Here is a 56,684-nt window from a genome sequence, read left to right on the forward strand (position 1 = left end):
CACGGTGTGGTGTATACCGAAGCCTTCGGGCCGGCCGCCTTCATCGGCCGCTGCCGCGTGGTGCCGCTGCGCAATACCGGCGCCGCGCTGTCGCCGTTCAATGCGTTTCTTATCTTGCAGGGCATCGAGACGCTGGCCCTGCGCATGGAACGCCATACGCAGAATGCGCAGGCGGTGGCCGAGTTCCTCGCCGGCCACGAGCAGGTTTCATGGGTAAGCTACGCCGGCCTGGCCGACCATCCCGAACACGCGCTGGCGCAGCGCTACATGGGCGGCAAGCCGGCCAGCATCCTGTCCTTCGGCATCAAGGGCGGAGCCGAGGCCGGCGCACGCTTCATCGACGCCTTGCAACTGATCCTGCGCCTGGTCAATATCGGCGACGCGAAGTCGCTTGCCTGCCATCCGGCCTCGACCACGCACCGCCAGCTGAACCCTGAAGAATTGAAGCGCGCCGGGGTCAGCACGGACATGATCCGTCTGTCCATCGGGATCGAGCATATCGACGATCTGCTTGCCGATCTCAGACAGGCGCTGGATGCCGCCCGCGGCTAGGCGGCGTGCGGCCCAAGGGCTGCGATGCCGTGCCGCTGCGGCACGGCCCGCGGGTTTGCCCCAGCGGTTACCGCCTAGGCTCGAGGCGAGCCCGCGGCGCGGTTCAAGGCTGGTGCTACAGGCGGCCGAGCAGGCCCGAAAGCGAACCCAGCAGCGCCGAAGCGTCCAGGCCGCCGGAATTCACATTGCCGTCGGGCGTGGCGTGATCCACCACATGGGGCAGCAACTGGCCGAGCCCGGCCAGCACCGTGCTGCGGTCCTGGCCGGCGCTTTGGGCGATGTTGTCAATGGTGTCGTCGCCCAGCGCGGACTGCAATTGCTCGCCCGAAACCGGCTGGTTGCTGCCGGTGCCGACCCACGATTCGACGACTTCGGCCAAGCCGCCCTGGCGCAATTTCTCGACCAAGGCGGGCAGGCCGCCGGGATAGTTATTGACTTGCGCAACCACGGCCTGCAGCAAGGCTGCCTGGCCGCCCTGCCCACCCTGGCCATTGCCGCCTTCTACGGCAGAAAGTACCGAATCCAGAAGTCCCATGTCCATCTCCCTTGCGTAAAGAGCTTAGAAAGAGCTCAGTTTATGGCCGGCGCGCGCCGCACGCAGCAGCATTTTTGCAAATAATGGTTAATCAGTTCATGTATAGTAAGCCCGATAAAAAAGCCCTCCAGGGACAAGGAGAGTCTCGATGCAGATAGGAATTCCGCGCGAAACCCTGCAGGGGGAGACGCGGGTGGCGGCCACGCCCGAAACGGTCAAGAAATACGTCGCGGCCAAGCACACGGTCATCGTCGAAAGTGGGGCCGGCGCGGCCTCCCACTATGACGACGACGCCTACGCCCAGGCGGGGGCCACCCTGGGTGACGCCGGCCAGGCGCTGGGTGCCGAACTCGTGCTCAAGGTGCGCGCGCCCGATGCAGCCGAACGCGGCCGCATGAAACGCGGCGCGGCGCTGGCGGGCATGCTCGATCCCTACGACCAGGCAGGCCTGGCGGCAATGGCCGAAACTGGCCTGACGGCCTTCGCGCTCGAGGCGGCGCCGCGCATCACGCGCGCGCAAAGCCTGGACGTACTGTCCTCGCAGGCGAACCTGGCCGGCTACAAGGCGGTGCTGCTGGCCGCCAACCAATACGGGCGGCTGTTTCCCATGATGATGACCGCGGCCGGCACGCTCAAGGCAGCGCGCGTCGTGGTGCTGGGCGCCGGCGTGGCCGGCCTGCAGGCCATCGCCACCGCCAAGCGCCTGGGCGCCATCGTCGAGGCCTCGGATGTGCGCCCGGCCGCCAAGGAACAGATCGAATCGCTGGGTGCCAAGTTCATCGACGTGCCCTTCGAAACCGACGAAGAACGCGAGATCGCCCAGGGCACCGGCGGCTACGCGCGGCCCATGCCGGCAGCCTGGATGGCGCGCCAGGCGGCGCTGGTCTCGCAACGCTGCGCGCAGGCCGACATCGTCATCAGCACCGCGCTGATCCCGGGACGCCCGGCTCCGGTGCTGATTTCCGAAGACACCGTGCGCGCCATGAAGCCCGGCTCGGTCATTGTCGACCTCGCGGTCGAGCGCGGCGGCAACTGCCCGCTCTCCGAAAAAGACAAGGTAGTCGAAAAGCACGGCGTCAGCCTGATCGGCTACGGCAACCTGCCGGCGCTGGTTCCCACCGACGCCTCGGCGCTGTACGCCCGCAACCTGCTCGATTTCCTCAAACTCATCACCAACGCCGAAGGGGCGCTGGCCATCCAGCAGGACGACGAGATCGTCAAAGCCTGCATGGTCTGCGCGGACGGCAAGGTACTCCGGAGCGCATGATGGAAGCGGTCAATCCCACCCTGATCAACATCATCATCTTCGTGCTGGCCGTCTATGTCGGCTACCACGTGGTGTGGAACGTCACCCCTGCCCTGCATACGCCGCTCATGGCCGTCACCAACGCCATCTCCGCCATCATCATCGTCGGGGCGATGCTGGCCGCGGCGCTTACCGACGGCGGCCTGGCGCGCTTCATGGGCGTATTCGCGGTGGCGCTGGCGGCGGTGAACGTCTTCGGCGGCTTCCTGGTCACGCGGCGCATGCTGGAAATGTTCAAGAAGAAAGACAAGAAGCCCGCGGGAGGCAAGCCATGATTTCCGCCAATCTGGTCACGCTGCTTTACCTGGTGGCCTCGATCTGCTTCATCCAGGCGCTCAAGGGCCTGTCGCATCCCACCACCTCGCGGCGCGGCAATGCCTTCGGCATGGCGGGCATGGCCATTGCGGTGCTCACCACCGCCGCGCTGATCATCGGCCTGTCGACCAATTCCGGCATCGGGCTGGGCTGGGTGCTGCTGGGCCTGCTCATCGGCGGCAGCGTCGGCACGGTGATGGCGCGCCGCGTCGAAATGACCAAGATGCCCGAACTGGTGGCCTTCATGCACAGCATGATCGGCCTTGCCGCCGTGGCGATCGCCGTGGCGGTGGTGGCCGAGCCGCATGCCTTCAACATCGCCGCGCCCGGCCAGCCGATTCCCACCGGCAACCGGCTGGAACTGTTCATCGGCACCTTCGTGGGCGCCATCACGTTCTCGGGTTCGGTCATCGCCTTCGGCAAGCTGGCCGGCAAGTACAAGTTCCGCCTGTTCCAGGGCGCGCCCGTGGTGTTCCCGGGCCAGCACATGCTTAACCTGGTGCTGGCGGTGCTGATGGTCGCCTGCGGCCTGTGGTTCATGGGCACGCAGCTGTGGCTGCCCTATATCATCATGGTGCTGATCGCCTTCGTGCTGGGGGTGCTGATCATCATCCCGATCGGCGGGGCGGACATGCCGGTGGTGGTGTCCATGCTCAACAGCTATTCGGGCTGGGCGGCGGCGGGCATCGGCTTCTCGCTGGACAACCCGATGCTGATCATCGCCGGCTCGCTGGTGGGCTCCTCGGGCGCGATCCTGTCCTACATCATGTGCAAGGCCATGAACCGGTCCTTCTTCAACGTGATACTGGGCGGCTTCGGCGCCGAGCCGGGCGCGGCCGCCCAGGGCGGCGCCCAGGCGCAGCGCAGCGTCAAGTCCGGCAGCCCGGACGACGCGGCGTTCCTCATGAGCAATGCCGAAACCGTCACCATCGTGCCGGGCTACGGGCTGGCCGTGGCGCGCGCCCAGCACGCGCTTAAAGAACTCGCCGAAAAGCTCGGCGAACAGGGCGTCACGGTGAAATACGCCATCCATCCGGTGGCCGGACGCATGCCGGGTCACATGAACGTGCTGCTGGCCGAGGCGGAAGTGCCCTACGACCAGGTGTTCGAGATGGACGACATCAATAGCGAATTCGGCCAGACCGACGTGGTGCTGGTGCTGGGCGCCAACGACGTGGTCAACCCGGCCGCCAAGAACGACCCCAAGTCGCCGATCGCGGGCATGCCCATCCTCGAGGCCTACAAGGCGCGCACGGTCATCGTCAACAAGCGCTCCATGGCAGCCGGCTATGCGGGCCTGGACAACGAACTGTTCTACATGGACAAGACCATGATGGTCTTCGGCGACGCCAAGAAAGTGCTGGAAGACATGGTCAAGGCGATTGAATAGTTCGGGACGCCTAGTCGCGGACGCGGGCCACGCTACGCCGGCAATACCGGCGCTTGGCGCATGATGGTAGCGTGCCAAGGGATCGAGAATATTCCGGGTAGCACATCCGGACTGTGTGCCCCAAGCTACATACGACAGGCAGGGGTGGGCATGAGAGCCCACCCCTTTTCCTTTCGTTTTGCGGATTCGCCTTGCCGTGTCTTGATATTCCTGGAAAGAATACCTGAAATACCTAATTTCACTATTTTTTATAGACGAATCTGCATACACTGGCCATAACATTCCATAGTCCAAGCCGGAGTCCGCCATGGCCGCCACCTCTCCTTCCGCCACCCGTGCCGCCTCCGCAGCCGCAGGGCAAAGCGTGCCGCTGCTGCGCTGTTTCGTGGACGGCGCCTGGGTCGAAACAGGGCGCCGCTTCGACAATGTCAATCCAGTCGACGGCCGCGTGGTCAGCCGCGTCTGCGAAGCCGACCGGCAGACAGTGGACGCGGCCATCCAGGCGGCGCGCCGCGCCAGCCGCGGCATATGGGCGCGCCAGGGCGCCGTCGAACGCGCCGCGGCCTTGCGCCGGATCGCCGACGGCATCGAAGGCCGATTCGACGACTTCGTCGCCGCCGAAGTGGGCGATACCGGCCGTCCGGTGCACCAGGCCCGCAGCCTGGACGTGGCCCGCGGCATCGCCAATTTCCGCAGCTTCGCCGACCTGATCGCCACCGCCGGCAGCGAGATGTTCGAGGGCACGGCGGCCGACGGCGCCAAGGTGCTGAATTACGTCACCCGCAAGCCGCTGGGCGTGGTGGGCGTGATCTCGCCCTGGAATCTGCCGCTGCTGCTGCTGACCTGGAAGGTCGCACCGGCGCTGGCCATGGGCAATTGCGTAGTCGCGAAGCCATCGGAAGAGACGCCCTCCTCGGCCACGCTGCTGGCCGAGGTCATCGAGGCCGCGGGCCTGCCGCCCGGGGTCTTCAACCTGGTGCACGGCTTCGGCCCCGATTCCGCCGGCCAGTTTCTGTCCACCAGCCCGCATATCGACGCCATCACCTTCACCGGCGAATCACGCACCGGCAGCACCATCATGAAGGCCGCGGCCGAGGGCGTGAAAGAAGTGTCTTTCGAGCTGGGCGGCAAGAACGCCGCCGTGGTCTTCGCCGATGCCGATTTCGATGCCGCCGTGGCCGGGGTGCTGCGCTCCAGCTTCACCAACTCGGGACAGGTGTGCCTGTGTTCGGAACGCGTCTATGTAGAACGGCCCATCTTCGAGCGCTTCGTGGCGGCCTTGGCGGCCGGCTGCGAGAAGCTGCGCCTCGACTACCCGGACGCGCCGGGCGTGGACATGGGCCCTCTGGTGTCGCACACCCATCGCGACAAGGTCCTGTCCTACTACGCGCTGGCGCGCGAAGAAGGCGCCACCGTGGTCTGCGGAGGCGGCGTGCCCAGCTTCGGCGACGAGCGCGACCAGGGCGCCTATGTGCAACCCACCATCTTCACGGGCCTGCCCGACAGCGCGCGCTGCATGCGCGAAGAGATCTTCGGGCCGGTGTGCCACGTGTCGCCCTTCGATTCCGAAGAAGAAGCGGTGGCGCGCGTCAACGACAGCGCCTACGGGCTGGCCGGCTGCGTGTGGACCACCAATCTGTCGCGCGCGCACCGCGTGGCCGCGCAATTCGAGACCGGCATCGTCTGGGTCAACACCTGGTTCACGCGCGACCTGCGCACCCCGTTCGGCGGCGCCAAGCTTTCGGGCCTGGGCCGCGAGGGCGGGCGCTATTCGCTGGACTTCTATTCCGAAATCAGCAATATCTGCATCAAGATCTGAGGCGCGCCCGAGCGCCGCACTGGTGTCATACTTCTTTCTGCGTAAACAGGCCCCGGCATCATGAATCGCCGCCCCGCAATATTCAGGACATACCTATGAGCAACTCGACCCAGGCCCGCGTAGTTCCAGGCAAAGCCACCCCTCGCGGCAAGTTCCCCCACATCAAGCGTGCCGGCGACTTCCTGTACGTATCGGGCACCAGCGCGCGCAGGCCCGACAATTCCATAGCCGGCGCCGAGGTCGACGCCATGGGCACGACCAAGCTGGACATCCGCGCCCAGACCCGCGCGGTAATCGAGAACATACGCGACATCCTCGCCAGCGAAGGCGCCGGGCTCGAGCACCTGGTGGAAGTCTCGGCCTTTCTCGTGAGCATGAACGATTTCGGCGGCTACAACGAGGTCTACGGCGAGTTCTTTTCCGCCGAAGGCCCCACCCGCACCACGGTGGCCGTGCACCAGTTGCCGCATCCGCAACTGCTGATCGAGATCAAGGCAGTGGCCTACCTGCCGCGCTGAAGCCCCCCGCGCGGCCGGCAGGCAAGCAGGCCACGCCCGGCCCGGCAGCGGCAGGCCCGAGCCGCCGCGGCCTTGTAGATTGCGGCAGAGCCACGAGGCAGCGGCAGGATGCGGCTGCAGACACAGGACACAAGCGCAACGCAAAGCATTCGAACCAGGACATTGAAACCAGGACATCACGGAGGACGACCATGCTGGCTTACGGAAAACCGTTCAACTTCCCGCGCTGGATCGACGAACATGCGCACCTGCTCAAGCCGCCGGTCGGCAACCAGCAGGTCTGGAAGGACAGCGACTTCATCGTCACCGTCGTCGGCGGCCCCAACCACCGCACCGACTATCACGACGACCCCTACGAGGAATTCTTCTACCAGATGCGCGGCAACGCCTTCCTGTACCTGTGGCTGGACGGCAAGCGCGAACGCGTCGAGCTGCGTGAAGGCGACATCTTCCTGCTGCCGCCGCACGTGCGCCATTCGCCGCAGCGGCCCGAGGCCGACAGCGCCTGTCTGGTGATCGAGCGCCAGCGGCCAGAGGGCGACATCGACGGCTTCGAATGGTATTGCGAGGGCGAGGATGGTTGCGGCCACCTGGTGCATCGCGTCGAAACCCAGTTGCAGAGCATCGTGACCGACCTGCCGCCGCTGTTCAACGCCTTCTACTCGTCCGAAGAAAAACGCCGCTGCCCGAACTGCGGCAGGCTGCATCCGGGCAAGGCCGCCTGAGCTTTCTTGCGCCGGCATGCGCGGGCGGCCGAGCCGCCCGAATTGCCCGACGCCCGGCCTGCCGCCGCAGGCGACATCCACACCACACGACTTTCGCACCCCATGAAAAAAATCGATATACACGCACATTTCTTTCCCCGCGTCACCCAGGCCGAGGCAGCCGCGCTGGACCCGGCGCAGGCGCCCTGGCTGGTGGTCGACGGCGACGGCGAAACCGGGCAGATCATGAAGGGCGACAAGCCATTTCGGCCTGTGTACCGGGCCTTGTGGGATCCCGCGCTGCGCCTGGAAGAAATGGACCGGCATGGCCTGGACGTGCAAATCGTCTGCGCCACGCCCATCATGTTCGGCTACGCCTGCCCGGCCGAACGCGCAGCACCCTGGGCCGAGCGCATGAACGACCTGGCGCTCGAACACTGCGCGGCCAACCCCAGGCGGCTCAAGCCCCTGGCCCAGGTGCCGCTGCAAGACCTGGACCTGGCCTGCCGCGAAGCCTCGCGGGCCCGCGCCTGCGGCCACGTCGGGGTGCAGATCGGCAATCACCTGGGCCCGCGCGACATGGACGACGAGCACATGGTGCAGTTCCTGACGCATTGCGCCAATCATGACATTCCAGTGCTGGCGCACCCCTGGGACATGATGACCGACGGCCGCATGAAGAAATGGATGCTGCCCTGGCTCGTTTCCATGCCGGCCGAAACGCAACTGGGCATTCTGTCGCTGATCCTGTCGGGCGCGTTCGAGCGCATACCCCGCTCGCTCAAGCTGTGCTTCGCCCACGGCGGCGGCAGCTTCGCCTTCCTGCTGGGCCGCGTGGACAACGCCTGGCAGTGCCGCGACATCGTGCGTCAGGACTGCCCCCAGCCGCCCTCGTCCTATGTAGACCGCTTCTATGTCGACAGCGCAGTGTTCGATCCCAAGGCGCTGCGGCTATTGGTAGAGGTCATGGGTGCGGACCATGTCATGCTCGGCTCGGACTACCCTTTCCCCCTGGGCGAGCAGCAGATCGGGCGCCTCGTGGCTGAGAACCCCTGGCTGGACGATGCCGATCGCGCGCGCATCAATGCCGCAAACGCGCAAGCCTTCTTCGGCCTGTCCGACATATAGCCGCTACATATCCCGGCGCCCGACATGGACCCCTTGCTGCTGAACCGCACCGCCCTGGCCCGCAAGCTGCGCTTCTCGCAGCTGCTGGTCCTGGAACAGGTCATGCAGAGCCGCTCCATCCTGCACGCGGCACAGACCTTGAGCCTGACCCAGCCCGCGGTCAGCAAGGTCATACTCGAGCTCGAGGCCTGGTTCGGAGAACCGCTGCTGGTGCGCAGCAACCGCGGCGTGGCGCCCACGGAATTCGGCGAACTCATAGGCCGCCGCGCCAAGACGCTGCTGGCCGAGCTGCGCACCATGACCGAAGAGCTCAATGCCTACAAGGCCGGCATACTGGGCCATGTGCTGGTCGGCACACTGATCGCGGCTTCGTCCTCGCTGCTGCCGCACGCCATCGCGCTGCTCAAGGCCCGCGCCCCGCGCGTGATCGTCACCCTGCGCGTCGGGCAGATGGACCAGTTGCTGCCCATACTGGCCACCGGAGACCTGGACCTGGTGGTGGGCCGCATCCCCGACGATCCGGCCTGGCGCTCCACGGCTCAGATGGTGGCCCCCGAAGTCCTGTATCGCGACGAGCTGTGCGTGGTGGCCGGCCGCAAGCACCCCATGGCGCGGCGCCGCAGCCTGCGCCTGCCCGACCTGGCGGCATGTCCATGGATACTGCCCACCACCGATTCTTCGCTGCGCAGGACGGCGGACCGCCTGTTCGAAAACGCCGGGCTGTCCACGCCCGAGAACCTGATCGAATCCATGTCGGTGCTGACCAACCTGGCGCTCTTGGCCGATTCCGAGACCTGCGCCTTCATGCCGCGCACCATCGCCGTGCCCTTTGTCGAATCCGGCATGCTGTGCGTGCTGCCGGTCGCCGGGCTGGACGTGTTCGGCGACATCGGCTTCTTCCATCGCCCCGGACACGCCCAGGGCCCCGCCGTCGAGTTGTTCAAGGCCTGCCTGCGCGAGGCAGTAGGCGCGGCCCAGTTGCCGCCCGCCAGCGAGGCGGCGCAGCAGCCCTGATACACGCGCGCAGCTCCGGGCCCCGCCGCTTCAACGCAGATTGCTGCCCGCCGAACGCTCCAGGCCCGCCGCATCGAACAAGGCCGCGAGCGCAACCAGCGACACCAGCACAAAGGCCAGCTTGAAATCCACGGCTGGAACGGCTTGCCAGCCGGCCGCATCGGCCCACAACCGGCCCAGGCGGATCGCAATCGCGCCCAGCGCAATGCCCACGCCCATGGTCAGTTGCGTGATCGTGCTGAACAAGGTGTTGGCAGCGCTCATCGAGGGCTGCTGGATGTCGGCAAAGGCCAGCGTGCTCAAGGTCGTGAACTGCATGGACCGCGTGAGCCCGCCGAAGAACAGCACCGCGACCGTCACCGCCACCGGCGTACCGGCGGACAACAGGGCGCAAGCCAGCAGCGACACCACGATCAACACGCCATTGCACAACAGCGTCGGCCTGAAGCCGAAACGCCGCAGTATCGGCGTGGTCACGGTCTTCATCAGCAAATTGCCGGCGAACACCGCCAGCACCAGCAGCCCCGAGCGGAACGCATCCATGCCGAAGCCCACCTGGAACATCAGCGGCAACAGGAACGGCACCGCGCTGATCGCCGCGCGAAACAGCGATCCGCCGCGTACCGCTACCGCGAAGGTCGGCACCCGCAGCACGGCCAGATCCAGCATGGGCGCCGCGGCACGGCGCAGATGCCGCAGCGCCAGCAGCAAAAGCACGGCGCCTGACGCCAGCAGCACCGCCACCGCCTGCCATCCCGAATCCGCGCGCGAGACCAGCTCTACGCCGTACATGAGCGCCAGCACCGCCAGCCCGGTCAGCAGGAAGCCGCGGCCGTCGAAGGGGCGCGCCCCGCCGCTGCGCGTATCGGGCACGATGCTCAGCGCCACCGCCAGCGCCAGCAGGCCCAGGGGCAGGTTCATGTAGAAGATCCAGCGCCAGGACGCGTAGGTCGTGATGAAGCCGCCCACGGGCGGCCCGAGCACGGGCGCGATCAGGCCAGGCCAGGTGAGCGTGGTCAGGATGCTGATGAGCCTGTCCTTGGGCGTGGCGCGCAGCACCACCAAGCGGCCCACAGGCACCATCATGGCGCCGCCCATGCCCTGTAGCACCCGTGTCACCACGAACACTCCCAGGCCCTGCGACAAACCGCAAAGCACCGAAGCCAAGGTGAACACCCCGATCGCCGACGCCAGCACCGTGCGCGCGCCGAGGCGGTCGGCCACCCAGCCGCTGATGGGAATGAACACTCCCAGCGCCAGCAGATACGCGCTGATGCCGATATTGAGATCCACCGGCGCCACGCCGAAAGACGCCGCCATGGACGGCAGCGCCGTGGCTATCACCGTCCCGTCCAGGTTTTCCATGAAGAAAATCCCCGAGACCAGGAACATGAGCGCGCGCATCGGCGCTTGCGCAGAGGATTGCGTCGGCGAGTTCAGGGCGGCACCCCGGGATCATTGAAGGGGACGAATATAACAAACCCGCCGCCCGCCCGCGCGGGCCGCCGCGGCATGGATAGCTGCCGCCCCGCATGCCGGGCGATGCCCGTTGCCCGTTGGCGTTGCCCGTGGCCCGGAAGCAAAAGAAGATAGGAACGGGAGCCGGGTATCAGTTAAGATTGCGGCAATTGTCACCCCTAGGTGGAGCGCCGCGTGCAGATCGACTTTCTGGGCATGCAGGCCTTCCTGGCCATCGCCGAACAGGGCGGCTTCCAGCAGGCGGCCGCCTACCTGAATCTGTCACAGACCGCCGTCAGCCACCGCATCCGCAAGCTGGAGGACAGCCTGGGCGTCACGCTGCTGGCGCGCACCACCCGGGATGTGACGCTGACCGACGCCGGCCGCGCCCTACTGCCGCGCGTACGCGCGGCCATGCGCGAATTCGAGCTGTCCTACGATACGCTGCGGCAGCACAGCCGCAACGCGCCGCGTTGGCTGGCCTTCGCCTGCCTGCCGACGCTGGCCTCGCATCGCATTGCGCCGGCGCTGCGGCGCTTCGGCCGCATCTATCCCGAAATCGCACTGAGGGTATTCGACAACTCCATCCAGGAAATCGCCGAGCTGGTGCAGGCCGGCACCACGGATTTCGGCATTTCCGTGGCGGCCTCGAATCGCCAGGGCCTGGCCGTCGAACAATTCGCACAAGAGCCCTTCGTACTGGTGTGCCCCGCCGTCCACCGCCTGGCGCGGCTGCGCAGCGTAAGCTGGGACCAGTTGAGCGACGAGGCGCTGGTGCGCATCAGCCTGCCCGCGGGCAACAGTTCCACCATAGATGACGCGCTGGGCGAGCGCCGCCTGCGCCTGCGCTGGGCCTATGAAGCCCAGCACACGGCGCTGGCGCTGAATTTCGTGCGCGAAGGCCTGGGGCTGACGGTGGTGCCCTGCCTTTCCGTCGCCGCGACCGAAGGCCTGGCGATCAGGCCCCTGATGCAACCGGCGGTCGCGCGCAAGCTGGCGGTAGTCACACGCCGCGGCGCGGCGCTTTCGGAGCCGGCGCAAATCCTGCGCGAGCTGGTGGTCGAGGAATTGTGCACGGGGCTGCCCGGCGACGCGCCAGCGTCGCCACGCAAGCAGTAAACAAGCCGTCGACCCCCGTACACCGCTCGCCGGGCAGGCCGCGAAGGCGAAGGCCAGGCTGCAAATACGCCCGCAAGCCATCTAGGCGACATCCAGGCGAACCGGCCGCGCTTGGGCGTGCCCCTGGGACGCCGGAATCAGGCGCCCGATGCTTCGGCCGCCCAGACAGACGCGGGGACACGCACGCTGCCATCCATGATCAGCCTCGCGGTGCGCAGCAGCGCGGCCCGGGCGTCCTGCGCCAGCGTATCGGCGCTGTCCCGGGTCAATTCCACGCTGAACTCGCCGGTGGGATGCTCGATGGCGAGGCGCTGCTTCAGGCCGGAAGGCACGACGGCAATGCCCTGCGCCACCGAGCCCGGCAATACCAGCGCGCTGGCCACGCTGACGGCGCCCAGCACCCCGATCGAGGCGTGCACACGATGCGGAATCCAGCTACGCGTACATACTGCCCCGCTATTGCCGGGCGGCGCGATCAGGCACATCTTGGGCACCGTGCGCCGGCTGACATCGCCCAGGTTCATGAGCGGGCCGACTTTCAGGCGTATGGCCTCGATGCGCGCCGCCAGGGCATGATCCGCCTCGAGCTGCTCGCGGCTTTCATATCCCGAGATGCCGAAGTCCGCCGCCCGCATCAGGACCAGCGGCATGCCATTGTCGATACATGTAAGTTCCACGCCATCGATTTCGTTCAGCACCTTTCCGGTGGGCAGCAGCGCGCCACAGGTGGACCCCGCAGTATCGCGGAACTCGATCGGCACCGCCGCAGCAGTGCCGGGCACGCCATCGATGCGCGCATCGCCGTCGTAGCAAACCTCGCCTCCCGGCGTGTTGACCTCGGCGATGGCGATCTGCCCGGTATTCACCATGTGGATGGCCACGCGGGTACGTTCGCCGCCCGCGGGCACCAGCCCGCGTTCGATGGCGAACGGGCCCACCCCGGCGAGGATGTTGCCGCAATTTTGCCCGTAGTCGACCCGGGCCTCGTCCACCACGACCTGGGCGAACAAGTAATCGACATCGGCGTCGGCGCGCTCGGACGGGCCGACGATGGCCACCTTGCTGGTGAGCGGGTCGGCGCCCCCCAGGCCGTCGATCTGGCGGGGATCGGGCGAGCCCATCACGCGCAGCAGGATCCGGTCGCGCAAGGCGGGATCGTTTGGCAAATCGTCGCGCAGGAAATAGGCCCCCTTGGAGGTGCCTCCGCGCATCAAGACGCAAGGTATGTTCGCCATGCTGGTGACTCCGAGGCTATGTTGCACGCATCATAGCGCGCGGCGCGGCGATGCATGGCGCGAATAAATCACGCCAAACAATTCATTTGTCTCCGGGCCCGGCCCTACCTAGACTGTGGCGTATACGCAATCACCCAGCGCCGCGCCTTTTTGCCTGCAGGCAGCCAGCCGCCGTGCCATGTACAACCAGGAGACCGATATGATCACAACCCTGTTGCGGGCGCTGCCGCCGGCGGGCCGGGGCAAAGCCCATGGCCGGCTTGCGGCCGCCGTGCTTGCGCTTGCACTTGCCCAGGCCGCGGTGCTTGCCACGGCGCCCGCGCACGCCGCCGGCTACCCCGACCAGCCCATACATTTCATCGTCCCCTTCGGCCCCGGCGGCCTGGCGGACATTTCCACACGCCTGGTGGCGCAGAAGCTGGGCGAACGATTCGGCGACAGGACCGTCGTCGAGAACCGCCCCGGCGCGGGCGGGGTGCTGGCCGCGACGGCCGCGCTCCATGCCGCCCACGACGGCTATACCGTGATCGTGTTTTCGAACGGCACGGCGATCAGCACTTCGCTGTTCAAGCTGCCCTACGATCCGGCCAAGGACTTCGCGCCCGTTTCCACCATGGCCTATTTCGACCTGATCCTGCTGACCAAGGCCCAGGGCCCCCTGCACTCGCTGGCCGATGTGCTGGCGCAATCCAAGAAGCGCCAACTGGTGCTGGGCACCATCAACCCCGGCAGCACGCAGAACCTGTCGGCGCAATTGTTCAAGTCGACCACCAAGCTCAACGCCACCATCGTGCCTTTCAAGACCACGACAGATGTCGTATCGGCCCTGATCCGGGGCGACGTCGACGTGGCCTTCGAGTCCTACGCGGCGGTCAAGGGCTTCATCGACGCGGGCAAGATCATGCCCATCGCCGCCACCGGCACGAAGCGTTCGCCGTGGCTGCCCAAGGTGCCCACGGTGCACGAAAGCGGCATTCCCTACGAGGTCACGGGATGGAACGCGATATTCGCCCCGGCCGGCACGCCGCCCGAAGCCATCAGGGTCCTGAACCACCAATTGAACGAAGTGCTGCGCATGCCCGAAGTCCAGCAGCGCTTCCGCAACCTGGGCACCGAAGCCGCCGGCAGCACGCCGGCGCAGATTGGTGCCAGGCTGCACAGCGACACCGAGAAATGGGCCCGCGTCATCAAGCAGGCCGGAATCCAGCGGCAGTAGGGCTGTCGGCACGGCCCCCGGGGTTCGGGCGGATGCCCGGCCCGCCCCCAAAGCCCGCCGGCGCCGCGCAGACGCCAGGCAACGCCCCAAGCCGAGCCGCTCGGGCACGGAATCGAAAACCACAATTTTGAACCAGAGGTTTGCATGACCACGACCACCAACCCACAGCCCGGACTGCTCGTGGACGCCCATGTGCATGTCTTCAAACAGGACATGCCGCTGATACCCAACCCGCGCCACAGCCCGGCCTACAGCTTCACCGTGGAGCAACTGATCGAAGTCATGGACCGGCACGGCGTACTGTACGCAGTCATCGCCGCAGCCAGTCCCTGGGGCGACTACAACGACTACGTCATCGACTCGGTACGCACCAACCCTCGACTACGCGGCACCATCATCGCCGAGCCCTCCATCGAGCGCGTGGTGCTCGACCAGATGGATCGCGACGGCATCATCGGCGTACGCCTGCCCTTCATCAGCATGCCGCAGCTACCCGACCTGGACAGCTGGGACTACCGCAAATTCCTGCGCCGCCTGGCGGACCTGGACTGGCACGTGCACGTGCATATAGACGGTCCGCGCCTGCCGCTGGTCCTGCCCTACCTCGAGCGCTCCGGCGTCAAGATCGTCATCGACCACATCGGCAGGCCCGACCCCGTGGAAGGCGTGGACGGCGAAGGCTTCAAGGCCATGGTGCGCTCGGTGGAAAAGGGCCGCACCTGGGTCAAACTTTCGGGCGCCTACCGCCTGGGCGCCAACGCCACGGAATGCGCCCGCGAGCTCTGCCGCCAGGTAGGCTACGACAAGATGGTTTGGGCCAGCGACTGCCCCTTCGTGGGAGGCGAGAAAGACACCGACTACCGCCGCGCCATCGATTGGCTCGAGCAAGTGATTCCCGACGAAGGCAGGCGCCGCCAAGTATACGGGGCGAACGCGCTGGAGCTGTATTTCTCGCAGTGAGCTCCCCCCAGGTGCCCGCCGCCGGCCTTGCGATACACTCTAAGGCCATGACAATGCGACGGGATTCCTGTGGACCCGCTGATCTACGCCGCGGCGCGGGCACTGGCCGCGGGTGACATTCTCGGCGCGCTCAAGCGCGTCGCACTGCGCGACGACCCGCCGGCGCTGGCGCTGCGCGGCATTGCCATGGCGCAGCTCGGCGAATTCGACCGGGCAAAGGCGCTGCTCAAGAGCGCCATGCGCGGCTTCGGCCCCAAGCAAGCGGTGGCTCGGGCGCGCTGCGCCGTCGCGGTCGCAGAGATCGCGCTCGTCTCGCGCGATCTGGGATGGCCGGAAGCAACACTGCATGCGGCATGGTCGACGCTCGCGGCGCATGGCGATGCGGCGAATGCCGCCCATGCACGCAATCTCGCCGCCCGCCGCCTGCTTTTGCTGGGCAGGCTGGACGAAGCCGAGCGCCTGCTGCATGGATTCGACCCCTCGCCGCTACCGCATGCCTCGCGGGCAGCCTATGATTTGACGCTAGGCGGGATCGCCATACGCCGCATCAAGACGGGCGAAGCGCGCGCGGCCTTCGTCCGTGCCGCCGAGTCCGCGCGGCAGGCGAATATTCCCGTGCTGCTTGCCGAAGTCGAGAACGCGGCCCGCGTCCTGGACTCACCCGCGGCACGCGTCATCGCGCGCGGCAAGGAAAGCCCTGTCCTGCTCGAAGAAGTCGAAACCCTGCTGGATACGGACGCGCTGGTCATCGACGCATGCCGCAACGCCGTGCGCGATCGCCACGCCATCATCCCGCTCGCCACCCGCCCCGTCCTGTTTACCCTGGCCCGCATCCTCGCCGAGGCCTGGCCCGGCGAAGCGCCGCGGGACGAGATCCTCATGCGCGCCTTTCGCGCGAAACATCCCGACGAATCGCACCGCGCCCGGCTGCGCGTCGAGATCAGCCGCCTGCGCGCGGCACTCCATGACCTCGCGGGAGTAAACGCCACCAGGCACGGCTTTGTATTGGCGCCGCAGCAGGCGGCGGAAGTCGTCGTACTCGCGCCCGTCGTCGACGTGCGCAACGCCGCCGTGCTGGCCCTGCTTGCCGACGGCGAAGCCTGGTCCAGTTCGGCCCTCGCCATCGCGCTGGGCGCGAGCCCCCGCACCGTACAGCGAGCGCTCGAGCAACTGGCTGAAGCCGGCAAGGCACAATCCTTCGGCCGCGGCCGGGCGCAGCGCTGGACGGTCCCGTCGGTGCCTGGATTCCCGACAGTCTTGTTACTCCCCAATGTCGCATCAGATGGCTAGACTGTGTTCATCGAGCGCCGAAACCGAAGCCGTTCTGGAACCGGCGCATGAAACACCTACGAAACTAGCCATCCAGGAGCCCAGCCATGAAACAATCCCAAGCCGAAATCATCCGCGAATACGGTCCTTTTCCCGGAGGCGGACCCGTCCACGGCGTCACCTATGACGGCCGGCAAGTATGGTTCGCCTCGGAAGGCAAGATCAATGCCCTCGATCCCGAAACGGGCGAACTCATGCACGCGATCGACGTGGCCGGCAGCGCAGGCACCGCCTTCGACGGCAGGCATCTGTTCCAGATCGCGGGCGACCGCATCCACAAGATCGACCCGCAAACCGGCCGTGTGCTCGCCTCCATCCCGACGCCGGGCCAGGGCGGCAATTCCGGCCTGGCCTGGGCCGAAGGCACGCTGTGGGTCGGCCAGCATAGCGGCCGCAAGATCCACCAGATCGATCCCGAGACGGGCGCAATCCTGCGCACCATCGAATCGCAGCGCATGGTCACCGGCGTCACCTGGGTCGACGGCGAACTCTGGCACGGTACGTGGGAAGACAATGCAAGCGATCTGAGGCGCATCGATCCGGCAACGGGCGACGTCCTGCAAACTATCGGAATGCCGGCGGGCATAGGGGTGTCCGGCCTGGAAGCCGGCGGCGCCGACCGCTACTTCTGCGGCGGTGGGGCCAGCGGCAAAGTGCGCGCCGTCCGCAGGGCGAAATGAACCGCGGGGCTGACACGTAGCGCGGATCGGGGACGAGGCTTAAGACTGCCCTGGGCGCTTGCCGCCCATCTTGTGCGCAAACTCGCGGGCCACGGCCGCGCACCCGGCTATTGTGGTTTAAAGACCGGAGGAATCCACGAGATTTTCTCCGCTCGCATGGTCTTGCCGGCATAAGGGCGGTCGAGTTCCAAGGTCATCTTGTCCTCGTCGACCGCCGCCACGACATGGCGCTGCGAGTCTCCCACTGTAATGACCTGTCCCGCTCTCAGGGCAGCGCCAGGATCTCTGACATTGGCCACGAGCTTGCTCGACGCAGACACGTCTCCCGTCACATCTCCCAGAGAGCCGAAGGTGCCCGGCTGGCTGCAAACATACCAGCGATGGTCGCGCTGAACTTGTACCCGGGCTCCGGCATACCAAGTTCCGCTCGTAGGCAGCGCCAAGGCCAGACCGCTTTCGAGAGCGCTCTTCGAACCTCCGGGCTGAAAACGTATGGAGGAGGGAAAACTGTTGTTGCTCAAGCGGCAGGCACTATTGATCAGCGAATTCGTGCCGCCCGAATTTATATCGTCGGCTATCCTGAACAGGAAAGGCGTAACCGCCCTCCCCATCTTATTTCCGCTGGATATCGAATTTCCGCTGATTGAGATATCGCTCAGATACCGCCCGCTCCCGCTCGACTTGTCGGGCGGAAAATTAAAAATAACCCCGGCGATATCCGACAATTTATTGCCGCGAATCTCCAGCCCGCGCGCACCGAAGATGTCGAAAAGCCCGCCGGACGGCGTCATCGAGGCAAAGGTGCAATTCACTATGTGCCAATTTATCGCATTGATGCAGTTTTTCCCCGCGCGCCCGATCACGATGCCGCCTTTCGCCGACTTGTTCCCGGGAGTCGATTCGAACGAACAGCCTTCGATCTTCACGCCGGACATCCCGCCGAGCGAAATATCCGACACCAGGGAGTTCGAAAAATGGCAATTCGACACGCTTACATCATCGGCCGGGCTGGACGGCCGCTTCCGCTTCGACGAGGCATTTATGCCTCTATAGCAATTTTCAAAAGTGCAATCCTCGACACTCAATTTCTTGATGTTGTCACCCGATTGCATGCCGTTGAAGAAAGTAATTGCGGCCGTATTTTTGGTATCTATATTGGAAAACTTGCAGTTCCGTATGAGGACGTTCCTGTATATGTTTGCTTTGCTATTGGGCTCGAAATCGATAGCACCCACCGATGCGGACAGCGCCGGGTTTCCGATGTTCCGGAAGACTGAATTTTCCACAAGCAGCGTGTCGCAGTCCATGCAGGACAAGCCATTTCTGTTGCGCTTGGCTATGCCATCGAAAACACAGTCCCGGATAGTCACGCGCAGATTGTGGCGCTCCTGCTTGGCCCGGACCCCCGAGCCGAGATATATCCCGTCGCCACGGAACCCGATGAATGCAACTCGCTCTATGAGAGCATCCGAAACCCCGTGCAGCGACAGCAAATGCGTGAACGGCTGGTAACCCAGCTCTTCGACGTGACCATCGATCGTAAGGTCTGAAATCTTGATGTTCTTGAGATTCCGCGCGACATCTCCGTTGCCGGAGTCGGCGCCGAGAATGCCAAAGGCGCCGAAAGTCCCTTTGCTTTGTATGATCGTCCGGCCCTGGCCCGCCCCAACGATTTGAACCCCGTCGCGCAGCACGAGCGTACGCGTGTCGATCGCGAAGCGCCCCTCCGGCAGCACAATCCGGCTGTAATTATTTATGGCTTGTTGCATCATCTCCGTCGCGTCTTGTTCACCCTTCAAGAGAGACGATAGATGTGCCGCAGGCACGCCCGAGACAGGGTTATGCCCCTCCCCGGCATCCGCCGCCTCGGCTGCGGAATGCATGCCTCCCAGCCACACTCCACCCAGCGCGGCCACAGCATTAGTAATGAAAGATCTTCGTTTCATATATGCCCGTAGACGCCGTTGATAAGGTGTATGAATGGCACAAGTGCGACCGTGCCGATTTTAGGAAGCCGTGAGGTTTCAGTCCTTTTGGGGGTGTATCTGCGCATTACAAGCCGCGCAGCGGCGATCGACGGGAATTGCTGTTTTCAAGGGCTGCCGACGCGCTCGCCAAAGGCGGCCAACGATCTCCGTGACAGCTGTGCCTGGGCCCAGCAATGGCATGGCTGCTAGCGAGCCTTGCCGCCCTCGCAAGCGGCAAACGTCTGCTTCGGTTCAGGCGTGCCCAAACGCGGAGCGATAAGCGCTGGGAGAGGTGCGATACGCCCGGCTGAAATGCTCGCGCAAGGACACCGCACTGCCGAAGCCCGCCATTTGCGCGATGACATCCACCGGCTGCTGCGTCGTCTCCAGCAGGCGTTGCGCATAGGCCAGGCGCTAACCGAGCAGCCATCGCCCGACAGAGGTGCCGGTCAAATCCCGAAAGCGCCGCGTAAATCGTCAGACGTTGATCACACGTTGAACAAGAAGAACTGACTACGAACCGCATAAATGCTTGTTATGCATCCTGGCTTGGTCATTTCGCACCCACTTTCATACCCTCTTTGAAAATCCACCCACCCGGTCAGGCAATGGCCTGGATGCCGTTCTTTTCCACCACGGTCAGCAAGCGCAGGGCCGGCCCGCCGGGCTTCTTCACCCCGCGCTCCCAGTCGGAGACAAGATTCTTGCTCACGTTCAGGTAGAGGGCAAAGATGGGCTGCGACAGGTGCTCGCGCTCGCGCAGCGCGCGGATGCGCTCGGGCGGCATGGGTTGTGCCGGCGTCAAGCAGCTTTCGTCGAACTCGCGCATGGTCTGCTTGTCGATGGCGCCAACTTCATGCAGGGCCTCCATCGTCTCGTGGATGGCCGCGTAGGCTTCACTCCGGTATTTCTTCGCCATGATCGTGTACCTCCGTAAATTGCCCCTTGCCGATCAACTCGGCCAGGTGCTCTTCCGACAGCCCCAGCACATGCCCCGCCGCCTTCTTGAACTCAGCTTCTTCGTCATCGTCGATGTTGTCTCGGTCGCTCTTGGCGAACCCGTACACGAAGAAAGCCCGCTCCGCCGTGCGGTACAGGATGATGGTGCGGAAACCGCCTGACTTGCCCTGCCCAGGCCGCGCCACGCGTTGCTTGATGACGCCACCGCCCAGGTCAGCATCAACCAGCCCCCGCTCGGCGCGCTCGATGGCTTCCAGAAGCGCCTTGTCTGCGATGCCCTGCTTGCGGGCAAACCGCTCGAACCAAGCGTTCTTGAAAACCCTCACGTACTGGCCTCGACAAATTTACTATCACACATAGTATTACATATTGCGGCGCCGATGGCAAGGGTGATCCTGCTTCACTCGCCGTAGATTTCTTCCGCCGTGGGCGTCTTCGCATAAATTGCGGCCAGGCTATGGCACTCGCCCAAGGCCACGCGCATCAAGTCCACGGCCTCACCCAGTTGGCCGCCAAGTTCCAAGGTGCGCTGGTTGCTCACCTGATACCCCGCGCCGGCCTCACCCTCGCGCGCGGCCTCCATTGCGACAACGCGCTGCACTTCCTCAACCAGAGCCATGCCCCTGGCAAGACGATGGGCCGCCCGACCATCCACGGGAATCAGGTGTGCCAGCATGTCCAGAGAAATGTTGGTCGTGGCTTCAGCCAGTTCCCGCCTGAAGCGGATGAAGTTGGGGGTGTGATTCACCTCGTCGTCGAAAAAGGCTCCAGTGCTGGCCGTCTGCAACGCATCCACGTATCGCTCTAGCTTTGCCGCGATGTACGCGGCATACAGCCCGGCCCGGTCTTTCGCCTGTACCTCTTGCACATGCCGGCTCCATAGCGCAGCCCAGAGGGCGACGATAACGGCGCCGACGGTGCCCCCAGCGGTGAGTACGTCGAGCCATTGCGTGGGTGCTTGCGTCAGCAGTGCTCCAATAACAGCCCCAATGAGTAGGGCGCACCCCTCTCTCGCAGGGACATTGAGGAAACGGGATTTCATTTTTTAAAGCTGAATTGGCAGAGCTAATTCAGCAGCCTCCCCAACAAGTCACCATATCCTCCAATCAATGTTCCGGCAATCGCCATAAAGGCGCCGACATAACCAGCCGCTCTATCCAAATCGGCTTCGCGAAAACGGCGCTCTGTTTCTTCGTCATAAGCAACCGTGACACGGTTACCGTCATCACTGGTTGAGACGACCTTGCCTATCGCAAAAGATACTTCCTGATGCGGGACTCTTTCGTGCGGTAGGAACTGAGCGCAAAGACTGGCTTGATCTCGGCCAGGTACGCCTTCGCCACCTTGGCGAACGAGCTTTCACGAGCGCGCTTACGCTCCTCCAACGCATCTAGGTTGCGCCGCTTGATCTGCTGCCGCTCATGAGCAGGATGGATACCCTGCTTGACCAAAGCGCGCGCCTTCTCGCGGGCCGCACGCGCCTCTGCAAGACTCACCTGGGGAAAACCGCCAATAGCAAAGAGGTTTTCCTTGTCTTGCAGACGGTACTTCCACCGCCAGAGTTTGCCGCCGGTAGGTTTGACCAGCAGGAACAGACCGCCGCCGTCTGAAAGTTTCCAATCTCGATCAGTCGATTTGGCCGACCTGACCTTGGCATCGGTGAGTAGATTCTCGGGCATCGTTGGACTCCACTGCGGGGAGATGTACCCCCACGGTTGAACACGAGTACCCCCAACGCTACCCCCGAATTTTCTGGACCTTGATGAACAATAGGAACGCTCAGTAGACCGTATTGTTTATACAACCCATTGATTTGAAACGGGTCAACCTATCCACCAAGCGCTACTGAGCACCACCGAGATCCAGAAAAAATCGTCAGACGTTGATCACACGTTGAACAAAAAGTTCATCACGTCCCCGTCCTTGACCACGTACTCCTTGCCTTCGGCGCGCATCTTGCCGGCTTCCTTGGCGCCCTGCTCGCCTTTGCAGGCGATGTAGTCTTCGTAGGCGATGGTCTGGGCGCGGATGAAGCCGCGCTCGAAGTCGGTGTGGATGACGCCGGCGGCCTTGGGCGCCGTGTCGCCGACGTGTATGGTCCAGGCGCGCACTTCCTTGACGCCGGCGGTGAAGTAGGTCTGCAGGCCCAGCAGGCGGAAGCCGGCCCGGATGACGCGGTTCAGGCCGGGCTCTTCCATGCCCATGTCGGCCAGGAAGATCTGCTTGTCCTCGTCGTCGAGATCGGCGATCTCGGCTTCGACGGCGGCGCAGATGGCCACGACCGGGGCGTTCTCGGCCTCGGCGTATTTCTGCACGGCCTGGAGATGCGGATTGTCGGTAAAGCCGTGCTCGGCGACATTGGCCACGTACATGGCAGGCTTGGCGGTGATGAAGCACAGGGGCTTGAGCAACTCCATCGAGTCTTCGTCCAGGTCCAGAGAACGGATCGGACGCGCCTCGTTGAGCACCGGGATGACGCGTTCGAGCACGGCGACCATCTTGATGGCTTCCTTGTCGCCGGCGCGCGCGGTCTTCTGGTGGCGGTTCAGGGCCTTCTCGGCCGAAGCCAGGTCGGCCAGGGCCAGTTCGGTGTTGATGACCTCGATGTCGGAGATCGGGTCGATGCGCCCCGCCACGTGCACGACGTTCTCGTCCTCGAAGCAGCGCACCACGTGCACGATGGCATCGGTCTCGCGGATGTTGGCCAGGAACTGGTTGCCCAGGCCCTCGCCCTTGGAGGCCCCGGCCACCAGGCCGGCGATGTCGACGAACTCGACCACGGCGGGCATGATGCGCTCGGGCTTGACGATTTCGGCCAGGGCAGTCAGGCGCGCATCGGGCACTTCCACCACGCCCACATTGGGCTCGATGGTGCAGAAGGGATAGTTTTCGGCGGCGATGCCGGCTTTGGTGAGAGCGTTGAAGAGGGTCGATTTGCCGACGTTCGGCAGGCCGACGATGCCGCATTGCAGAGCCATTTAGAATCCTATGTTTATCAAGGCACTAGCGAACCCGATGTGAGTGAGTTCGAAGTGCCCGACCACCGCCTGAGGGAAATTGGGCGAAGGTCGTGTGTGCTGGCGCGGATGGGGCAAAACCGGGCTGGATAGCAGGATTTTGTCCGCGATTTGTCCACGAAAGCAGGGATTTTAACCGGGATGGAGAGAGGAACGAAAAGTGCCGTTCCGGTCGGAACAACCCGCTTCCCAACCGATAGGCCATGACCCGACAATAGGTGCCACCAACGATCACGGATACGACCGGATGAGCATGAACACCCCAGAATCTCCTACACCATCTCAACGGCCCAAGATTATTATTACGAACAAGAACATTAAGCTCTGGGCATATCTCGACATCACAAATCCACTTGTAGCGTGGGAAGTAGCGATAGGCCGAATATGCTCTGCCGATGATCCATCGAGAAAGATATACGCAGCATCTCTTTGGTTCTACTCGCTGATGCGCCGCTTGTCCAAAGACGGTCTGGATAGGCGTTTCTTGAATGAATTGCTTCTTGAACAAGCACGCTTGCAGACTCATCCTGATGCCGTTTCCCGGCTCAGAGGCGTTTATTTTTTCGAATCAGAAGAGATAGCGAATGCAGCTGTCGCTCGCTGGGGAATACCGCAGAACCGACGATTTATTTCTTCTGTCAATTTTTCAGCAAACGCCCTTACACAGGTTGATTCAGAATGGATAACGTGGAAGCTGAAATCTGAAGACCGAGACTGGATGCCGAGATACTGGGCTGGAGAGACTTACGGCGAGAGGCCATTAACTGAAGTGCTAGCCAGCGGCATCGGCCTAATTGAAAACATGGAATTGCGAAACGAAGCAGTTCGGTGGATTTATCAAAACTGGCCTACATCCACTCCTTTGCTTAGCATGGCTGCTTGTGCCATCAGGGAGTCTGTCACCCTGGGTATCGCTGAATTCGAGACCGTTGGCCTAATCAGTCCTGTCCTCACCGTAGGCAATGGCATCATCCAGGGAAAACACGTAATTAACACCCGCGCCTTGGCCACCAACCAAGCAGAGATCATAAAGGCGCTGGAAGCCTGCCGAGCACGTGGCGAATATCTACCTTGGATCGTAGACCCTGACAATGATGTGTTATTCCGAGTGCCCGACTTATCCTCTTTTAACTTTGAAATACGCGACACAAAGGCCGCAGAAACATTAATTACGGTTCACGATGCCAGCATATCGTCCAAATCGTAGCTCTCCAGACTCAGTATCAATAGCGCAACTCATCCCACCGCTCCGCCACGACCACGCCCCAATTGCCGCTGGCGTTCGGTCTAGTCCAATAGGCTACTTTCATCTTCCGCAAGTAGGTCAGCGCCTCGTCAAAGTCGGCAAATGTCTTGACCGCCCCCTTCGCGCCGACGTAGTAGCGCCCCGTCCGTGGCTTGGTCAAGCCGGGATGGAAGCATGACCCGTCCGCCGCGTAGGACTCCTCCACCTTGGGCGCGGCCTTGACCTCAACCCGCTTCCGCGCCCCCGTGGCGGTCTTGCCCTTGGCCGGCTTGGCCTGAACCGTCTTACCAGACCCCGGCTTGTCCGTGGTGAACAGCTCGTAGGTCTCGACCTTCAGCGCCACAGCCAGCGTCTCAATGGCGTCCAGCGACGACCGGCTCGGGCGCGACGCCATCGACGTGCTACAGACCGTGAAGAACCTGGCCAGCCATGGCGTGAAGGTCATCGTCTTGCAGCTTGGCACGACCGACCTGACCGGGCCCGCTGGCAAGCTGCTGCTGTCGATGCTGGCCGCAGTTGCTGAAATGGAGCGCGACCTTCTTATAGAGCGCACGCAAGCCGGACTGGCGCGGGCGAAGGCCGAGGGCAAGAAGCTCGGCAGGCCCGCAAGGACGACGCCTAAGCAGCGGGCTGAGATTCTGCGACGGCTGGGCGCGGGTGAATCAGTCAGCGAGCTCGCGCGGGTCTACTCAATCTCGCGAGCGAGCATCAACAGCATGAGAAACCAACACTCAGCGTAGCGGGATGCCTGAAGAATAAACCTTCTGATGTGCGTCTTGAACCCCGATCAGGTTCAGCTCTCGAACAAGCGCCTCCCAGATGGAAGCAGGGTAGCTTGTAGGACCGATGATGATTCGATCCAGCAACTCGGGAATAGTCAGATTGGTGATCCCTATTTCTGGGTTGTTCTTCAGCGGCAGCTTCCAGACAATCTGAGGAATGCCCGACACAACCTCAGTTTCAGAGAATAGGTGCGGGGACTGGTCCAAATTCGGAAGATGAATAACTCGCCACTCCTGCTCTTCCTTGAATGCTTGATGCTTCATGGAAACTACTGCCATCAGCAGCATTCGGTGGGCATACCCGACGATGATTGGTTTCTCAAATCGTCGCAAAAAATCAAGGTTAGCCTCGATTTGCGCAATGACCGCTTCCACCTGCCCCTTCAAGTCTTGCTGATTGAAATACCCAACAGGACTTAAGATTGCGCGAGCCGGAGCGGCTGCATTAGGAGGGGGTGGCCGCAACACAAACGCCACACCCGCAGTGTCTTGACTGAATGCTCGCCACATGGAAAGCCGACCATACTGGTCTTCTGCATCATCATGCCGCGAAAAACACGCAATGTATGTAGCGAACTGGGTCTCTTTCCACCAATGGTCAAACACTCTTATAGTTTCCTGACCCGCACCCGCAGCACACCCATCTAGCGCTGCGCACAACCGCTTAAATAGCAGACTGTCATCCGCCCCCAGACAGGATTTCAACTCCGTGAACCCATGCTGCACTTCACTAAAGTCATGCATGGCCCGTGCGTTTCTCAGCCAGATGGTCTGCGACCTGATGATCTTGATAGCCACATCGGCCGTCGTATAGTGAACGAGCTTCCCGCCGCATTGCAGCTCATCTGTTTTCTGCATCGCATACGGCATAAAGATTTTGGCCAACTGCACGGCGGTATCTGGGTCAATAGCCATTCGACAGACTCCGATGTAGAGGGACTTGATCTTTGTCCAGGCAGTGTCCTCGCTCTTCTTCTGCCGCCCGGATGTCGTTGATTCGTCAGGCGCTTTTACTTCGACTGGCTTAAGGGATAATTTTCGGCGGCGATGCCGGCTTTGGTGAGAGCGTTGAAGAGGGTCGATTTGCCGACGTTCGGCAGGCCGACGATGCCGCATTGCAGAGCCATGAGAATCCTGATTGTGACGTACAGCGAATGAAAACGGCATTTTACCGTGCCGGGGTAGGCGGCGCGCCGGGCCGCCACGTGCCACAGCCCGTGGTCCGGGAAAGCTTCAGGTGACGAGCTGTCCGAAGGGCGAGTGCAAGATGATCCACACCACCAGCAGGGGGCCGGCGTTGAACAGGCCGTGCAGCAGCATGGACGCGCCTATGCCGCGACGCGTGCGGATCCAGCCCAGCGCCAGGCCGGTCATCCATTGCGGCAGCACCAGCAGCGGCATAAGCCAATAAGGGGTGTGCGGCATGGAAAAGTTGTGCAGGTGCACGGCCGCGAAGGCCAGCATGGCCAGATGGAAGACCCAGGGGAAGCTGCGCCGGTAGCGCCGCCTGTTGCGCCAGGACATGGGGCTGCGGGCGCGACGCAGCAGCCGTGCCAGCGGGCCGGCCGCGAAGGAGGATGGAGCGGATAGGCCGTCCGTCCCATCTGCGGCCATCCCTCGCCGCGCGGGGCCGCGCAGGTATGGCAGCCAGCAAAGCAGCAATATGGCGGCGACCAGCCAGATGGTCCAGGGCCTGGGCCCGTACAGCATGGCGACGACGGCCGCCGGCACCTGCCAGCGCGCCTGCGCGGGGTGGCGCAGGCCATAACGGAAGACCAGTTCCTCGACCAGCGGCGCCCAGATCAGGGCCTGCAGCCAGGGAATGTTGGCGATGTTCAGCCTATGGTCCGCGCCGCCGAGCCCGGCGGCGGCCACGGCGATCGGGCCGAGGAAGAACAGGTTGACGCACCACAGGAAGCAGGCCCATTGCAGCAAGCGTGGCCACGGCAGCGTGGGGAACCAGTCTGCCCACCATCCGTCTGCGGGCCGCCTGCCCGGCAGGCGCGGGCCGAAGGCCGGGCGCCGGATGAATCCGATGAAATCGTGAAGTTCGTCGCGCCAGCGCCGGCCGCGCTGCGCGCCGACTGCAGGCGCCGGATTCATGCGCGCTCGCGGCGAATACGTCCGCAGCCGTGGCTCGGAAATGCGGCGCACGAGGCGGCCGGCATGCGGCACGGCATCGCCGACCCGGTGTCGCGCCTGCAGGTGCAGACCCTGCAGGACAACACCGCGGGCCATGGCATGGCCTTTCTCAGCATGGACCGAAGAAAGGAGTGCGAATGCGCGGCGTATGCGCAAGCTGCAGCGGAATTACAGTGCCTGCGGCTGCGAGACGGGCCTGCATGATGCGCACCGGCGTACGGCACGGCGCAAGCCGCTATCCGCCTCATGTCAGGCACGGTTGGCCTCGTGCAATTGATTGATGGCACGAGGGAATTCGCCGCGCAGCAGGTCCGGCACGATGGCGCGGCAGCGGTCGATGACTTCTTCGATTTCCTTGAGCTCTTCGCGGCGCGGGGCATTCAGCACGAAGGCCGCCACTTGCTGGGCCAGGCCCAGGCTGCGCGGGTGGCCTATGCCTATGCGCAAGCGCCAGAAATCGGGGCTGCCGAACGCGGCCTGGATGTCGCGCAGGCCGTTGTGGCCGGCGTGGCCGCCACCCTTCTTGAGCTTGACCTGCCCCGGCAGCAGGTCGAGCTCGTCGTGCAGCACCAGCACCTGCTCGGGCGCCAGCTTATAGAAGCGCAGCAGCGCCCCCGCGGCCTGGCCGGAACGGTTCATGAAGGTGGTGGGCTTGGCCAGCACCACGGCCTCGCCGTCGACACGGGCCTTGGCCACTTGCGCAAAAAAGGCTTTCTCGGCCGAGAACGAAACCTTGAGGTCGTCGGCAAGGTGGTCGGCGAGCCAGAAGCCGGCATTGTGGCGCGTGACTTCGTATTCGGGGCCGGGATTGCCCAGGCCGACTATCAATCGTATGGGGAGAGCAGACATGGACGCGATTGTAATGCCTGGTCATCGCGGCGAAGCCACGATGCCTTGCGGAGATAAAGCGAAACCCCCGACGGCAAAGCCGTACGGGGGCTGGGACTTGCAAAGGCTGCGCCTGCAGACCGGGCTGTTCGGCTCGGCCATGCAGGCCGGGCCTGTGCGGCCTGGATCTGCGCAGCTCGTATCTACGCGACCCGCCTTATTCCGCAGGCTTGTCTGCGGCGGGGGCGGCAGCGGGAGCGGCTTCGTCGGCCGCATCACTGCCGGCCTTGACGTATGCCGAGGCCAGCGCCGGGTTGGCGTCGCCGCCGTGCGACACGTAGGTCACGCCCACGGGCAAGGTGATGTCGGACAGGTGCAGGATCGAGCCGGCCAGCATATTGCCGAGGTTCACCTCGATGTACTGCGGCAGGTTGGCCGGCAGGCAGGCGATTTCCAGTTCGGTCAGCACGTGCGTGACGATCGCGCCGCTGAGCTTGACGGCGGGTGATTGGTCGGCGTTGATGAAGTGCAGGGGCACCTTGGTGTGCAGCGCCTGGCTGGCGTCGACGCGCTGGAAGTCCACGTGCAGCACTTGCTGCTTGTAGGGGTGCCATTGCACCGAGCGCAGCAGCACTTGCTCGGTCTTGCCGCCCAGGTCCATGGTCAGGATCGACGCATGGAAGGATTCCTTGCGCAGGGCATGGTAGATCTCGTTGTGATCGAGCTCGACGCTAAGGGGCTGGGCGGTGCCGCCGTATACGATGGCGGGAACACGGCCGGCGCGGCGCAGGCGGCGGCTCGCACTCGTACCCTGTACGCTACGCTCTGTGGCGTTGAATTTCATGGAAGACTCCGAAAAAACAATGGGCTTGTCGGCCCAGTTATAAAAAACGCAGCGCGAAATGCGCGGCGCACAATGGCATGGCCTGCCGCGACCAGCGGGCCATGCACGAAACTTAATCTACGAACAGGGAACTGACAGATTCGGCGTTCGAGATGCGCAATATGGTTTCGCCCAGCAGCGATGCGCACGAAAGCTGGCGGATTTTGCCACAGTCGCGCGCGGCGTCGGACAAGGGGATGGTGTCGGTCACCACCAGTTCGTCCAGGCCCGATTCGACGATGCGCTGCACCGCCCCGCCCGACAGCACCGGATGCGTACAGTATGCGTAGACCGAAATCGCGCCGCGGTCTTTCAGGGCCTGCGCGGCCTTGCACAGCGTGCCGGCGGTGTCGACCATGTCGTCCATGATGATGCAGGTACGGCCGTCGACCTCGCCAATGATGTTCATGACTTCGGAGACATTGGCGCGCGGGCGGCGCTTGTCGATGATGGCCAGATCGGCCTCGAGCTGCTTGGCCAGCGCGCGCGCGCGCACCACGCCGCCGATGTCGGGCGAGACCACCACCAGGTCTTTGTAGCTGCGGCGCCAGATATCGCCCAGCAGGATGGGGCCCGCGTAGATATTGTCGACGGGTATGTCGAAGAAACCCTGGATCTGGTCGGCGTGCAGGTCCATGGTCATGACGCGATCCACGCCCACCACCTGCAGCATATTGGCCACCACCTTGGCCGAAATCGCCACGCGGGCCGAACGCGGCCGGCGGTCCTGGCGCGCATAGCCGAAGTACGGCATGGCGGCGGTGATGCGTCCGGCCGAGGCGCGGCGCAGCGCATCGACCATGACCATGATTTCCATGAGATTGTCGTTGGTGGGCGCGCACGTAGGCTGCAGCACGAAGACGTCCTTGCCGCGGACGTTCTCGTTGATTTCCACCATGACTTCGCCGTCGGAGAAGCGGCCGACGGCCATCTTGCCCAGAGACATGTCGAGATGATTGACAACGTCAACCGCCAGCCGAGGATTGGCTGTGCCCGTGAAAATCATGAATCTGTCGTTTGCCATGATCGATGGTAGAGATTGCGTGGCCTTAAACAACAAAGCCGTTGACCAGCACCCCCGATCGGGCCGACTCAACAGCTTTTTGCTAGCCCTTCAAGGCCGTTGGGCCAGGAAAAGTGGCTGGGGAAGAAGGATTCGAACCTTCGCATGCTGGAATCAAAATCCAGTGCCTTAACCAGCTTGGCGATTCCCCAATTAACCGTGTATCCAATGTCGCAGCGGATGATCATGCAAACCCGGGCATGCCCAGGCAGTTTCAACCAATAATGGCTTGCCGGCGCCCGCACGAGTAATTTTACCGGCTATTTCCGCTTGGCAAAGCCGCGCCTGATCCATCGTTACAAACTCTACGAAGAAGCAGGAACCCGACCCGGTCATCCTGGCATTCCACCCTTCTTGCCGCAGCCATGAAGCAAGTTCTTGGATGCGAGGGTATCTGCCGCAGACTACCGGCTCCAGATCGTTGCGGCCAAAAAGCACGTTGCCCCGGACCAGGCTTGCCGCGTTATGGCGGCCTGCCCGTAAAGAGCCCCGGAAGCCTTCTGATGAACCATTTTCACGGTTCTTTTGAAGGCCATTCTGCGGTTCAAACAATCCCGCATCCAGGCTTTCGCGCAATTTTCCGGCACCAGTCTGTTGCCATTCGGAAAAGACCGCCATTTTGACAGAGGGTGTATTTCTTGTCAATTCGGGGGCGGCAAACACCCCGGCAGTGGGCACCGCCTCGCAGGGCTGCATGACGACATAGGCGCGCTCGGGCAGATCGACGGGCTCGAGCTCCTCGCCCACCCCTTGCGCGAAGGCGCTGCGGCCGTTCACGAATACCGGCACGTCCGCCCCCAGGGGCAAGGCCAGCGCCATGAGCGCCTGGCGGTCCAGCCCGGTTTCCCACAGGCGATTCAGCGCGATGAGCGTCGTGGCGGCGTCGCTGGAGCCGCCGCCCAGGCCGCCGCCGGCGGGAATCTGCTTGCGGCAGCGGATCTGCGCGCCATAGGACGTGCCGGTGGCGCGTTGCAGGGCGCGGGCGGCGCGCACCACCAGATCGTCTTCGTGGGCCAGCCCGGCCAGGCCGCTCTCGCATTCGATGCGGCCATCGCCGCGACGCTCGAAGTCGAGCGTGTCGTACAGGCCGATATAGCGGAACACGGTCTGCAGCAAGTGATAGCCGTCGGCGCGCCGGCCGACCACATGCAGGAACAGGTTCAGCTTGGCCGGAGCCGGAACGTCGTAAAGCCTCATGTCATCCTGGGTTTCATTGCGTGGCCATGGCTTGCGCCGCTGCGCAAAAGCCGACGCGCGAATGCGGATATGCGCCCCGGGCCTGTGTGGGTCTGTACGGGCCTGCTTATCGCCAGGCCGCTTACTTCAATTCAATCGACGTGCCACAGCCTGCCGGTCACGGGCAGGCCTAGCCCTTATCCACCACCAGGCGCACGCTGATGTGCCGGCCCGCCACGTCCCGCGTCAGGCGCAGCAGCCTGGGGCCCTGCGGGTCGTAATTCGACAGATCGACATGCCAGCCATTTTGCACGAAAGCGGCGATATGGCCAGCCTCGTCCTTGTGCAGGTCTTGCACCGGCTGGCTGCCGGTGCGGCCGCGCAGCCAGTCGCGCAGGCCCGCCACCGGGATGGCGCTGCCCAGCACCTGCTCAACCAGGCCGTCGGGATCGTCCGCGCGCTCCTGGGTGCCGTCCGCGCGCGTCAGGAGCGACTCGCCGGGCCGCACCTGGACACGCGCCAGGATGCTGCCCAGCGGGTTGGACAGATCCAGCCGCAGCGTGCGGCCGTCGTCGTTCCAGGCGAAGCCGCCCTGCACCGCCTGCTGCGGGCCACCGTAGCCGGTGGCGCTGAGCGCAAAGCGCCCCACCCGCTCGAAGGCCTGGGTCGTGCCGCCCGCGATGCGCTGCGGCGTGGCGCAGGCCGCCAGCAGGCACAAGAGCCCGCAGGCCAGCCAGGCGCGATAGCGTAACAAAGATGAAATACCCGTCATGACATTCCTCGATTGCCGGCTACAGCTTCACATTGAAGCGCTTGAGAGTCTTGAGCAAGGTATCGTTCTGGGGGTCCTTCTTGAAGCCGGCGCGCCATACCTTGCGCGCCTCGTCGTAGTGCTTGAGCTTCCAGAGCACTTCGCCCAGGTGGGCGGCGACGTCGGCCGCAGGCAGCAGCGCGTACGACTGGCGCAGATAGTCCAGCGCGGCCTTGTTGTCGCCGGTGCGATACAGATACCAGCCCACGCTGTCCAGGATGAAGGGGTTCTCGGGCTCGAGCTGCAAGGCGCGCTCGAGCAGGTCCTGGGCCTCGTCCAGATGCGTGTTCTGGTCGGCATAGGTGTAGCCCAGCGAGTTGTAGGCGTTGGCGTTGTCCGGATCGAGCTCGATCACGCGCCGCATGAGCTTCTCGAACTGATCGAACTTGCCCTGGCGCTCGTACAGCATGCCCAGGTCGTACAAGATCTCGGAGGTATCCGGCATGGCCTTGTCGGCCCGCACCAGCACATCCGTGGCCAGGTCGGTGCGCCCCGCGTTGCGGTAGATGGAGGACAGCGTCAGCGCGAGCACGGTGCGCTCGTGGTTGTCCTGCGGATGAATCCCGCCGATGGTCTTGCGGGCCGCCGCCAGGTCGCCCATGCGGGCCTGCAGCACCGCCATGTGGATGCGCGCCTGGAACTTCAGGGTCGGATCCTCGATCTGCCCGAGCTGCTCGACCGCGTCTTTCAGGCGCCCGCGCTTCTCGGCGATCTGCACCAGCAGCAGGCGCGCGTCGGATGCGTCCGAGGCGGCGTTGGTGGCGTCGTCGTTGATGGACTGGCGGCGCTGGGTCTGGACGCTGATGTATTCATTGAGCAGGGCCTGCGCGCGATCGTAATGCCCGGCGCGAAAATCCACCTCGGCCTCGGTGTATTGCAGGTCGAAGTCCTCGGGCGCGCGGGCGCGCATCTGGCGGATCAGGCTCAGGGCCGAATCGAAATCCTTGCGATCGGTCAGCCGCGACACCAGCAACAATTGCAGCTTGCGCGCGTCGGGATGCTTGGCGGCAAAGAGCTGCGCCGTATTGATGGCCGCGCCGGGGTCGACCTTCAGTCCGTATTCCAGCACGCGCTGCGCCGCCTGTTCGGAATCGGGGTCGAGTTCCTGCGCCTGTTGCGCTTCGTCCAGGGCATGGTCGGCGTCGCCGGCCGCCCAGGCCGCATCGGCCAGCGCCAGATGGGCTATAGGCAGCGAACGCACGGGCTCGTGCAGGGCCTGGTCCAGAACTTCGAACGCCACCTTCTTGTCGTTCATCTTGCCGACGATCGCCGCGGCCTGGGCGATGGCGCGGTCCTTGTCGGTAGCCTTGTCGATGCGATCCCACAACGCCGTGGCCAGGCCGGCGGTCTGGCCGTTGGAGGCCGCCAGGGCCAGCGAAGACGCCACGGCCTCGGGGTCGTTCGGCGCCAGGAGAGCCCACTGCCGGGCGGCGACCAGGGCGCGCTGCAAGTCGTGGCCGGCCATGGACAACTGGAAGGCACGCTTGGCCAGGCGCGGATCCAGCGTATCCCTGGAAAGATCGAGCAGCGTGTGGCTGGCCATGTCGTACTGGCCGCGCTGGGCTGCGATCTCGGCGCTGAGAATGCGATACAGGATGTCGGCCGTCAAGGTGACATCGGGCAGGCTGCCCTCGCGCAGATGGATCTGCTCGGTCTGCGACGGCACCGCTTGGGGCTGGCGAGCATGACTCGGAACAGAAAACAACAGGCATAGCAAGGCCGCGGCGGACCAGGACAAGGAAGTCGATCGTTTCATTAACTAGATATCAGCAGGGCCATTGCCTTTCCCGCCCGCAACCATAGCGCAAAATGGCAAAATCACTAGAATTGACAGATCTTAGCACCCCCTCATGCCCGAACTGCCAGAAGTCGAAACCACCCGTCGCGGAATTGCGACGGTCATGCCGGGCCGGATACTGACCCGTTTCATCGTGCACGAGCCGCGCATGCGCTGGCCGGTTCCGGCTGCGCTGCCGGGGCTGATCGGCGGCAAAGTCGTGCTGGAATGCGGCCGCCGCGGGAAATATCTGCTGATACGTTTCGAGCACGGCACGCAGATCGTGCACCTGGGCATGTCCGGATCCTTGCGGCGCGTGGCGCCCGACGAGCCGCGCCGCAAGCACGATCACGCCGAATGGTTGTTCGACAATGGCGCGCGCTTCTTGTTGCACGACCCGCGCCGCTTCGGCGCCGTGCTCTGGCACGCGGCCGCCGACGGCCCGATCGAAGCGCACCCGCTGCTTGCCCGGCTGGGCATGGAGCCCTTCGACCCCGGCTTTACCGCACAGAAGCTGCGTGCCGGCCTGCACGGCAAGACGCTGTCGATCAAGCAGGCCTTGCTGGCCGGCCAGGCGGTCGTGGGGGTGGGCAACATCTATGCCTCGGAAACCCTGTTTCGCGCGCGCATCAATCCGCGCGCCAGCGCCGGGCGGCTTTCTCCGGCGCGCTGCGCCCGGCTGTTCGACGCGATCCGCCAGACCCTGGGCGACGCGCTGGAATCGGGCGGCAGCACGCTGCGCGACTATGTCGACGCCAGCGGCGAACCCGGCGCCTATTTCACGCTGCACGCCGCGGTGTACGAACGCGACGGCCAGCCGTGCCGCGTGTGCGGCACGGCGATCCGCCGCATCGTCCAGGGCCAGAGGGCCACTTATTACTGCCCGTCCTGCCAGCGCAATTGAGGGCGCACTAAGAGCGCAGCCGCTGCGCATAAACGGCGCAAGAGCGGATCACGAACAGGCCGGGCTGAAATTTCGTTCGTCTATAACAAATGCATTGCATAAAAACGAACATCAACTTATACTTCACCCGTCAACCGGAGACTGCCCCATGAGCAAACAATTCGCTTCCCACGCCGACCTCGAAGACAAGGTCGTGTCGTTCGACAAACTGTCCGACAACGCCTATGCCTACACCGCCGAAGGCGACCCCAACACCGGCGTGATCATCGGCGACGACGCCGTCATGGTGATAGACACCCAGGCCACGCCGGTCATGGCGCAAGGCGTGATCGACCGCATCCGCGAAGTCACAGACAAGCCCATCAAATACATACTGCTGTCGCACTACCACGCCGTGCGCGTGTTCGGCGCGGCGGCCTACAAGGCACAAGAAATCATTGCCAGCCGCGACACCTACGACCTCATCGTCGAACGCGGCGAACAAGACAAGGCCAGCGAAATCGGCCGCTTCCCGCGCCTGTTCCGCAACGTCGAATCGATCCCCCCCGGCCTGACCTGGCCCTCCATCACCTTCGAAGGCGAGATGACCGTCAATCTCGGCAACCTCGAAGTGCAGATCCTGCAGGTCGGCCGCGGCCACACCAAGGGCGACACCATCGCCTGGCTGCCCGAACAGAAGATCCTGTTCGCCGGCGACCTGGTCGAATACCAGTCCACGCCCTATGCCGGCGACTGCTACTTCCGCGAATGGCCGCACACGCTGGACACGCTGGCCGAATTCAATGCCGAGAAAATGGTGCCCGGCCGCGGCCCGTCCCTGCAATCGGCCGAAGAAGTGCGCAAGGGCCTGGCGGGCACCCGCGCCTTCGTGACCGACCTGTACACCAGCGTCAACAATGGCGTAGCCGCAGGCAAGGACCTGAAGACCATCTACCGCGAAACCTACGACTTCATGAAGCCGCGCTACGCGCAATGGGTCATCTTCGACCACTGCATGCCTTTCGATGTGTCGCGCGCCTATGACGAGGCCACGGGCTACGACGATCCGCGCATCTGGACCGCGGAACGCGACCTGGAAATGTGGAAGCAACTCGAAGGCAATTGAACACCGCGACCTGACCCGGCACCCCACAGAGGCGCGCCGGCCATCAAGCAAGGAGGACTGGGATGGGAGACATCGACTACCAGGCCCTGGAATTCGAATACCGGCCGCAACAGGCCGGCGCCGCGGCGCGCCACCCGATCGTGATCGTGGGCGCGGGCCCGGTGGGCCTGAGCCTGGCGCTCGACCTGGCTCAGCGCGGCAGCAAAGTGGTGGTGCTCGACGACGACTATCGCCTGTCGACCGGATCGCGCGCCATCTGTTTCGCCAAGCGCACGCTGGACATCTGGGACCGACTCGGCGTCGGCCAGAAGATGATAGACAAGGGCGTGTCCTGGAATGTCGGCAAGATCTTCTTCAAGGGCGAAGAAGTCTGGCGCTTCGACCTGCTGCCCGAACCTGGCCACAGGCGCCCCGCCTTTATCAACCTGCAGCAATACTATTGCGAAGGCTTTTTATGCGAGCAGGTCGCCGCGCACCCCGGCATCGACCTGCGGTGGAAACACAAGGCGGTGGGAGTCGAGAACCGCGCCGACGACGTGCTGCTCACCGTCGAAACGCCCGACGGCCCCTACACGCTGGCGGCCGAGTGGCTGGTGGCCTGCGACGGCTCGCGCTCGCCGCTGCGCAAGATGCTGGGCCAGGAAACCCACGGCCGCATCTTCCGCGACCGCTTCCTGATCGCCGATGTCCGGATGCAGGCCGAATTCCCCACCGAACGCTGGTTCTGGTTCGACCCGCCCTTCCATCCCAATCAATCGGTGCTGCTGCATCGCCAGCCCGACAATATCTGGCGCATCGACTTCCAGCTGGGCTGGAACGCCGATCCGGTCGAAGAGGTCAAGCCCGAAAACGTGCTGCCGCGCGTCCGCGCCCTGCTGGGCAAGGACACCGCCTTCGAACTGGAATGGGTCAGCATCTACACCTTTGCCTGCGAACGCATGGATCATTTCCGCCACGGCCGGGTGCTGTTCGCAGGCGATTCCGCGCACCGCGTCTCGCCTTTCGGCGCGCGCGGCGCCAACAGCGGAGTGCAGGACGCCGACAACCTCGCCTGGAAGCTGCACCTGGTCACCCGCGGCCTGGCGCCCGAGGCGCTGATCGACAGCTATGCGGCCGAGCGCGAACTGGCCGCAGACGAGAACATCCGCCATTCCTCGCATTCCACCGATTTCATCACGCCCAAGAGCGAAATCAGCCTGCTGTTCAGGAACACCGTGCTGAAGCTCGCCAAGCGCTACGAATTCGCGCGCACACTGGTCAACAGCGGGCGCCTGTCCACCGCCACGGCCTATACCGGCTCGCCGCTGAACACACCCGACAGCGAACGCTTCACGCACCTGCTGCCGCTGGGCGCGGTGGCGCCGGACGCACCCATACTCGCGGACGGCCGCGACGGCTGGTGGCTGTCGCGCCTGGACGGCCGCTACACAGTGGCCATCTTCTGCCGTTCGGGCCTGCCACCGCAGGAAACGCTGCAGCAACTGGACGAGCTGCGCCGCGACGCGCTGGGCGTCCAGTTGCTGCTGGTGGCCACGCCGGCCTGTGCCGGGCAGGCCGCACGCAGCGGGCTGCCGACCGTCGTCGACGCGCAGGGCGTGCTGGCGCGCCGCTATGACGCCAGCGAGCACACCACCTACCTGATACGTCCTGACCAGCACATCGCCGCGCGCTGGCGCAGCTGCGCAGCACAGCCCATCGAGGCCGCGCTGCGCCGCGCCAGCGGATACACCGAGGACACCCCGGCATGAAAACCCTCAACACCCACAGCAAGCTCGAATCGCCCGACGACTTCTACGAAGACCTGATAGAGGCGCACCGCGACCTGGACACGGCCCAGAGCCACGAGCTGAACGCGGCGCTGGTGCTGCTGCTGGCCAATCACATCGGTGACCGGAATATATTGCGCGAAGCCCTGGAAAAGGCGCGCGAGGTAGCCCGGTCCGCACACTGACCCATATGGGAGCCAAGCTCATGAGCACACTTCAGTACCTGACCGGCTTCGGCGCAAGCCACGCCACCGAAGCCTTGCCGGGCGCCCTGCCCGAGGGCCGCAACTCGCCGCGGCAATGCCCCTACGGCCTATATGCCGAACAACTTTCCGGCACGGCTTTCACCGCTCCGCGGGCGGACAACCGCCGTTCGTGGCTCTACCGCATCCGGCCCGCGGCCGTGCAGCAGCCCTTCGAACCGGCCGCCGACATCGTCTCCTGGCACAACGATTTCGGCAAGGGGACTTTCACGCCCAACCAGTTGCGCTGGAATCCGATGCCCATCCCCACGCAGGCCACGGACTTCATCCACGGCGTGCATACCTGGGCGGGCAACGGCAGCGCCGACGACCAGACCGGCGTGGGCATACACCTGTATGCGGCCAACCAGTCCATGCGGGACAGCTATTTCTATAACGCCGACGGCGAAATGATGATCGTGCCCCAGCAGGGCCGCCTGCGCCTGGCCACCGAAATGGGCCTGATCGACCTGGAACCCTGCGAAATCGCCGTCATTCCGCGCGGCGTGCGGCTGCGCGTGGAATTGCTCGACGCCGACGCCCGCGGCTACCTGCTCGAGAACTTCGGCGCGCCCATGCGCCTGCCCGAGCTCGGCCCCATAGGCTCCAACGGCCTGGCCAACGCCCGCGACTTCCGGACCCCCGTGGCCTGGTACGAAGACCTCGAGGGCGACTACACCCTGTACGCCAAGTTCAACGGCGGCATGTGGCGCGCCCGCATCGACCATTCGCCGCTGGACGTGGTCGCCTGGCACGGCACGCATGCTCCCTACAAATACGACTTGCGCCGCTTCAACGTCATAGGCTCGATCAGCTACGACCATCCCGACCCGTGCATTTTCACCGTGCTGACTTCGCCGTCGGACACCCCGGGCACGGCCAACATGGACTTCGCCATCTTCCCGCCGCGCGTGCTGGTCATGCAAGACACGTTCCGCCCGCCCTGGTTCCACCGCAACATCGCCAGCGAATTCATGGGCCTGATAGAAGGCATCTACGACGCCAAGGCCGAAGGCTTCCTGCCCGGCGGCGCCAGCCTGCACAATTGCATGACCCCGCACGGTCCCGACGCCGAGACCTTCGCCAAGGCCAGCACCGCAGACACCAGCAAGCCCCACTATATTCGCGATACCATGGCGTTTATGTTCGAGACCCGCCGCGTCATACGCCCCAGCGCCCAGGCGCTGGCCTCGCCGGCGCTGCAAGCCGACTACTACCAGGCCTGGCAGGGGCTGAAGAAACACTTCAATCCCGAACGCCCGTAAGGCCCGCCGCACATACGGGCCCTGCTGCCGCGGGGCCCCGGCATGTCTCGCGGCGGTGCGCCAGCCCGCGAGAGCAGCCCGCGCATGCGGGCCATGCCGCCCAGACATTCCAGCTACGATCCAGGATATGCAACCCATGACATACTTGAACGAAACCCACGACCCCAAGCTGCGCAGCTGGGTCGAATCGGCCAACGCCGAAGGCAATGGCTTTCCCATACAGAACCTGCCCTTCGGCGTCTTCCGCCGTATCAACAGCGCCGAGCAATTCCGGCCCGGCGTGGCCATCGGCAACCAAGTCCTGGACCTGGCCGCCCTGGCCGAGGCCCAGCCCTTCTCGGGCGCGGCCGCAGAGGCGCTGGCAGCTTGCACCGGCGACAGCCTGAATGCCCTGATGGCGCTCGGCCAAGCCCACTGGTCCGCTTTGCGCCTGGCCCTGTCGCGCGCCCTGCGCGCCGAGTCGTCCCAGCAGCCGCTGCTGGCGCCACTGCTGGTCGCGCAAGACGACATCGAACACAGCGTGCCGGCGCACATCGGCGACTACACCGATTTCTACATCTCGCTGCACCACGCCACCGCCGTGGGCAAGCAGTTCCGCCCCGACAACCCGCTGCTGCCCAACTACAAGTGGGTGCCCATCGGCTACCACGGGCGCGCCTCCAGCATCGGCGTCTCGGGCCAGCGCTTTCCCCGCCCCGTCGGCCAGACGCGCCCCACATCGGAAGGCGCTGCGCCCAACTTCGGCCCCTGCCTGCGCCTGGACTACGAACTCGAACTCGGCGTCTTCGTCGGCCAGGGCAATGCCCAGGGCGAACGCGTGTCCATCGAGCAGGCCGAATCGCACGTGTTCGGCCTGTGCATCCTGAACGACTGGTCGGCACGCGATATCCAGGCCTGGGAATACCAGCCGCTGGGCCCCTTCCTGTCCAAGAACTTCGCCTCCACGATCTCGCCCTGGATCGTCACGCTTGAGGCGCTGGCGCCCTTCCGCACGGCCAGCACCCGCGCGGCCACCGACCCCCAGCCCCTGCCGTACCTGTTCGCCGCCGAGAACGCCGCGGCCGGCTCTTTCGACATCGGCCTGGAAGTGCTGCTGTCCACGGAAAAGAGCCGCGCGGCCAGGGCCGAACCCGCGGTACTGTCGCGCAGCAATTTCAAGGAAGCCTTCTGGAACGTCGCGCAGCTCGTCACCCACCACACCGTCAACGGCTGCAACCTGCAGCCCGGCGACATGCTGGGCACGGGCACCTTGTCCGGCCCCGCAGCCGGCCAGGAAGGCTCGATGCTGGAAATGAACCAGGGCGGCAAGAAGCCCATCGAGCTCACCTGGGGCGAACAGCGCATGTTCCTGCAAGACGGCGACGAAGTCATACTGCGCGCCCGCTGCGAGAAGGCCGGCTACCCGGCCATCAGCCTGGGGGAATGCGCGGGGATGGTGCTGCCTGCGCAGGTGTAGACAGCAGCCTCAGCCACTCGATGCTGTGACAAATGGCGGCCCCGACGGGCCGCTTTTTTTTCATGCCCGCTCCACCGCAGCAAGCGCCGGCCTTGGCAGACACGTGCACGCGGCAAAGCCGCAACACATGCATGCGGCCGGAAATCCCTCTTCCAGGAATGCCTGCAAGCTTCATGCCCGCAGGCGTGCCCATCGTGCACATCTGTAGAAACGGTTCCATATAAATAACTAAACAGTTTCCCCATAACCCAATATTCGATCGCAATCATAGGGAATACCATTATATGGAAACGTTTCTATTGTTCCTTATAATTCGTCTCATCGAGCCTCAAAGACGAGCGCTCAGGCAGCCAACTCCGTGGCGACGACTGAAGGACATAGATGGATACGCTGGAATACGTGGAACTGGACTCAAAGCTGCGCCCGCTGGGCACGCTTTTGAGTCATCAGGCCAGCCTGTACCCCGATCGGGAATTCCTGGTAATCGGCGAGCAAAGCTGGACCTACAAGGCATTCGACGCATGGGTCGACCAAATCGCCGGCAGCCTCCACGCGCTCGGCCTGCGCAAAGGCGACAAGCTGGCCATCATGCTGCCCAATTGCGCCGAATTCATGGGCCTGTGGTTCGCCTGCGCGCGGCTCGGCGTGGTGGAAGTGCCGGTCAATATCAGCTATCGCGGCCCATTGCTGCGCCATATCCTGGAACATTCCGACGCATCCGTGGCGGTGGTGGACGCCGCCTATGTAGAACGCATCGCGCATGAAGCCGTCGGCTTCGGCAAGCTCGAGCACCTGGTGCTCTGGTCACGCGAGCAGGCCCCGAAGCCGGCCGCCCCCATTCCCGCCCTGAGCTTCGGCGAATTCCTGGCTCTTTCAGCGCCGTTTCCCGCCGTGGACGTTTCGCACACCGACACCGTGGCCATCCTCTATTCGTCGGGCACGACGGGCCCGTCCAAGGGCATCGTGCTGTGCCACAACTACTTCTGGTTCGGCGGCTCCAAGACGGTAAAAGTGCGCGGCATCACGCCCGACGAGCGCATCTATACCTGCCTGCCGCTGTTCCATGCCAATGCTCAACTTTTGAGCGCGATGCCGGCTCTGGTGTGCGGCGCCACTTTGGTGCTGGACGACCATTTCAGCGCATCGACCTTCTGGGAACGCATGCGCCGCTATCGCGCCACGCGCTTCAACTATATCGGCGGCATGATCCCTATTCTCATGAAGCAGCCCCCGTCGCCCGCCGATCGCGACCACTCGGTCAAAAATGCTACGGGCGCCGCGGCGCCCAAAGACATGCTCGCCGCATTCGAAGCAAGATTCGGCGTACGCCTGATCGAGAGCTATGGGCAGACCGAGAACTGCACGGCCATCACCAACCCGTTGGATGCTCCGCGCGCCGGCTCGGTGGGCCTGCCGATAGCGGGCTATGACTGCGCGCTGGTAAACGACGAAGACGAATTCGTGGGCACTGGGGTGGTGGGCGAATTGGTATTCCGGCCTCGCTACCCCCACATCATGATGAACGGCTACTACAAGAACCCCGAGGCGACCCTGGCCCAAAGCCGCAACCTCTGGTTCCACACCGGCGATCTCATGACCCGGGACGCCGACGGCTACTACTACTTCGTCGACCGAAAGAAAGACGCCATCCGCCGCCGCGGCGAGAACATTTCCGCCTACGAAGTAGAGCTCGTGGTGAATTCGCACCCCGCGGTGCTGGAATCGGCGGCAATCGCCGTGCCATCCGAAGTGGGCGAAAACGAAGTCATGATTTGCGTGGCGTTGAAACCGGGCGAACAAGTCTCGCCGCTGGAACTCATCAAACACTGCGAAGAATTGATGCCCTACTTTGCCGTGCCGCGCTATGTCGATTTCCGCAGCGAGTTCCCGAAGACACCGACCCACCGGATCGAAAAATACCGCCTGCGCGAACAGGGTATTCCTCCCACTGCATGGGACCGCGAGAAATCCGGCTACAAGCTGCGGCGCTGAGCCATCCCGCAGGCACACACAGAAAACAGGAGATAAACATGGAAACCATCTATATTGCCGGCGTCGGCATGACGCCTTTCGGCAAACTGCTCGACCAGAACATCAAGGACTTGACCAAGACAGCGGTCGATGGCGCGCTGAAGGACGCGGGTATCGACGCCCGGGAAATCCAGGCCGCCTTTTTCGCCAATTGCGTGCAAGGCCACATGGAAGGCCAGCACATGATCCGCGGCCAGATCGCGCTGCGCGCCATGGGTATCGGGGGCATACCTGTAGTCAATATAGAAAACGCATGCGCCGCCGCGAGCACGGCGCTGAATCTTGCGGTGAATCTGTTGAAGACGGGAGAGGCCGACGTCGCCCTGGCGGTCGGGGCCGAGAAAATGTACTCGAACGATCGGGAACGGATGTTCTCGGCCTTCACCAGCGGCTGGGACATCACGCAGATCGAACAGAACACACAGCGCCTGATCGAGCTCGGCAAAGGCATGGAGGTGCCTCCCGGCACGACATCGAGCCGTCCGTACAGCATCTTCATGGACGTATACGCCGCCAAGGCCCGCTCGCACATGATGCGCTACGGCACGACACAGCGCCAGATCGCCGCCGTTTCCGCCAAGAACCACCGGCATTCGGTACACAACCCGCTATCCCAGTACCAGAAAGCCTACAGCATCGAAGACGTACTGGCGGCCTCGCCCATTACCTACCCGATCACGACGCCGATGTGCTCGCCCATTTCCGACGGCGCGGCCGCAGCCATAGTCTGCACCGAAAGCGGGCTGCGCCGCCTGGGGCTGAGCCGCAGCCGCGCCATCCGCATATTGGCAAGCGTGGTGCGATCCGGAGCCGATCGAGACCCGGCCGACTCGAAAAACGCCCCGACGGCCGTGGGCGCCCGCCTCGCCTATGAGAAAGCAGGCCTCGGGCCCGACGATATTTCGGTGGCCGAGGTGCACGATGCCACGGCCATGGGCGAGATCGTCCACACCGAAGGCCTAGGCTTCTGCGCCTTCGGCGAAGGCGGGGCAATGGCCGAACGCGGCGACACGAGCCTGGGCGGGCGCATTCCCGTCAACCCGTCGGGCGGGCTCGAGTCTCGCGGCCACCCCATAGGCGCGACAGGCCTGGCACAGATACACGAACTGGTGACGCAACTGCGCGGCGAAGCCGGCGCCCGCCAGGTGGAAGGGGCTCGCGTCGCCCTGGCGCAAAATGGCGGCGGTTCGATCGGCTACGACGAGGCCGCGTCCTGCATCACGATTCTGGCACGGTGAAATCATGACACAAAGACTAGCCGGCAAGACCTGCCTCTTGATGGGTGGCGGTACTTCATTTCCCGAAGGAGGCCTGAGCAACGGCCAAGCGGTAGCTCTGACGTTCGCTCGCGAAGGTGCCCGCATTGCTGTCGCAGACCTGAGACTGGACGCCGCACAGGACACTGTGAAGCAGATCCTTGCCGTGGGAGGCGAGGCATTCGCTCTGCGTGCCGACGTAAGCCGCCATGTGGACGTCCGCGATGCCGTACAGGCTACGCTGGATCGCTGGAGCCGCATTGACATCCTGCACAACAATGTCGGCATAGAAGCGCGCGGAGGCATACTCGACACCACGGAAGAAGCCTGGGACCGCGTGCACGACATCAACCTCAAAGGCGCCTTCCTGGCTTGCAAAGAGGTGATCCCCGCCATGCAGTCGCAAGGCGGGGGATCGATCATCAATGTGTCCTCGACGGCGAGCCTGAAGTGGGGGCCGGCAGAATTCATCTCCTATAACTCTTCCAAGGCCGCGCTCAATCATCTCACTCGTGTCCTGGCTCGGCAGTTTGCCCCAATGAACATCCGCTGCAATGCCGTATTGCCGGGCATGATCGACACGCCTCATATCCGCACGCTCTATAAGGACAAGACGCCTGAAGAGCTCGCCGAAATCATGGTGGGGCGCAACGCGCGCTGCCCGATGGGACGACAAGGCACAAGCCAGGAGGTCGCCAACGCAGCACTGTTTCTGGCGTCCGACGAAGCCTCCTATGTAAGCGGTGTACTCCTTACTGTCGATGGCGCCTCCAGCGTCTGACGCAGCCACTCTCTAAGGGCTCAAGAACATGATCGGCTTGATCGGCATCGGCATGATGGGGCGCGGCATCGGGCATTCCTTGTTGCGCTCCGGCCACCCTCTGTCCGTCCTGGGCAACAAACGGCGTGAGGCCGTCGAGGAATTGCTGGCGCGGGGCGCTATAGAGGCCGTCTCGCCGGCGGCCATGGTGTCGCGGGTTGAGGCGATTATCCTGTGCCTGCCCTCCGAGGCCGCAGTTCGCGAAGTGCTCTTTGGCCCTTCGGGCATCTCGTCGACCGCCAGACCGGGCCTGCTGGTGCTCGAATGTTCCACATTGACTCCCACGACGGGCCGTGATCTTGCAGAGCAGCTTGCCCGCATCGGCGTGGACTTCGTCGATGCACCGCTAACCGGCGGCCCGACCGAGGCAATGCAGGGCCGGCTCAACGCGCTGGTGGGTGGCGATGGAATACCGCCTGCAGTCGACTCCATTCTTGCCACGTTTTGCAAGCAGACATTCCGCTTCGCCGGCGCGGGCAACGGCTACGGAGCAAAACTCATCAGCAACTTCCTGGCCTTCAACAACCTCGTGGCCATAGCCGAAGCCATGACTACGGCACAAAAAGCAGGAATGGACATTGACACCCTGCTCGCCGCCATCGAAGGGGCCGGCGGGCAGAACCGCTGCCTGACGGGCCTTGGGCCCTGGCTGACAGGCAACGGACAAAGCCGCTCTCGCGTGAAGCTCGAAATCGCCGCCAAAGATGTCAGCTACTACTGCCTGCTGGCGCAAGAGCTCGGTACGCTGGGACCAGTTGCCGAACAAGTGCGCAACCGGCTGCGGCAAGGCGTAGCAGACGGGTTGGGCAGCGAATTGACCCCGCAATATATCAGCCACGTCGCCGCGGCGGCTGGCGTCCGACTCCCGGTTTCCCCATGATGAGGAAAACCCGGGAGCATCAACCAAAGCGGGGCCACACACCCCCGCCAACAATCAAGTGAGGAAGACACCCATGCGAAAAATTTTAATGGCCGCGCTGGCATGCCTGGCATTCTCCGCCCACGCCCAGGACTACTCTAATTATCCGGCACATCCAATCCGCTTCATCATCATTTCGTCGGCGGGCAGCGGTGGCGATGTATTGAGCCGGCTGCTGATCTCGAAGATGGCACCGATACTCAAAGGCAATATGGTGCCCTACAACAAACCCGGAGCGGGCGGCTCAATCGCAACCGACATGGTTGCCAAGGCAGCCCCCGACGGCTATACGATAGGCATCGGAGGAGCCACGACACATGTACTGCTGCCGGCCAGCAACCCGCACCTTTCCTATGATCCGGTGAAGGACTTCGAGCCGATAGGCCAGGTAGGCACCGCCTCTATTCTCTTGCTGGCAACCAAGGACTTCCCCGCCAACAACCTCAAGGAACTCGTAGCGCTTGCGAAAAAATCCCCCGAGACCCTGCAATACGCAAGCTGGGGCAATGCATCCACCGGAAATTTCTGCGGCGAGCTGCTGAAACTAGCCCGCGGGATCAAGATGACGCACATTCCCTACAAATCCGTCGCTCAGATCCAGAACGACATGCTGGGCGGCTTCGTCAAGCTGGGATTCGTCGACATGGCATCGGGTACGCCGCTGGTCAAGTCAGGCCGCCTGAAGGCCCTGGCCTCCTGCACCTCGCCTTCGCCCAGCCTGCCCGAAGTCCCCAGCTATGAGAAGGAGGGCATTACGTTCTCCGGCCAACACATGGGGGCCCTGCGCTGGGCACTCTATGCGCCCGCCGGCACTCCCAAGCCGATCGTGGCCAAGCTGTCTGCCGCCTTGAAGCAAACTGTGGAAATGCCCGACGTCAAGGCCAAATTGCTGGCCTGGGGCATCACTCCGGCCTTTGTCGGAGGCGACGAGCTGCAAAAAAGTACCATCGCCGACATCGCGGCCTGGAAAAAGGTCGCCAAGGCGGCGAACATCGTATCCTCGTTTTAAACCTCGGAGGAAATCGAACGTGAGCACGACTTTCGGTCCAGTGCGTCAGATAGGATATGTAGTGCGCGACATCGAGGCCGCCATGGCCCAATGGGCGAGCATCGGTGTCGGCCCATGGTTCTATCGCAAGGAGGCCACAGCGACGGAATACCGCTATTACGGAAAACCGTCGGCACTGCCCGTGCTCTCGTTCGGGTTCGCCAACTCGGGGGATATCCAGATCGAACTGATCGCACAGCTCAACGACGCCCCATCGCTTTATCTCGACACGCTACGCCAGCACGGAGAAGGCGCGCAGCACATCGCGTATTGGACGATGGGCCATTACGACGAGTACGCAAGAACTTTGCTGAATAAAGGTTACATAGAAGGACATAGCGGGCGCATGGGTGCTAATCGCGGCCGCTATGCCTACTTCATGCACCCGCAGCTTCCCTGCGCCATGATCGAGATTTCAGAGTCGGCCGGCGGCAAGGCGGAACTGTTCGAAGAAATACGCGCCGCATCCGTGGAATGGGACGGGAAAAACCCGATACGCCGTATTGGGCCGCCCTCCGCCGTTTCCACCGAAAGCTAAAATGCAAGGCCAGCCTGTGCCGCGAGCGGACCGGAGCGCAACGAGGGGAAGGACATGAGCTGCGACAAGCCAATGAAATCCAAGGTCACCATTCGCGACGTAGCCAAGGCCGCAGGCGTATCGCTGGGAACGGCCTCGCGCGCGCTGAATCAGAGCGGCCACGTGAGTACGCAGGCCATCGCCGAAGTGACCCGTGCCGCGCGAGAGCTGGGTTACGTGCCCAATGCCCTGGCCCAGAGCATGCGCACGCAGTCCACCGGCGTCGTGGGGCTGCTGGTTTCCGACATCGCCAACCCGCTTTATGCCGGCATCATCAATGCCGTAGAAGCCCGGCTGTTTGCAGCGGGTTATACGCTGCTCCTGGCCAGTACCCATGGCGATGCAAACCGCGAAAAATCGCTTATAGACCTGTTTCGCCGCAGGCGGGTCGACGGCCTGATTCTCGGGGCCTGCGATTCCGAAAAACCCGAAATGCTGGAGCGCCTTGCATCCGAGCTGCAGGTCGTGGCCCTGGACAGGGACATCACCACCGAAGGCACCGCAATACATGTGGATCATTATCACGGGGCGCTGCAGGCCACGCGATATCTGCTCAAACTCGGTCACCGGCGCATTGCGCTGCTCACTCCCGGCAGCACGCTGCGCCCCGGGCGCGAGCGGATCGCCGGATTCAAGGACGCGTTTTCCGCCCAGGGCATCCAGCCCGATCCGCGGCTGATCCGCGCCGAAAGTTCGTCCATGGAGTTTTCCTTCAGCGAAGCGCTGGCGCTGCTGTCATCGCCCGAAGCCCCCACGGCGTTTCTCTGCCTGGGCACGCGCATCATGTCGGGAGTCTTGCAAGCCATACGCCACTCGGGGCGCACCATGCCGGACGACGTGAGCGTCATCAGCATCGGCGATACAGATCTCGCGCAGCTTTTCACGCCCCCCATCACCTCGCTGAACTGGGATCTGGCGGCCGTGGGCACCGCTTGTGCCGAGGTCATGCTGCGCAGCCTCTCGACGCGCGAGGCGAAAGAGCCCGAACGCATCCTGATCACGACACAAATGATCCTGCGCGAATCCTGCATGCCGCCGCCCGTCGCGGCCAGGACCGCTGTGGACATGACAAGCTGAAGCGCGCATCTCGACGCCATACAACCAGGCCCATTGCATTGGAAAGCAAGCACATGAAAGTATCCGGAAAACTGCTCGAAGGCCGTATCGCGGTCGTCACGGGTGCCTCCCGCGAGCGCGGCATCGGCCTTGCCACGGCACGGCTATTCGCCGAACACGGCGCGCGCGTAGCATTACTCGATCTCGACGAGGCCGACGCGATGAAGGCCGCTCGCGATGTGGGCGCGCAGCATATAGGCATAGGCTGCGATGTATCCGACTCCACGGCCTGCGGAACCGCAGTAAACCGGGTTCTGGACTGGGCCGGGCGCATTGACGTGCTCGTCAATAATGCCGGTGTCACACAGCGCGCGGGCATCATGGATATCACCGCCCAGGACTATGAGCGGGTTACTGGCATCATTCTCAAGGGCACGCTGCAAATGTCCCAATGCGTGATTCCCCATATGGCAGCCCAGGGCGGCGGATCCCTGGTCCACATCTCGTCGATGTCGGCCCAGCAGGGCGGCGGGGTATTCGGCGGAGGACACTACTGCGCAGCCAAGGCAGCAGTGCTCGGGCTGTCCCGCGCAATCGCCAAGGAGTTCGGCCCCAAAGGGATACGATCCAACGCCATCACTCCCGGACTGATCCTGACGGACTTTTCGCGCGGGGCTTCCTCCGACGAGAGCAAGCACGAACGCGCGCGGGAATTCCCTCTTGCCCGCATCGGGCAGCCGGCAGACATCGCCGGCGCCTGCCTGTACCTCGCCTCGGACCTGTCAGCGTTCACGACCGGCACGACGCTGGACGTAAACGGCGGAGCATACATGCGCTGATCGGAACTTGCTGAGCGGAAAGCGCGGCGCACAACGCTCACTTCCCCAGCACCTTCCCCGGATTCATCAGCCCCAAGGGATCCAGCGCCTGCTTGATGCGCTTCATCAGCGCCAGTTCCACCGGATCCTTGTATAGGGGCAGCAGGTCGCGCTTGAGCTGCCCCACGCCGTGCTCGGCGCTGATCGAGCCGCCGTGGCGGTGCACGCTGTCGTGGACTATGGCGTAGATCTTGTCCTGCATGCCCAGCAGTTCCTGCTCGGTATAGGCCTCGCCGCGGGCCACGTTGTAGTGCAGGTTGCCGTCGCCCAGGTGGCCGAAGATGATGTGTTCCACACCCGGGAAATGCGCTTGCAGCGCGGCATTCGTAGTCTCGACGAAATCCGCCATGCGCGACACCGGCACCGACACGTCGTGCTTCACGCCCTTGCCGAAAGCCTTCTCCGCAAGCGGAATACTTTCGCGCAGATGCCATAGTGCCCGGCTCTGCGCCATGCTTTCCGCGATCACCGCGTCGCTGGCCAGGCCCGCCTCGAGCGCCTCGCCCACCACGGCTTCGAAACGCGCGCGCGCGTGTTCCTCGCTTTCGCTGTCCGACAGTTCCAGCAAGGCATACCAGGGCAATTGCGCCGATGGCCCGTCGAAGGGGATGCGCTGCTGCGGATAGCACTTCACCACCCCATGCAGGCAATTCCCGCCGATCAGTTCGAAGCCGGTAAGGCTGGCGCCGAAGCCTTTGCGCGCCAGCGACAGCAGCGCCACGGCGTCGCGCACCGAGGCCAGCCCCAGCAGGGCCGTGCACTGCGCCACCGGCAGAGGGTACAGCTTGAAAGTAGCCGCCGTGATGATGCCCAGTGTTCCTTCGCTGCCCACGTACAGGTCGCGCAGGTCGTAGCCGGTGTTGTCCTTGCGCAGCCCGCGCAGCCCGTGCCAGATTTCGCCTTCGGCCGTGACCACCTCGAGCCCCAGCACCAGTTCGCGCGTATTGCCGTAGCGCAGCACCTGCGTGCCGCCCGCATTGGTGCCCAGGTTGCCGCCCACTGTGCAACTGCCTTCGGCCGCCAGGCTCAAGGGGAAGAGCCGGTCGGCCGCGTGCGCGGCCTGTTGCGCGGCTTGCAGCACGCAGCCCGCCTCCACGACCATGGTGTCGTTATCGGTGTCGATGCCGCGCACGCGGTTCATGCGCGCCAGCGACAGTACGATTGCCGTGCCTGTGTCGTCCGGCGTGGCCGCCCCGCACAGGCTGGTGTTGCCGCCCTGCGGCACGACAGGCACGCGCTGCGCGATGCACCAGCGCACGACTTCGGCCACTTCTTGCGTGCTGCCCGGGCGCACCACCGCCAGGGCGCGGCCCGCATAGCGGCCGCGCCAGTCGACCTGATAGGATTTGGCCTGCTCTCCTTGCAGGACGTGGGGTTCCCCCACGATACGTTTCAACTCGTCTACTGCAGGCATGCGGGCTCTCCTGGCTTGCATCATGGTCCAAATCGAAGCCTATTTTAGCCACTGCCCTGCGATGCCCGGGTCCTTCGTACAATATCGAACCGCGCATTCTGCATGAACAGGCAAGCCGCGCTCCCCGATACACACCAGGAAAACCATGAGCTCAAGGTCCCTCGCCCCCGAAGTCTTCAAGGCCTACGATATACGCGGCATCGTGCCGGGACAGATCGACGCCGCTTTTGCGCGGCGCCTGGGGCTGGCGCTGGGCAGGCGCGCCGCCGCGCAAGGCCTGTCCACCGTGGCGGTGGGCCATGACGGACGCCTGAGCAGCCCCGAGCTGGCTCGTGCGCTGCGCGCCGGCCTGGCCGCCGCGGGCGTGCGCCCGCTGGACGCGGGGCTGGTGCCTACCCCGCTGGTTTATTTTGCCGCCTGTACCCTGGCGCGGGGTTCGGGGGTGGCGGTGACCGGCAGCCACAACCCGCCGCAATACAACGGTTTCAAGATGATGCTGGGCGGCCAGACCCTGCACGGCGCGCAAATCCAGGAACTGCACCAGGCCATGATGGACCTGGACGAGGACGCCGCGGACGGCCTGGACGCGACGGCAAACGAGGCCGCAGCCGCGGGCGAGTCGCGGCTGCCCGACCTGATAGACACCTATATCGCCCGCATAAGCGGCGATGTGAAGCTGGCGCGGCCCATGAAGATCGCCATCGATTGCGGCAACGGCGTGGGCGGCGTGGCCGCGGCCAGATTGTTCAAGGCCATGGGCTGCGAAGTCGACGAGCTGTATTGCGAGGTCGACGGCAATTTTCCCAACCACCACCCCGACCCGGCCGAGCCCGCCAACCTGGCGGACCTGATTGCGCACGTGCGCGGCAGCGACTGCGAACTGGGCCTGGCTTTCGACGGCGACGCCGACCGCCTGGGCGTAGTGACCCGCTCGGGGCAAATCATCTGGCCCGACCGGCAATTGATACTGTTTGCGCGGGACATACTGCAGCGCGAGCCGGGCAGCACCATCATTTTCGACGTGAAATGCAGCCGGCACGTGGCCGCGGAAATCGCCAAGGCCGGCGGCCAGCCGCTGATGTGGCGCACCGGCCATTCGCTCATGAAGGCCAAGCTGGCCGAGACCGGGGCGCCGCTGGCCGGCGAGATGAGCGGCCACGTCTTCTTCAAGGAACGCTGGTATGGCTTCGACGACGGGCTGTACACCGGCGCCCGCCTGCTGGAAATCCTGTCGCGCAGCGCGAATCCGTCCGAGGAACTCGAAGCCCTGCCGCAGGGCATTTCCACGCCGGAACTGAAACTCGAAATGCGCGAAGGCGAGCCGCAGCAGTTGGTCGCCCGCTTGCAGGGCTCGGCGGCATTCGCCACGGCCCGCGAGCTCGTGACCATAGACGGTGTGCGTGCTGAATACGAAGACGGCTTCGGCTTGGCGCGCGCGTCGAACACGACGCCGGTCGTGGTCTTGCGCTTCGAAGGCGACAGCGAGCAGGCGCTGCGGCGCATCCAGGAAGAATTCCGCCAGGCGCTGCTGGCGCTGGCGCCGGAAGCGCGCCTGCCCTTCTGACCCGTCGCTCCCTGCCCTGGACTCTCGACCCGCAGCTTGCTTCGAAGCGAACGGGATCGAGGCGGCGGTGGGCAGCGGCCTGGACGGCCGCCACGGCCTCAATGCATGGGCGGCTTTGGCTGCGTGCGACGCCGCAGCAGGGCATCGTAGGCGTCGAGGTGCGCCTGGACCACGTGCCGTATGTCGAATTCGCGCTCGGCCAGCTTGCGCCCGGCCGCCCCGTAACGCTGGCGCAAGCCGGCATCCGCGGCCAGGCTCTGCACCGCCGTGGCCAGCGCCGCCGCGTCGCGGACCGGCACCAGCAGGCCAGTGACACCGGGCTCGATGGCATCCCGGCAGCCAGGCACGTCGGTGGTCACGACCGCGCGCCCGCAGGCAGCCGCTTCGACCAGCGACTTGGGCAAGCCTTCACGGTAGGAGGGCAGCACGACGATATGCGCCGCCGCGTACAGCGCGGCGATATCGCTGCGCTGGCCCATGCAGCGCACGATTCCTTCGCTGTCCCATTGCTGCAGCTCGGCATCGGTGACGGTGGCCGGGTTGCCCGGGTCGGGGCTGCCCACCAGTTCCCAGCGCAGGCCGCTCGCGTGTCCTGCCGAAAGCCGCGCCGCCTGCACGAATTCCCGCACGCCCTTGTCGGCGAGCAAGCGCGCCGCCATGATGGCCACGGGCGGCCCTTCGGGTTCCGGCACGGCCCGGAAGGCGTCGAGATCCACCCCCGACCCGCGGATCATCAGTACCTGCTCGGGCACGATGGCGCGGGCCCTGGCCAGCATTTCGCGGTCATTGTCATTCTGGAAGATCACCCGGCTGTTCGGATGCCGCAGCGCCAGGCGATACATGAAGCAGGCCACGCTGCGCAGGAAATCGAAACGGCTCGGCGGCCCGGAAAATATATAGCCCAGCCCCGAGATGGCCGCCACGAAGGCCGGCACGCGCGCCAGCCTGGCGGCCATGCCGCCGTACAGCACGGGCTTGATGGTGACGGCGTGCACCAGGTCGGGACGCAAGCGGCGGAACAGGCGCCACAGGGACCACACGGTGCGCAGTTCGCCCAAGGGGTTGGCCCCGCTGCGCGTCATGGGAATGACATGGTGATACAGGCCGTGGTCGCGGATACGCGCGGCGCTCGGGCCGTCCATCGTGGCCACATGCACCTCGTAGCCCGCCTGCAGCGCGGCCAGTGCGATCGGCAGCCGATGCGACAGGAAGAAGGCCGGGTTGTTCACGGCGATCAGCAGCCGCGGCAGTGGCAATGGTTCCAGCGCGGCCGGTGCGGCGCCGCGTGCGGGGCGATCCACCGCCAAACGTCTCCATAGCGCGGCATAGGCCGACACCATGGTGTCCAGGCCATATGCGGCGAGTATGCGGCGCCGACCGCGCTCGAGGCGCTGCGCCATCGCCTCTGTGCCCAGTTGCGCCAGGGCCTCGTCCAGCGCCCCGGACAAGGCCTGCGCGTCGCGGGGAGGCGCCACCCAGCCCTCTGCGCCCACGATCTGCGCGGCATCGCCCACGTCGGTCACCACGCAGGCCACGCCCACCGCCATGGCCTCGGCCACCACATTGGGAAAGCCTTCCGCGCGGCTGGACAGCACATGCACGTCCAGCGCGTTCATGATTTCCGGCACGTCGGCGCGCAAACCCAGCAGGATCACGCGATCGCGGATCTGCAGGCGGTCCAGCAAGCCCATGAGTTCGGCATTGCCATCGTCCATGCCGCCGCCCACCAGCACGCAGCGCAGGCCGGGCCGCGCACGCAGGCTCAGCGCGAAGGCCTGCAAGAGGTTGCCATGGTCCTTGAGCGGGTTCCAGCGCGCCACGCTGCCTACCAGCACGTCCCCGGGCGCAATGTTCCAGGCCTCGCGCAAGGCGGCGCGCGCCTCCGGCCGCGGACGCCAGCGCGACAAGTCGTAGCCGTTCGGAATCACCCGCAGGCGTTCCGCGCAATAGCCCCAGGCCTGGTGCTGCAGCGCGGCGCTGCGCGCGCACGCCACGATGACCCCCGGCACCCGGCCGGAAAGCCATGAGCACAGCCGCGCGACCGCGCGCGCCGAGCTGCTGCCCATCTCGAGATTGGCGCCGGAATTGCGTATGCCCCAGGACACCGCTCGTATGCCCGCCAGGCGCGCCACCACGCCGCCCACCAGGTCGGCGTGGTACATCCAGGTCTGCACCACGTCGGGAGCAAGCTCGCGCAGCAGCTTGTACATGCGCCACAGGCCGCCCGGCGCCAGGCGGCCGGCGGGCATGCCTAGTGTGTGCAGCTCGATGCCGGCTTCCCGCAAACGGGGACCGAATATGCCTTCGACGGTCATGGAGACGACGATGTGGCGGCCGCTCTGCGAAGGCGCCGTCACCAGCCGGTAGAGCACAGTCTCCGCCCCGCCCTGGCCCAGGCCCGAAATGATATGGACGACCGTGAAGGGACGGCCGGGAGCCGCTGCGCTCATACCACCCCCTCGATCCGTGCGCCGCGAACGGTGCCGATGAGCTGGTCCCAGCGGGCGAGCACGGCTTCCAGGCTGTAGCGCCGGCGCACAGATACCGCGCCCGCGGCGGCAAGACGGCTGCGCAAGGCCGCGTCGCCCAGCATCCGGTCCAGGCCCGCTGCCAGGGCCGCGGCATCGCCCAGGGGCACCAGCAAGCCGTCCTCGCCATTACGCGTCATTTCGCGCGGGCCGCTGGGGCAATCCACCGCCAGGCACGGCAGCCCCAGTGCCATGGCCTCGAGCAGCGCGTTGGGAAAGCCCTCGACCCTGGAGGTCAGGGCGAAAGCATGGCACTGCGCCAATTCCCGCCAGGGCTCGGCGGTACGGCCCGGCAGCGACACGCGGCCGGCCAGCCCGGCCTGATCCACCTGGCGCTGCAACTGCGCGCGCATCGGCCCTTCTCCCCATATCACCAGGTCCCAGCCGGCATGACGCTCTGCCAGTCCGGCGAAAGCCGCTATCAACAGGTCGAACTGCTTGGCGGGCACCAGCCTGCCCATGGCGGCCAGCCTGCGGCGTCCGTCGGCGCCGGGGACGCAAGCGGCAAGGCGCGCGTCGAACAGCTCGCCGGGCATGGGATTGGGCACCTGCTCCAGGCGGCGCATGCCGGGCACCATGCGGGCGAAGGGCTCCAGGCTGGCCTGGGCCTGCACCGTCACCATGTCCGCCCAGGGATAAGTGTAGCGGCGCAGCACGCGCAGCAGCGTGCCGGCACTGTCGCTGGCCGCGGGATTGGTACGTTCGCAGACGATGATGGGAATGCCCAGCCCGCGCGAAGACAGCAGCGCGACCACATTGACATTGGTGAGGAAAGAGACAATGACGTCCGGCCGGCGCTCGCGCAGCAGGCTGCGCAAGGCGGCGAGCTTGCGCACGCCGGCCAGCGCCCGCGGGCCGCCGTAGCGGTCCGCCAGCCACAGCAATTCCACCTGCGGCGCCAGCGGATACAAGCAAGTCCCTCTGCCGGTATACGTGGGCACCAATGTGACTTCTTCACCGCGCTGCGCCCAGGCGCTGGCCAGCGTGGCCGCGACGCGCTCGGCTCCGCCCGCATGCATGGAGCTGACCAGGAAGACGATTTTCATCGCGCCCGCGGCGCCTTGCCGATCGTCGAATCGAGCCAGGCCTGCGTCATCAGTATGCTCCAGAGGTGCTGGCTCCAGTTGCGCACGCCCGCCTGGTGCTCGCGCCATTTACGCTGCACCGCCTCGGGCTCGAACAGGCCTTCGCGCAACAAGCGGGAAGGATCCAGCAAGGCCGCGCCCCAATCCTTGAGCGGCCCGCGCAGCCATGCCCCGAGCGGCACCGAAAAACCTTTCTTGGGCCGGTCCACGAGCGCCGCCGGCACATGGCGGTACAAGAGCTGGCGCAGCAGCCATTTGCCGCGGCCGTCGCGCACCTTGTAGTGCAAGGGCAGGCGCTGGGCGAATTCGAACACGTGATGGTCTATCATCGGCACGCGCGTTTCCAGGCTTACCGACATGGCGGCGCGATCGACCTTGACCAGGATGTCGTCCGGCAAGTAGGTGACGGCATCGAGCAGCATCATGTATTCGAAGAAATTTCCTTCGTCCATTTGCCGGTCGAAGGCTGTGGCGGGCACGTAGGCATCCCGCACCACCTGCCGCGGATCCTTCCAGTACGACACGAACTGGCGATAGAACTGCCCCGCATGAGGCGCCCCTGCCAGCGCGCCCACCTTCAGGGCCTGGTCGCGCCACTGGCCTTCCGGCAGCAGCGACGCCCCCAGGCGGCCCAGCTCGGACAGGGGCCAGCGCAACATCGACGGCAGGGATTCGCGCCTGTTCCACCAGCGCTGGGCGCGGAAATAGCGCGAATAGCCGCCGAACAGTTCGTCCCCGCCGTCGCCGGACAGGGCAACCGTGACATGCTGGCGAGCCATGCGCGACACCAGCAGGGTGGGGATCTGGGACGAATCGGCGAACGGCTCGTCGTAGACGGAG

54 protein-coding genes, 1 tRNA gene and 3 pseudogenes (2 of these 58 only partly in view) are annotated in these 56,684 nt (G+C 64.5%); 32 read left to right on the forward strand and 26 right to left on the reverse strand.

The window, feature by feature from the left end; all coding sequences use genetic code 11:
• Positions 1–552, forward strand: partial view of a bifunctional O-acetylhomoserine aminocarboxypropyltransferase/cysteine synthase gene (locus KVP10_RS14710; RefSeq protein WP_217965370.1) — the 3' portion only. 726 nt of this gene lie to the left of the window's left edge; the window shows 552 of its 1,278 coding nt (coding positions 727–1,278); its start codon lies off the left edge, out of view; the stop codon is at positions 550–552.
• A gap of 115 nt (positions 553–667) precedes the next feature.
• Here the strand turns inward: KVP10_RS14710 and KVP10_RS14715 are convergent, their stop codons facing one another.
• The gene (locus KVP10_RS14715) at positions 668–1,087 is read right to left on the reverse strand and encodes a YidB family protein (protein WP_217965371.1); all 420 of its coding nucleotides are present in this window, start codon (positions 1,085–1,087) and stop codon (positions 668–670) included.
• A gap of 148 nt (positions 1,088–1,235) precedes the next feature.
• Between KVP10_RS14715 and KVP10_RS14720 the strand changes: the two genes are divergently transcribed.
• The 8 genes from KVP10_RS14720 (at position 1,236) to KVP10_RS14755 (ending at position 9,281) form a co-directional block, all read left to right on the forward strand.
• Positions 1,236–2,354, forward strand: a complete 1,119-nt coding sequence (locus KVP10_RS14720) for a Re/Si-specific NAD(P)(+) transhydrogenase subunit alpha (RefSeq protein ID WP_217965372.1) — start codon at positions 1,236–1,238, stop codon at positions 2,352–2,354.
• Positions 2,354–2,668 (forward strand): NAD(P) transhydrogenase subunit alpha part 2, encoded by a 315-nt coding sequence (locus KVP10_RS14725; protein WP_217965470.1) that lies wholly within the window; start codon positions 2,354–2,356, stop codon positions 2,666–2,668. The genes KVP10_RS14720 and KVP10_RS14725 overlap by 1 nt, the downstream gene beginning before the upstream one ends.
• The gene (locus tag KVP10_RS14730) at positions 2,665–4,098 is read left to right on the forward strand and encodes an NAD(P)(+) transhydrogenase (Re/Si-specific) subunit beta (protein WP_217965373.1); all 1,434 of its coding nucleotides are present in this window, start codon (positions 2,665–2,667) and stop codon (positions 4,096–4,098) included. Before KVP10_RS14725 ends, KVP10_RS14730 begins: the two co-directional genes overlap by 4 nt.
• Before the next feature lie 307 nt (positions 4,099–4,405).
• Positions 4,406–5,917: a 2-hydroxymuconic semialdehyde dehydrogenase gene (locus KVP10_RS14735; protein ID WP_217965374.1), complete on the forward strand. Its 1,512-nt coding sequence runs from the start codon at positions 4,406–4,408 to the stop codon at positions 5,915–5,917.
• Between the two features lie 95 nt (positions 5,918–6,012).
• A complete protein-coding gene (locus KVP10_RS14740) occupies positions 6,013–6,435 on the forward strand; it encodes a RidA family protein (RefSeq protein WP_217965375.1) in 423 nt (140 codons plus the stop codon).
• Between the two features lie 191 nt (positions 6,436–6,626).
• The gene (locus tag KVP10_RS14745; RefSeq protein ID WP_217965376.1) at positions 6,627–7,160 is read left to right on the forward strand and encodes a 3-hydroxyanthranilate 3,4-dioxygenase; all 534 of its coding nucleotides are present in this window, start codon (positions 6,627–6,629) and stop codon (positions 7,158–7,160) included.
• Positions 7,161–7,262: 102 nt separating this feature from the next.
• Positions 7,263–8,267, forward strand: a complete 1,005-nt coding sequence (locus tag KVP10_RS14750; RefSeq protein ID WP_217965377.1) for an amidohydrolase family protein — start codon at positions 7,263–7,265, stop codon at positions 8,265–8,267.
• 24 nt (positions 8,268–8,291) lie between these two features.
• Positions 8,292–9,281, forward strand: coding sequence for a LysR substrate-binding domain-containing protein (locus KVP10_RS14755; RefSeq protein WP_246600699.1), 990 nt, complete (start codon positions 8,292–8,294; stop codon positions 9,279–9,281).
• Positions 9,282–9,311: 30 nt separating this feature from the next.
• Here KVP10_RS14755 and KVP10_RS14760 read toward each other — a convergent pair whose 3' ends face one another.
• Positions 9,312–10,685 carry an MFS transporter gene (locus tag KVP10_RS14760; protein ID WP_217965378.1) on the reverse strand — a complete coding sequence of 458 codons (1,374 nt, stop codon included), beginning with the start codon at positions 10,683–10,685 and terminating at the stop codon, positions 9,312–9,314.
• A gap of 249 nt (positions 10,686–10,934) precedes the next feature.
• On the opposite strand from KVP10_RS14760, the gene KVP10_RS14765 reads away from it, so the two are divergent.
• The gene (locus KVP10_RS14765; protein ID WP_217965379.1) at positions 10,935–11,858 is read left to right on the forward strand and encodes a LysR family transcriptional regulator; all 924 of its coding nucleotides are present in this window, start codon (positions 10,935–10,937) and stop codon (positions 11,856–11,858) included.
• A gap of 137 nt (positions 11,859–11,995) precedes the next feature.
• Here KVP10_RS14765 and KVP10_RS14770 read toward each other — a convergent pair whose 3' ends face one another.
• A complete protein-coding gene (locus KVP10_RS14770; RefSeq protein ID WP_217965380.1) occupies positions 11,996–13,093 on the reverse strand; it encodes a 4-oxalomesaconate tautomerase in 1,098 nt (365 codons plus the stop codon).
• Between the two features lie 199 nt (positions 13,094–13,292).
• Here KVP10_RS14770 and KVP10_RS14775 point away from each other — a divergent pair, with 199 nt between their 5' ends.
• The 4 genes from KVP10_RS14775 (at position 13,293) to KVP10_RS14790 (ending at position 17,278) form a co-directional block, all read left to right on the forward strand.
• Positions 13,293–14,309 (forward strand): Bug family tripartite tricarboxylate transporter substrate binding protein, encoded by a 1,017-nt coding sequence (locus tag KVP10_RS14775; protein ID WP_217965381.1) that lies wholly within the window; start codon positions 13,293–13,295, stop codon positions 14,307–14,309.
• Between the two features lie 144 nt (positions 14,310–14,453).
• Entirely contained in the window at positions 14,454–15,269 is an 816-nt protein-coding gene (locus KVP10_RS14780) for an amidohydrolase family protein (RefSeq protein WP_217965382.1), read from the forward strand.
• Positions 15,270–15,338: 69 nt separating this feature from the next.
• On the forward strand, positions 15,339–16,559 hold the full coding sequence (locus KVP10_RS14785; protein ID WP_217965383.1) for a helix-turn-helix domain-containing protein: 1,221 nt from the start codon (positions 15,339–15,341) through the stop codon (positions 16,557–16,559).
• A gap of 86 nt (positions 16,560–16,645) precedes the next feature.
• Entirely contained in the window at positions 16,646–17,278 is a 633-nt protein-coding gene (locus KVP10_RS14790) for a Vgb family protein (RefSeq protein WP_217965384.1), read from the forward strand.
• 107 nt (positions 17,279–17,385) lie between these two features.
• Here the strand turns inward: KVP10_RS14790 and KVP10_RS14795 are convergent, their stop codons facing one another.
• From KVP10_RS14795 to ychF, 7 genes and pseudogenes are all read right to left on the reverse strand, one after another.
• A complete protein-coding gene (locus KVP10_RS14795) occupies positions 17,386–19,224 on the reverse strand; it encodes a right-handed parallel beta-helix repeat-containing protein (RefSeq protein WP_217965385.1) in 1,839 nt (612 codons plus the stop codon).
• Positions 19,225–19,497: 273 nt separating this feature from the next.
• Positions 19,498–19,719, reverse strand: a pseudogene (locus tag KVP10_RS14800) (helix-turn-helix domain-containing protein); the annotation flags it as partial.
• 127 nt (positions 19,720–19,846) lie between these two features.
• A complete protein-coding gene (locus KVP10_RS14805; protein ID WP_217965386.1) occupies positions 19,847–20,164 on the reverse strand; it encodes a helix-turn-helix domain-containing protein in 318 nt (105 codons plus the stop codon).
• Positions 20,142–20,531, reverse strand: a complete 390-nt coding sequence (locus KVP10_RS14810) for a type II toxin-antitoxin system RelE/ParE family toxin (protein ID WP_217965387.1) — start codon at positions 20,529–20,531, stop codon at positions 20,142–20,144. Before KVP10_RS14810 ends, KVP10_RS14805 begins: the two co-directional genes overlap by 23 nt.
• Positions 20,532–20,605: 74 nt before the next feature.
• Positions 20,606–21,247, reverse strand: coding sequence for a hypothetical protein (locus tag KVP10_RS14815; protein WP_217965388.1), 642 nt, complete (start codon positions 21,245–21,247; stop codon positions 20,606–20,608).
• A 205-nt stretch (positions 21,248–21,452) separates the two neighbouring features.
• Entirely contained in the window at positions 21,453–21,884 is a 432-nt protein-coding gene (locus tag KVP10_RS14820) for an Arm DNA-binding domain-containing protein (protein ID WP_246600701.1), read from the reverse strand.
• Positions 21,885–22,091: 207 nt separating this feature from the next.
• Positions 22,092–23,183 (reverse strand): redox-regulated ATPase YchF, encoded by a 1,092-nt coding sequence (gene ychF, locus KVP10_RS14825; RefSeq protein ID WP_217965389.1) that lies wholly within the window; start codon positions 23,181–23,183, stop codon positions 22,092–22,094.
• 286 nt (positions 23,184–23,469) lie between these two features.
• Between ychF and KVP10_RS14830 the strand changes: the two genes are divergently transcribed.
• A complete protein-coding gene (locus KVP10_RS14830; RefSeq protein WP_217965390.1) occupies positions 23,470–24,429 on the forward strand; it encodes a hypothetical protein in 960 nt (319 codons plus the stop codon).
• Between the two features lie 16 nt (positions 24,430–24,445).
• On the opposite strand, the gene KVP10_RS14835 is transcribed toward KVP10_RS14830, so the two are convergent.
• Complete coding sequence (locus KVP10_RS14835) at positions 24,446–24,811, reverse strand: hypothetical protein (protein WP_217965391.1); 366 nt, start codon at positions 24,809–24,811, stop codon at positions 24,446–24,448.
• A gap of 13 nt (positions 24,812–24,824) precedes the next feature.
• Between KVP10_RS14835 and KVP10_RS14840 the strand changes: the two genes are divergently transcribed.
• Positions 24,825–25,208, forward strand: coding sequence for a recombinase family protein (locus KVP10_RS14840; protein ID WP_217965392.1), 384 nt, complete (start codon positions 24,825–24,827; stop codon positions 25,206–25,208).
• Here KVP10_RS14840 and KVP10_RS14845 read toward each other — a convergent pair.
• From KVP10_RS14845 to KVP10_RS14855, 3 genes and pseudogenes are all read right to left on the reverse strand, one after another.
• Positions 25,200–26,165 carry a DUF2971 domain-containing protein gene (locus tag KVP10_RS14845; protein WP_217965393.1) on the reverse strand — a complete coding sequence of 322 codons (966 nt, stop codon included), beginning with the start codon at positions 26,163–26,165 and terminating at the stop codon, positions 25,200–25,202. The two genes, KVP10_RS14840 and KVP10_RS14845, sit on opposite strands and share 9 nt — an antisense overlap.
• 113 nt (positions 26,166–26,278) lie before the next feature.
• A pseudogene (locus KVP10_RS14850) lies at positions 26,279–26,377 on the reverse strand (GTPase); the annotation flags it as partial.
• Between the two features lie 106 nt (positions 26,378–26,483).
• Complete coding sequence (locus tag KVP10_RS14855; protein ID WP_217965394.1) at positions 26,484–27,353, reverse strand: CPBP family glutamic-type intramembrane protease; 870 nt, start codon at positions 27,351–27,353, stop codon at positions 26,484–26,486.
• Positions 27,354–27,416: 63 nt separating this feature from the next.
• Here KVP10_RS14855 and KVP10_RS14860 point away from each other — a divergent pair, with 63 nt between their 5' ends.
• Entirely contained in the window at positions 27,417–27,596 is a 180-nt protein-coding gene (locus KVP10_RS14860) for a hypothetical protein (RefSeq protein ID WP_217965395.1), read from the forward strand.
• 45 nt (positions 27,597–27,641) lie between these two features.
• Here the strand turns inward: KVP10_RS14860 and pth are convergent, their stop codons facing one another.
• The 7 genes from pth to KVP10_RS14895 all read right to left on the reverse strand — a co-directional run bounded on the left by pth (position 27,642) and on the right by KVP10_RS14895 (position 33,909).
• Complete coding sequence (gene pth / locus KVP10_RS14865; protein WP_217965396.1) at positions 27,642–28,241, reverse strand: aminoacyl-tRNA hydrolase; 600 nt, start codon at positions 28,239–28,241, stop codon at positions 27,642–27,644.
• A gap of 196 nt (positions 28,242–28,437) precedes the next feature.
• Entirely contained in the window at positions 28,438–29,064 is a 627-nt protein-coding gene (locus KVP10_RS14870; RefSeq protein ID WP_217965397.1) for a 50S ribosomal protein L25/general stress protein Ctc, read from the reverse strand.
• Between the two features lie 112 nt (positions 29,065–29,176).
• Entirely contained in the window at positions 29,177–30,127 is a 951-nt protein-coding gene (locus KVP10_RS14875; protein WP_217965398.1) for a ribose-phosphate pyrophosphokinase, read from the reverse strand.
• Positions 30,128–30,241: 114 nt separating this feature from the next.
• Positions 30,242–30,318: transfer RNA gene (locus tag KVP10_RS14880), tRNA-Gln, on the reverse strand.
• A 1-nt stretch (position 30,319) separates the two neighbouring features.
• Entirely contained in the window at positions 30,320–31,363 is a 1,044-nt protein-coding gene (ispE, locus tag KVP10_RS14885; RefSeq protein ID WP_217965399.1) for a 4-(cytidine 5'-diphospho)-2-C-methyl-D-erythritol kinase, read from the reverse strand.
• Between the two features lie 169 nt (positions 31,364–31,532).
• Entirely contained in the window at positions 31,533–32,114 is a 582-nt protein-coding gene (gene lolB, locus KVP10_RS14890) for a lipoprotein insertase outer membrane protein LolB (protein ID WP_217965400.1), read from the reverse strand.
• A 19-nt stretch (positions 32,115–32,133) separates the two neighbouring features.
• Complete coding sequence (locus KVP10_RS14895) at positions 32,134–33,909, reverse strand: tetratricopeptide repeat protein (RefSeq protein ID WP_217965401.1); 1,776 nt, start codon at positions 33,907–33,909, stop codon at positions 32,134–32,136.
• 94 nt (positions 33,910–34,003) lie between these two features.
• Here KVP10_RS14895 and mutM point away from each other — a divergent pair, with 94 nt between their 5' ends.
• The 14 genes from mutM (at position 34,004) to KVP10_RS14965 (ending at position 49,214) form a co-directional block, all read left to right on the forward strand.
• The gene (gene mutM / locus KVP10_RS14900; protein ID WP_217965402.1) at positions 34,004–34,834 is read left to right on the forward strand and encodes a bifunctional DNA-formamidopyrimidine glycosylase/DNA-(apurinic or apyrimidinic site) lyase; all 831 of its coding nucleotides are present in this window, start codon (positions 34,004–34,006) and stop codon (positions 34,832–34,834) included.
• 148 nt (positions 34,835–34,982) lie between these two features.
• On the forward strand, positions 34,983–35,939 hold the full coding sequence (locus tag KVP10_RS14905; RefSeq protein ID WP_217965403.1) for an MBL fold metallo-hydrolase: 957 nt from the start codon (positions 34,983–34,985) through the stop codon (positions 35,937–35,939).
• A 62-nt stretch (positions 35,940–36,001) separates the two neighbouring features.
• Entirely contained in the window at positions 36,002–37,687 is a 1,686-nt protein-coding gene (locus tag KVP10_RS14910; RefSeq protein WP_217965404.1) for an FAD-dependent oxidoreductase, read from the forward strand.
• Complete coding sequence (locus tag KVP10_RS14915) at positions 37,684–37,890, forward strand: DUF2783 domain-containing protein (RefSeq protein ID WP_217965405.1); 207 nt, start codon at positions 37,684–37,686, stop codon at positions 37,888–37,890. The genes KVP10_RS14910 and KVP10_RS14915 overlap by 4 nt, the downstream gene beginning before the upstream one ends.
• 20 nt (positions 37,891–37,910) lie before the next feature.
• The gene (hmgA, locus tag KVP10_RS14920; RefSeq protein WP_217965406.1) at positions 37,911–39,212 is read left to right on the forward strand and encodes a homogentisate 1,2-dioxygenase; all 1,302 of its coding nucleotides are present in this window, start codon (positions 37,911–37,913) and stop codon (positions 39,210–39,212) included.
• Between the two features lie 136 nt (positions 39,213–39,348).
• The gene (fahA, locus tag KVP10_RS14925; protein ID WP_217965407.1) at positions 39,349–40,668 is read left to right on the forward strand and encodes a fumarylacetoacetase; all 1,320 of its coding nucleotides are present in this window, start codon (positions 39,349–39,351) and stop codon (positions 40,666–40,668) included.
• A gap of 381 nt (positions 40,669–41,049) precedes the next feature.
• Complete coding sequence (locus KVP10_RS14930; RefSeq protein ID WP_217965408.1) at positions 41,050–42,660, forward strand: AMP-binding protein; 1,611 nt, start codon at positions 41,050–41,052, stop codon at positions 42,658–42,660.
• 38 nt (positions 42,661–42,698) lie between these two features.
• Positions 42,699–43,937, forward strand: a complete 1,239-nt coding sequence (locus tag KVP10_RS14935) for a thiolase family protein (protein ID WP_217965409.1) — start codon at positions 42,699–42,701, stop codon at positions 43,935–43,937.
• Between the two features lie 4 nt (positions 43,938–43,941).
• Positions 43,942–44,736 carry an SDR family NAD(P)-dependent oxidoreductase gene (locus KVP10_RS14940; protein ID WP_217965410.1) on the forward strand — a complete coding sequence of 265 codons (795 nt, stop codon included), beginning with the start codon at positions 43,942–43,944 and terminating at the stop codon, positions 44,734–44,736.
• Positions 44,737–44,764: 28 nt separating this feature from the next.
• Positions 44,765–45,655: an NAD(P)-dependent oxidoreductase gene (locus KVP10_RS14945; RefSeq protein WP_217965411.1), complete on the forward strand. Its 891-nt coding sequence runs from the start codon at positions 44,765–44,767 to the stop codon at positions 45,653–45,655.
• Positions 45,656–45,728: 73 nt separating this feature from the next.
• On the forward strand, positions 45,729–46,703 hold the full coding sequence (locus tag KVP10_RS14950; RefSeq protein WP_217965412.1) for a Bug family tripartite tricarboxylate transporter substrate binding protein: 975 nt from the start codon (positions 45,729–45,731) through the stop codon (positions 46,701–46,703).
• 40 nt (positions 46,704–46,743) lie between these two features.
• Positions 46,744–47,280 (forward strand): VOC family protein, encoded by a 537-nt coding sequence (locus tag KVP10_RS14955; protein WP_343218751.1) that lies wholly within the window; start codon positions 46,744–46,746, stop codon positions 47,278–47,280.
• A 54-nt stretch (positions 47,281–47,334) separates the two neighbouring features.
• Complete coding sequence (locus tag KVP10_RS14960) at positions 47,335–48,396, forward strand: LacI family DNA-binding transcriptional regulator (protein WP_246600702.1); 1,062 nt, start codon at positions 47,335–47,337, stop codon at positions 48,394–48,396.
• Between the two features lie 53 nt (positions 48,397–48,449).
• The gene (locus KVP10_RS14965) at positions 48,450–49,214 is read left to right on the forward strand and encodes an SDR family NAD(P)-dependent oxidoreductase (RefSeq protein ID WP_217965414.1); all 765 of its coding nucleotides are present in this window, start codon (positions 48,450–48,452) and stop codon (positions 49,212–49,214) included.
• A gap of 37 nt (positions 49,215–49,251) precedes the next feature.
• On the opposite strand, the gene KVP10_RS14970 is transcribed toward KVP10_RS14965, so the two are convergent.
• A complete protein-coding gene (locus KVP10_RS14970; protein WP_217965415.1) occupies positions 49,252–50,667 on the reverse strand; it encodes an FAD-binding oxidoreductase in 1,416 nt (471 codons plus the stop codon).
• A 145-nt stretch (positions 50,668–50,812) separates the two neighbouring features.
• On the opposite strand from KVP10_RS14970, the gene KVP10_RS14975 reads away from it, so the two are divergent.
• A complete protein-coding gene (locus KVP10_RS14975; RefSeq protein WP_217965416.1) occupies positions 50,813–52,231 on the forward strand; it encodes a phosphomannomutase/phosphoglucomutase in 1,419 nt (472 codons plus the stop codon).
• 98 nt (positions 52,232–52,329) lie between these two features.
• Here KVP10_RS14975 and KVP10_RS21525 read toward each other — a convergent pair whose 3' ends face one another.
• From KVP10_RS21525 to asnB, 4 genes and pseudogenes are all read right to left on the reverse strand, one after another.
• Entirely contained in the window at positions 52,330–53,487 is a 1,158-nt protein-coding gene (locus tag KVP10_RS21525) for a glycosyltransferase family 4 protein (protein WP_343218752.1), read from the reverse strand.
• Positions 53,488–53,703: 216 nt separating this feature from the next.
• Positions 53,704–54,681: pseudogene (locus tag KVP10_RS21530) on the reverse strand (glycosyltransferase); the annotation flags it as partial.
• Positions 54,678–55,805, reverse strand: coding sequence for a glycosyltransferase family 4 protein (locus KVP10_RS14985; RefSeq protein ID WP_217965418.1), 1,128 nt, complete (start codon positions 55,803–55,805; stop codon positions 54,678–54,680). The gene KVP10_RS14985 and the pseudogene KVP10_RS21530, both read right to left, overlap by 4 nt.
• A protein-coding gene (gene asnB, locus KVP10_RS14990) for an asparagine synthase (glutamine-hydrolyzing) (protein WP_217965419.1) crosses the window boundary here: on the reverse strand, positions 55,802–56,684 show its final stretch. Its footprint extends 1,037 nt past the window's final position; 883 of the gene's 1,920 nt are visible here — the last part of the coding sequence; its start codon lies off the right edge, out of view — the gene reads right to left on this strand; it ends in the stop codon at positions 55,802–55,804. The genes KVP10_RS14985 and asnB overlap by 4 nt, the downstream gene beginning before the upstream one ends.

It is taken from the genome of Candidimonas humi, assembly GCF_019166065.1.
Classification (GTDB): Bacteria; Pseudomonadota; Gammaproteobacteria; order Burkholderiales; family Burkholderiaceae_B; genus Candidimonas; species Candidimonas humi.

Coding starts and splice junctions, on each gene's coding strand:
- KVP10_RS14780 (WP_217965382.1), top strand. CDS start 14,454: ATGACCACGACCACCAACCCACAGCCCGGACTGCTCGTGGACGCCCAT.
- KVP10_RS14950 (WP_217965412.1), top strand. CDS start 45,729: ATGCGAAAAATTTTAATGGCCGCGCTGGCATGCCTGGCATTCTCCGCC.
- fahA (WP_217965407.1), top strand. CDS start 39,349: ATGACATACTTGAACGAAACCCACGACCCCAAGCTGCGCAGCTGGGTC.
- KVP10_RS14935 (WP_217965409.1), top strand. CDS start 42,699: ATGGAAACCATCTATATTGCCGGCGTCGGCATGACGCCTTTCGGCAAA.
- KVP10_RS14735 (WP_217965374.1), top strand. CDS start 4,406: ATGGCCGCCACCTCTCCTTCCGCCACCCGTGCCGCCTCCGCAGCCGCA.
- KVP10_RS14740 (WP_217965375.1), top strand. CDS start 6,013: ATGAGCAACTCGACCCAGGCCCGCGTAGTTCCAGGCAAAGCCACCCCT.
- KVP10_RS14870 (WP_217965397.1), bottom strand. CDS start 29,064: ATGAAATTCAACGCCACAGAGCGTAGCGTACAGGGTACGAGTGCGAGC.
- KVP10_RS14755 (WP_246600699.1), top strand. CDS start 8,292: ATGGACCCCTTGCTGCTGAACCGCACCGCCCTGGCCCGCAAGCTGCGC.
- mutM (WP_217965402.1), top strand. CDS start 34,004: ATGCCCGAACTGCCAGAAGTCGAAACCACCCGTCGCGGAATTGCGACG.
- KVP10_RS14830 (WP_217965390.1), top strand. CDS start 23,470: ATGAGCATGAACACCCCAGAATCTCCTACACCATCTCAACGGCCCAAG.
- KVP10_RS14905 (WP_217965403.1), top strand. CDS start 34,983: ATGAGCAAACAATTCGCTTCCCACGCCGACCTCGAAGACAAGGTCGTG.
- KVP10_RS14790 (WP_217965384.1), top strand. CDS start 16,646: ATGAAACAATCCCAAGCCGAAATCATCCGCGAATACGGTCCTTTTCCC.
- KVP10_RS14970 (WP_217965415.1), bottom strand. CDS start 50,667: ATGCCTGCAGTAGACGAGTTGAAACGTATCGTGGGGGAACCCCACGTC.
- KVP10_RS14940 (WP_217965410.1), top strand. CDS start 43,942: ATGACACAAAGACTAGCCGGCAAGACCTGCCTCTTGATGGGTGGCGGT.
- KVP10_RS14840 (WP_217965392.1), top strand. CDS start 24,825: ATGGCGTCCAGCGACGACCGGCTCGGGCGCGACGCCATCGACGTGCTA.
- KVP10_RS14725 (WP_217965470.1), top strand. CDS start 2,354: ATGGAAGCGGTCAATCCCACCCTGATCAACATCATCATCTTCGTGCTG.
- KVP10_RS14930 (WP_217965408.1), top strand. CDS start 41,050: ATGGATACGCTGGAATACGTGGAACTGGACTCAAAGCTGCGCCCGCTG.
- KVP10_RS14945 (WP_217965411.1), top strand. CDS start 44,765: ATGATCGGCTTGATCGGCATCGGCATGATGGGGCGCGGCATCGGGCAT.
- KVP10_RS14860 (WP_217965395.1), top strand. CDS start 27,417: ATGCGGCACGGCATCGCCGACCCGGTGTCGCGCCTGCAGGTGCAGACC.
- pth (WP_217965396.1), bottom strand. CDS start 28,241: ATGTCTGCTCTCCCCATACGATTGATAGTCGGCCTGGGCAATCCCGGC.
- KVP10_RS14770 (WP_217965380.1), bottom strand. CDS start 13,093: ATGGCGAACATACCTTGCGTCTTGATGCGCGGAGGCACCTCCAAGGGG.
- KVP10_RS14845 (WP_217965393.1), bottom strand. CDS start 26,165: ATGGCTATTGACCCAGATACCGCCGTGCAGTTGGCCAAAATCTTTATG.
- KVP10_RS14795 (WP_217965385.1), bottom strand. CDS start 19,224: ATGAAACGAAGATCTTTCATTACTAATGCTGTGGCCGCGCTGGGTGGA.
- ispE (WP_217965399.1), bottom strand. CDS start 31,363: ATGAGGCTTTACGACGTTCCGGCTCCGGCCAAGCTGAACCTGTTCCTG.
- KVP10_RS14820 (WP_246600701.1), bottom strand. CDS start 21,884: ATGCCCGAGAATCTACTCACCGATGCCAAGGTCAGGTCGGCCAAATCG.
- KVP10_RS14960 (WP_246600702.1), top strand. CDS start 47,335: ATGAGCTGCGACAAGCCAATGAAATCCAAGGTCACCATTCGCGACGTA.
- KVP10_RS14720 (WP_217965372.1), top strand. CDS start 1,236: ATGCAGATAGGAATTCCGCGCGAAACCCTGCAGGGGGAGACGCGGGTG.
- KVP10_RS14975 (WP_217965416.1), top strand. CDS start 50,813: ATGAGCTCAAGGTCCCTCGCCCCCGAAGTCTTCAAGGCCTACGATATA.
- ychF (WP_217965389.1), bottom strand. CDS start 23,183: ATGGCTCTGCAATGCGGCATCGTCGGCCTGCCGAACGTCGGCAAATCG.
- lolB (WP_217965400.1), bottom strand. CDS start 32,114: ATGACGGGTATTTCATCTTTGTTACGCTATCGCGCCTGGCTGGCCTGC.
- KVP10_RS14805 (WP_217965386.1), bottom strand. CDS start 20,164: ATGGCGAAGAAATACCGGAGTGAAGCCTACGCGGCCATCCACGAGACG.
- KVP10_RS14715 (WP_217965371.1), bottom strand. CDS start 1,087: ATGGGACTTCTGGATTCGGTACTTTCTGCCGTAGAAGGCGGCAATGGC.
- KVP10_RS14985 (WP_217965418.1), bottom strand. CDS start 55,805: ATGAAAATCGTCTTCCTGGTCAGCTCCATGCATGCGGGCGGAGCCGAG.
- KVP10_RS14910 (WP_217965404.1), top strand. CDS start 36,002: ATGGGAGACATCGACTACCAGGCCCTGGAATTCGAATACCGGCCGCAA.
- hmgA (WP_217965406.1), top strand. CDS start 37,911: ATGAGCACACTTCAGTACCTGACCGGCTTCGGCGCAAGCCACGCCACC.
- KVP10_RS14895 (WP_217965401.1), bottom strand. CDS start 33,909: ATGAAACGATCGACTTCCTTGTCCTGGTCCGCCGCGGCCTTGCTATGC.
- KVP10_RS14965 (WP_217965414.1), top strand. CDS start 48,450: ATGAAAGTATCCGGAAAACTGCTCGAAGGCCGTATCGCGGTCGTCACG.
- KVP10_RS14750 (WP_217965377.1), top strand. CDS start 7,263: ATGAAAAAAATCGATATACACGCACATTTCTTTCCCCGCGTCACCCAG.
- KVP10_RS14855 (WP_217965394.1), bottom strand. CDS start 27,353: ATGAATCCGGCGCCTGCAGTCGGCGCGCAGCGCGGCCGGCGCTGGCGC.
- KVP10_RS14730 (WP_217965373.1), top strand. CDS start 2,665: ATGATTTCCGCCAATCTGGTCACGCTGCTTTACCTGGTGGCCTCGATC.
- KVP10_RS14875 (WP_217965398.1), bottom strand. CDS start 30,127: ATGGCAAACGACAGATTCATGATTTTCACGGGCACAGCCAATCCTCGG.
- KVP10_RS14915 (WP_217965405.1), top strand. CDS start 37,684: ATGAAAACCCTCAACACCCACAGCAAGCTCGAATCGCCCGACGACTTC.
- KVP10_RS14760 (WP_217965378.1), bottom strand. CDS start 10,685: ATGCGCGCGCTCATGTTCCTGGTCTCGGGGATTTTCTTCATGGAAAAC.
- KVP10_RS14815 (WP_217965388.1), bottom strand. CDS start 21,247: ATGAAATCCCGTTTCCTCAATGTCCCTGCGAGAGAGGGGTGCGCCCTA.
- KVP10_RS14775 (WP_217965381.1), top strand. CDS start 13,293: ATGATCACAACCCTGTTGCGGGCGCTGCCGCCGGCGGGCCGGGGCAAA.
- KVP10_RS14745 (WP_217965376.1), top strand. CDS start 6,627: ATGCTGGCTTACGGAAAACCGTTCAACTTCCCGCGCTGGATCGACGAA.